This is a genomic window from Floridaenema fluviatile BLCC-F154 (assembly GCF_041929135.1).
Classification (GTDB): Bacteria; Cyanobacteriota; Cyanobacteriia; order Cyanobacteriales; family Aerosakkonemataceae; genus Floridanema; species Floridanema fluviatile.
On sequence record NZ_JBHFNS010000079.1, the window covers coordinates 1 to 57,671 of the forward strand.

Consider the following 57,671-nt stretch of genomic DNA (forward strand, 5'->3'; position numbering starts at 1 on the left):
TCTCAAGAATGCTCTCATTGTGGCGCAATTGTCAAAAAGTCTTTGTCCATGAGAACTCATGTTTGTCAATGTGGATTTGTTTTGGATAGAGATTGGAACGCCGCTATCAATATCCTGAAAATAGCCTTGAGTACGGTAGGGATACGGTCACTTGGATCATTTATCCGAACGCTTCGGGAGATTCGACCTCTACCTTAGTTGGAGAAATCCTGCTAGGGCAAGTTGGGTCTATGAACGAAGAATCCTCGTGCCTTTAGGTCGAGGAGTGTCAATGAATCCTACATCATCCAAAAAAAGAGCCGTGCTTTCCATTGGGAAAAACACGGATTTTACTTTAATTAGTTTGACAACTATTATCTAAGCTTTCTGTTGGTAAATCGTTATGGTTATTAGATTATGCTTTTACTGTCGCTTTCTGTTGCTGTTTGCGCTTGAGCATTGAACCTGCACCCAGAGTACCAAATGCTAGCAAGCCCAAAGCAGAAACAGGTTCAGGAACAGAAGTAGCTGTTTGTGTTTGATAGATGATGTTATCAATGTATAATTCGTTTCCTATAAGAGGTGTATCAATTGTTGCGTAGGCAATTAAATTACTTCCTGCGTTTAAACCAATGAATCCAAATGGAAACCCCGCGTTTGGCAATTTTGTCCAGTCTAGAGTTAGACTGTCAATCAAATTATTTGTCTTGTCAAAAATTCTCAAATTAATGTTAGCGTTATTGGCCAGAAAATCAACACCAAAGGCAGACACGGAATTTAAAAAATCAAAGCGTATTACCGATGAATCTCCTCCATCATAATAGCTTTTTCCTGATATGTAACCAACTGAACCTACATTAAGTGTTGTCCCATTTGTTACGGTCAAATTGCCATCAGTAGCAGTTGTATTATTGATAGCAGTACTTTCAAAGTTAAAATTAATCGCATCAGCATTAAAATCCGAACGATTAATACTAGCAGCTTGAGATGAAGAAGTACCGATTACTCCAAAACCCAAAGCAATAGCAGCAAAAACTACTAATTTATCGAGAACTTTCATACTAGTCGAAATAGCCATTTTTCCAATTTCTCCAAACAAGTAAAGATTGACAGTGCTGAACCTATAAAAGTGCGTTCCGCAATAACTTTTCTCTTAACTGATTGCGGTAACTTCGCGCTCATCGGAATCTCATCACTAAAAACAGATTGCCATACCTCAACTAGCCCTGTCCTCAGTTTCAGCGAATCTTCATCAGAAAAATATTTATTTCCTGGTATATTTACCATGTTCCAAGTAAAGAGCTTCACTCAAAACCCAGTAAATTAAGAGTTTCGAGCTTTTTTTTCGCAAAATACCTTTAAGATATTTTTATAAAATTTTGCTCCAGCTAGTTGACAATAGCTAAATTTTTGATAGTATCCACTCATTTTAAATGAGTATTTTTATATTATGAAAATATTTAGTTTTTAGTAGTAATTAGAGATTTTATTAGGGATTTCACTGAGTTAATCCGGGAAAATATGTAGTTAATTCTCTAAGTTGTTTGATTCGGAGTGGCATCTCAGAAAATTTACGTAACATAGATCCAAATAATTTTTTTGTGCTCTGCGATTTTCAGTACGGCTCGATCGCAATTTAGCTGTTTTGACTAGGAACTTTCTTGACGATCGCTATTATTCCCTTTCCGAAAGTTGGGTTACTCATCCTCCGAAAAAATAGCCGTGCTTTTCACTGGGAAAAACACGGATTCTGCTTTAATTAGTTTGACAGATTTGTGGCAACTGTTAACCTAAGCTTTGAATTGAGAAATAAGTAATGGTAATGAAGTTATGCTTTAACAGTCACTTTCTCTTGCTGTTTGCGCTTCCGTATTGAACCTGCACCCATTGCACCAAGAGCCAGCAAGCCCAGTACTGTACCTGGTTCGGGAACTGCTTCAGGATTAACCGTTCCCAGAGTACCACCTTTGAGGAACACAGCAGAATCGTAAGCACTATCCGCTACATCTTTAATCTTGATACTTAAAGTGTTACTGGCATTCTTGTTCAGCAGTCCTTCAAAGGTCAAAGTTTTCGTATAGCCATCTAATTTAGTGAGCGTGCCTGGGCCTGCTGGATTGTTAATATAATCTGTGTGATAAGGGCCATTCGGGTTAGGAACAAGATTGTTGATCGAGACTGTCTGACCGTCGCTTAACTTAGCCAAGTTCACACCGTTAAGCAGTAGTTCAAAAGAGTCATTGAAATTGCTACCCCCATACTCAACAAATTCTTCTGAGCCGAAGACGTATTGGAAGAACACCTTCTCTGCTGTACTGTCTGCATCAAAGCTAATATCTAGCTGAGCTAAGTCATAGCTGCCCGGTGTATCACCAGGGGTTCCAAAACTTGTACTTAAATCAGGATTGTATACTGATGAAGAATTCACTCCCGGTATATCTGCTACTTTCCCACTACTCAGAGCGATACCAGACTCCAAACCAAATGGGTTGCCGCTGAAAAGGCCAAATGCGGAGGCATTACCTTTGGTAGTTACAGAAAAATTACTTAAACCTTTGGCATCGCCTAACAAAGAATTTAGCAAGTCAGAACCATTATTGTTTTGAGTTACTGTAAAAGCCATTACTGGGACACTAACTATAGAGAGGGCTGCAGTCGTAGCAATAGCGGTGGCGACTTTTTGTAATAATTTCATCTTAGCTGCTCCTAAATTAAATCTTGACATTAATGCTGTCGAATCATGAACCATTTGATGGCAACTAACTACCTATTCATATTTTGAGAATTTGCTTCGGTTCTTTAGTCTTTTAGACATCAGAGTGTTCATCACTAAAAACAGCTTGTCATACCCTCATTAGCAATGTCATTAGTTTGAGTTAGTCTTCATGGAAAAAATACATATCAGGTTAAAACGTAATCCTAAATAAATAAAATAATATTTGCTGTAAATCTTGTCTGTCAAGCTTTTGGGGATTTACTGGTGACAAAAAATACTTTGTTTTTTAAATGAAAACTGTTGAAATATTGACAGGTTTTTTGATAAAATTATTTTTAATTGTCTAACTCATATATTTACTAAAATATCGTTACTTTCGTCTACTAAAATTAGGTTACTATAATTCCGCACCATCTGTTCAATAAGGTAACTTCTGCCTTAATGTTGCTCGGTTCTAGGGTAGTGGTAAGGGTAAGGAAGAAGGGTTAATCTTAGCATTTTCTCTTTACCCATTTCCACCAGACCAAACCGAGTTTTATACTTGAACACAAAGCCAAGTAGAGTTATTAGGTCAGCACCAATTAGATTGTCTTAACATCAAAAATTTAATTGCAGAAATAGGGCTTGCTGAAAAACTAATAGAAAAGGAACAGAATGATTTAACTAACTACCGATATCTGATAGCTCTTTAATTGTCTCTAATTACTGGCGACATTTCTAATTCTTGGGCGGCTTTTTGCACTACCAGTATGTCTGATTCTGACCAAGAACGGGTGTCTCGGCAATGATGGGCAATTAATAATCCCCATAGTTTGCCATTATTTAAAATTGGGACGGCTAAATTTGCACGTACTTTGAGATTGCGGAGAAAGTCTCGGTGGCATTCACTAATTGCTGCGGTTTCAATGTCAGGAATTGCTCTGACTCTTCCGGCTTCATATTTAGCGGCATATTCGCCATTAAAACATTCATCCGGCCCGGTATTACCAAAAATGGAAAATTCGCTGGAACTTAAAGATTCAAAGGTTACTCTTCCTTCCCACTGGCGCACGAAGTAATATAAAACTACTCGATCGACCTGAAGAAACTCTCGTAAATTATTTGTGGTTTTCTGTACTAACAAATCACGAGATAAATTTGCCCCCAGGCGATTAATTACTCTTTGTAAACCTGGATCGATCATACTTTTTTTCTAACTACTCAAGTATTTTAACTCTATTTTTCAATTGACTTAGCTTAAGTTTAGATTAAATTTTTTTAGATTGACGAAAACAGGGGGGAAATAGTTACTTTGCCCTCCTGCTTTGGTTGCTATTTTTTTTAGTATATCTAATGATTTTCTAGCGATCGACCATTAGAGGGAGGATAAATTCCCCAATCTTCAATATCCTGCTTACTCAAGATACCTTGAGCTTGATTTATTTCCGCTTCTGTACCATCAACTATGAGGAAATAATTTCCGGCAAGTAGTCGATCGCTATACACTCTCGCCTGTTCTTCTGGTATGCCTAAATCCACTAAAGATGTCACTAAATTAGCATTGGCAACTGTTCCTATTGCCACGCCTCCCAAGGTAGTTAGTAAGGCTACTCCTAAGCTTCCTGCTGCTAAAATTGGGCCGATTCCAGGTAATGCTAAACCGCTTAGTCCTACTAATAATGTTCCCCAAGTGCTCCCGGTGGCGAGGTCGGAAACAACTGCTGTGGGCGAATTTACGTTTTGTTCGCCGACACTATGGGTAGCTTTTGCACCACCGACTCGATCGCCTGTTTCCAAATCTTTAGCAATAATAGATATTTTCTCCATTGGAAAGCCGGATTTTTTTAATTCAGTTAGTGCTATTTCTGCTGTTTCTCGGTTAGCTAATACTCCGAAACCACGAGTTTGTACACTTATTGCCATATTTTTTTCCCTGCTTTAAATTAAAGAGAAATGTTACATCATTTGGTTATTTTCTCCTCCCATTTTTGTGATAGTAGTTACATTATTCATCAACCCAAAGAGGGGGAAATTTTAGATCCCCGACTTCTTGAAGAAGTCGGGGATCTAGAGTTAGATCGACCTAACATTTACGATCGCAATGTCTGAACCATTTTTACCAGGATTATTATTTCGTTTACCGGAAACTCCGCGAAAAATTGCTATAGTTCGGGCTTCTCGAATTGGTGATTTTGTTTGTGCTACTCCGGCTTTTCGGGCGATTAGAAAAGCTTTGCCTTTAGCAGAAATTAGTTTAATTGCCATGCCTTTTTTGGCGGAATTAGTGAAGAGATCGCCACAGATCGATCGCTTTATCCCTTTCCCCGGTTTTCTCGGCATGGCAGAACAGTTTTTTGACCCGCGAAAAGTAGTGCAATTCTATCAAGAAATGCAAGGGGAACAATTTGATTTAGCCATCCAAATGCACGGTTCTGGAGTTTATTCTAATCCATTTACTTTAATGTTAGGGGCAAAAACAACTGCTGGGTTTATTCGACCTGGAGATCCGGCGGGAAAATTAGCTGCCGCTTTACCGATCTCTGCAACACAAAATGAAGTTAAGAAAGTTCTATCTTTAGTTAGATTTTTAGGTATTGAACCACAGGGCGAAACTACAGAATTCCCTCTTGGGATAGAAGATTTAAAAGCAGCAGAAATGTTAATTACCACAGCTAAAAAACCTTTAATTGGATTACATCCTGGGGCGAGAGAAGTTACTAAAAGATGGGCGGTGGAAAACTTTATTGGGGTGGGTAAGGCATTACAACGGGAATTTGGCGGCACAGTTGTATTATTAGGCGGCGAAGAAGAAATACCAACTGCTGAGTTAATTGCGGAAAATATTGGTCAAGAAACTTTGAATTTGGCGGGGAAAACTTCTCTGCCAGAATTAGGTGGAATTTTGACTAAACTGGCTTTATTAATTACTAATGATTCCGGGCCAGCACATATTGCTTATGCGCTTTCGACCCCATCAATTACTATATTTGGCGGGACAGATCCCCAAGTTTGGGGGCCGTTAAATACGGAGATGCACAAGATTTTATTACACAAAGTATCCTGCCATCCTTGCGATCGCGCCACCTGTTCCGTAGGTTATCTCTGTTTAGAAGGTACAACAGTTACCCAAGTTTTCGACATAGCAAAGGCACTTATCCAGAAAATACCAATTACAGGAAACAAACTGAAGATTAAACACCCTTAGTCTAGTTACATTTTTAGTTACAATTGTCACCTAGAGTTACAAAATTTTAAAATTTCACCCTACATCTACCCTGAGATAGAGAGCATTGATCCCGGATTACGCTGGATAATTGTGCCAGATATAACTTTGGTAAGTTCACTAAACCAAAGCCAGAAGGTCATCCACCCTAAAGCAGAAAAGCAGTAAGTCAGAAACGCAATTTGCGCCCTCAGAAGTATTGATTAAAGAAAAAACTATGGCAACAACACAGGCAAATATAGACAGCGATCAACTAGATCTCAAGCAACTTTTAAGAACACTTGTTGAAGTTAAAAAGGGCAACTTTGGGGCGCGAATGCCGATCGACCAAACAGGCATGGCAGGAAAAATTGCCGACACTCTCAACGATATTATTGAGATGAACGAACGCTGGGCGGCGGAACTCGATCGCGTTAGCAACGTCGTCGGCAAAGATGGGAAAATTTCGGAACGCGCCTCTTTAGGCGGAAGCGTTCGCGGTAGTTGGAGAAATTCGATCGATTCAGTTAATACTTTAATTACCGACTTAGTACAACCTACCGCGGAAACTGCTAGAGTAATTCGGGCAGTTGCTAACGGCGACTTATCTCAAACAATTCCCACAGAAATAGAAGATCGACCTTTGCGCGGAGAATTTCTCCAAACTGCCCAAGTTGTTAACACAATGGTAGACCAGTTGAACTCCTTCGCTTCGGAAGTTACCAGAGTTGCCAGGGAAGTGGGAACGGAAGGAAAACTGGGCGTTCAAGCAGAAGTTAAAGGAGTTGCCGGAACTTGGAAAGATTTAACTGACTCGGTAAACTCAATGGCGGGAAATTTAACCGCGCAAGTTCGCAACATTGCCGAAGTTACCACCGCTGTCGCTAATGGCGATCTTTCTAAGAAAATTACTGTCAATGTCAAAGGCGAAATTTTCGAGTTGAAAAACACTATTAATGTCATGGTGGATCAACTCAATTCCTTTGCTTCCGAAGTTACCAGAGTTGCTAGGGAAGTGGGAACGGAAGGAAAACTGGGAGTTCAAGCAGAAGTTAAAGGAGTTGCCGGAACTTGGAAAGATTTAACTGACTCGGTAAACTCAATGGCGGGAAATTTAACCGCCCAAGTTCGCAACATTGCGGAAGTTACCACCGCTGTCGCTAACGGCGATCTTTCTAAGAAAATTACTGTTGATGTCAAAGGCGAAATTTTCGAGTTGAAGAGCACTATTAATATAATGGTGGATCAACTCAACTCCTTTGCTTCCGAAGTTACCAGAGTTGCTAGGGAAGTTGGCGCAGAAGGGAAACTGGGCGGACAAGCGCAAGTTCCGGGAGTGGCGGGAACTTGGAAAGATTTAACTGATAGTGTGAATTTTATGGCGGGAAGTTTAACCGCGCAAGTTCGCAACATTGCGGAAGTTACCACCGCTGTCGCTAATGGCGATCTTTCTAAGAAAATTACTGTTGATGTCAAAGGCGAAATTTTAGAGTTGAAAAACACCGTTAATACAATGGTGGATCAGTTAAGTTCCTTTGCTTCGGAAGTTACCAGAGTTGCTAGGGAAGTGGGAACGGAAGGAAAACTGGGAGTTCAAGCGGAAGTTAAGGGCGTTGCCGGAACTTGGAAAGATTTAACTGATAATGTTAACTCGATGGCGGATAATTTAACTTCGCAAGTTCGGAACATTGCGGAAGTGGCAACGGCGATCGCCAATGGCGATCTTTCTAAGAAAATTACCGTCGATGTCAAAGGCGAAATTCGGGAATTGAAAAACACCATTAATACAATGGTGGATCAGTTAAGTTCCTTTGCTTCGGAAGTTACCAGAGTTGCTAGGGAAGTGGGAACGGAAGGAAAACTGGGAGTTCAAGCGGAAGTTAAAGGAGTTGCGGGAACTTGGAAAGATTTAACTGATAACGTTAACTCGATGGCGGGAAATTTAACCGCCCAAGTTCGGAACATTGCTGAGGTGGCAACTGCGATCGCAAATGGTAATTTAACTCAAAAAATTACCGTTCCCGTCAAAGGCGAAATTTTAGAGTTGAAAAATACCATTAACACAATGGTCGATCAACTTTCTAACTTTGTTTCCGAAGTCACCAAAGTTGCCAGGGAAGTGGGAAGCGAAGGAAAACTCGGCGTTCAAGCAGATGTGCGCGGAATTGCCGGATCGTGGAAAGATTTAACTGATAGTGTCAATTTTATGGCGGGAAGTTTAACCGCCCAAGTGCGAAATATCGCCGCTGTCACAACTGCGGTAGCGAATGGCGATCTTTCCAAGAAAATTACCGTTGACGTGAAAGGGGAAATTTTAGAGTTGAAAAACACCGTTAATACAATGGTGGATCAACTTAATTCCTTTGCTTCGGAAGTTACCAGAGTTGCTAGGGAAGTGGGAACGGAAGGAAAACTGGGAGTTCAAGCGGAAGTTAACGGAGTCGGCGGAACTTGGAAAGATTTAACTGACTCGGTAAACTTCATGGCAAGTAGTTTAACTGCCCAAGTGCGGAATATTGCCGAAGTGACAACGGCGGTAGCGAATGGCGATCTTTCCAAGAAAATTACCGTCGATGTCAAAGGCGAAATTTTAGAGTTGAAAAACACTATTAATACGATGGTGGATCAACTTTCCGCCTTTGCTTCCGAAGTAACGAGAGTTGCCAGAGAAGTAGGAAGCGAAGGAAAATTGGGAGTGCAAGCTTTTGTTCGCGGCGGGGCAGGAATTTGGAAAGATTTAACTGATAATGTTAACTCGATGGCGGGAAATTTAACTGCCCAAGTTCGCAACATTGCCGAAGTTACCAAGGCGGTGGCGAATGGCGATCTTTCTAAGAAAATTACTGTTGATGTGAAAGGGGAAATTTTAGAGTTGAAAGACACCATTAATACGATGGTGGATCAACTGAATTCCTTTGCTTCGGAAGTTACCAGAGTTGCTAGGGAAGTGGGAACTGAGGGAATTTTGGGCGGACAGGCGGAAGTTAAAGGAGTGGCGGGAACTTGGAAAGATTTAACTGACTCGGTAAATTCAATGGCGGGAAATTTAACCGCCCAAGTTCGGGGTATTGCCAAAGTGGTGACGGCGGTAGCGAATGGCGACTTGAAGCGGAAGTTAATGCTGGAGGCGAAGGGAGAAATTGAAACTCTGGCGGATACGATCAACGAAATGATTGATACTTTGGCGACTTTTGCCGATCAAGTGACAACTGTGGCGCGAGAAGTCGGAATTGAAGGAAAATTGGGCGGACAGGCGAAAGTTCCGGGGGCAGCGGGGACTTGGCGGGCGTTAACGGATAATGTGAATGAACTTGCTGCTAATCTTACTACGCAGGTGAGAGCGATCGCCGAAGTCGCCACCGCTGTAACGAAGGGCGATCTAACTCGTTCTATTGCTGTCGCCGCTGAAGGTGAAGTCGCCGCTTTGAAAGATAATATCAACCAAATGATCGCCAACTTGCGGGAAACTACCCAAAAGAATACCGAACAAGATTGGTTGAAAACTAACCTGGCTAAATTTACCCGAATGTTGCAAGGTCAGCGAGATTTAGAAACAGTTTCTAAACTGATTTTATCAGAACTCGCGCCGTTAGTTTCCGCCCAACATGGGGTATTTTACTTGATGGAAAATGGCGAAAATCACCCGTCGTTCTTAAAATTACTCAGCACTTATGCTTACCGGGAACGCAAACATTTAGCTAACCGTTTCCATTTAGGTGAAGGTTTAGTTGGGCAATGTGCGTTAGAAAAAGAGCGAATTTTAATTACGGAAGTTCCCGGAGATTATATTAAGATTAGTTCTGGTTTGGGAGAAGCGCCTCCTTTAAATGCGGTGGTTTTACCTGTGTTGTTTGAGGGACAAGTTACGGCGGTAATTGAACTCGCTTCTTTCCGGCGCTTTAGCGAAATTCACTTAAATTTCTTCGATCAATTGACTGAGAGTATTGCGATCGTGTTAAATACGATCGCTACCAGTATGCGAACCGAAGAATTACTCAAACAATCCCAAACTTTAACCGAAGAACTGCAAAGTCAACAAAAGGAACTCACTGAAACCAATAAACGTTTAGAAGAACAAGCGAAAACTCTCAAAGCTTCCGAAGAGTTGCTGAAACGCCAACAAGAACAACTGCAACAAACTAATGAAGAATTAGAAGAAAAAGCTGAGTTGCTAGCGGCGCAAAAACGGGAAGTGGAACGGAAAAACCGGGAAATTGAACAAGCGCGAATTTCCTTAGAAGAAAAAGCGGAACAATTAGCTTTAACTTCCCGCTATAAGTCGGAATTCTTGGCAAATATGTCTCACGAATTACGGACACCGTTGAATAGTTTGTTAATCTTAGCCAGACTTTTGACTAACAACAACGATGGTAATCTTTCCGCGAAACAGGTTGAATATGCCCGGACAATTTATTCGGCGGGTAACGATTTGTTGGGATTAATTAACGACATTCTCGACTTAGCCAAAATTGAGTCGGGTACAATGTCGATCGAAGTGGAACAAACTTTATTTACCAACTTGCAAAATCAGTTGGAAAGAAATTTCACCCAAATTGCTCAAGATAAAAGCCTCAATTTTATTCTGGAAGTTGACCCAGATTTACCAAGGGGAATTTACACAGATGCTAAACGACTTCAACAAATATTGAACAACCTGTTAGCTAACGCTTTTAAGTTTACCGAAAGAGGTCAAGTTAACTTAAATATAAAAGTAGCAGATCGAGGTTGGAGTCCCGAACAGCTTAGTCTCAACTCTGCTGAGATGGTAATTGCTTTTGCAGTTAGCGATACCGGAATTGGTATTTCTCCCGAAAAACAACAAATCATTTTTGAAGCTTTCCAACAAGCGGATGGTACTACAAGTCGCAAGTATGGCGGAACGGGTTTAGGTTTATCTATTAGTCGGGAAATTGCCCGTTTATTGGGTGGGGAAATCAAGTTGCAAAGTGAATTTGGCAAGGGCAGCACCTTTACTCTTTATTTACCACAAACTTACCTATCTCAAGAGGGAGTTAAAAATCGCCGAAATGGTGAAGATCGAAAGAATAGGGAATCAACTACTCCCTTAATTTCTCTGACTTCCAGAAATATTGTTTCTGGTGATAAACTGAGTAATTCACAGTCTTCTACTGTGAATATGGAGTTACGAGAAATTGAGGACGATCGCGATTTAGTCCAACCTGGCGATCGCACTCTGCTAATTATCGAAGATGACCTGAAATTTGCCCGAATTTTACAAGATATGGTCAAAGAACAAGGTTTCAAAGTATTAGTAGCGACGCGAGGCGATCGAGGTTTGGCAATGGCGAAGGAATACAAACCTACGGCAATTATCCTCGATATTCGTCTGCCAATTATGGACGGTTGGACAATTCTCGATCGCTTAAAACACGATCCAGATACCCGTCATATTCCGGTTCACATTATGTCAGTGGAAGAAGGAAAACAGCGGAGTTTACAACAAGGTGCGATCGCTTATTTACAAAAACCAATTAGTAGCGAAACTTTAGCGAATGCTTTAGCAGCAATTAAAGAATTTGTCGAACGCCCAGTGAAAAATTTGCTAATTGTTGAAGATGACGAAATTCAGCGTCAAAGCATAGTGGAATTAATCGGTAATAGCGATGTCGCCAGTGTTGCTGTCGGTACAGGTGCAGAAGCTTTAACTGCATTGAAATCCGGGCGATTTGACTGTCTGGTGCTAGATTTGGGATTGCCGGATATGAATGGTTTGGAGTTAATTGAACAAATTAAACAAGAACCAAATTTAGGTTATTTACCGATCGTTGTTTACACCGGAAAAGAACTTTCTAATCACGAAGAAACCGAATTACGACGCATTTCTGACACGATTATTGTTAAGGGAGTGCGATCGCCAGAACGGTTATTAGATGAAACTGCTTTATTCCTGCATCGAGTTCAAGCTAATTTACCAGCACCAAAACGTTTAATGTTGGAACAATTACAACAAAATGAACCGATTTTAGCAGGGAAAAAAGTTTTAATTGTTGATGATGATGTGCGAAATATTTTCGCCCTCACCAGTATGTTGGAAAGTCATCAAATGCAGGTACTTTATGCCGAAAACGGTAGGGATGGAATTTCCGTATTAGAAAATCACCCTGATATTGACTTAATCCTCATGGATATCATGATGCCAGAAATGGATGGTTATGAAACTATGCAAGCAATTCGGAAAATTGAACAATTCCAAAATTTACCGATGATTGCTTTAACAGCAAAAGCAATGAAAGGCGATCGAGAAAAATGTATCGAAGCAGGTGCTTCAGATTACATTACCAAACCTGTCGATAACGAACAATTAATCTCATTATTGCGGGTGTGGTTGTATCGCTAGAAACTAGGGGAAATCAAGGATAAAGTAGGAAAGGTAAATAAAAAATTTCCTACTTTATCTCTTACCTAAATTTTATGCCCCCTAAACATCCCAATGAGTTAGAAGACATTGAAATTAAATTATTACTCGAAGGCATTTATCTTTTTTATGGTTTTGATTTCCGTAATTACGCTATGGCATCCTTAAAACGTCGCATTTGGAACATAATACGCGCCGAAAATCTCCACACCGTATCAGCATTACAAGAAAAGGTGTTACACGATCCTGCTTGTATGGAAAGGTTGCTGTTAGGTTTGTCGGTAAATGTTACCTCAATGTTCCGCGATCCGAGTTTTTATGTTGCCTTTAGAAATCAAGCAATTCCTTTACTACGTACCTATCCATTTATTCGTATTTGGCACGCTGGTTGTTCTACGGGTGAGGAGGTTTATTCGATCGCCATTCTGATGTTTGAAGAAGGATTATATCACCGTTGTCGCATCTACGCTACAGATATCAATGAAGTTGTACTTCGCCAAGCAAAAGCGGGGATTTTTTCTCTAGATTTAATGCAAGAATACACCCAACTCTATCTACAGGCAGGTGGTAAAAGTTCTTTTTCCGAGTATTATACTGCTGCTTATGATGGGGCAATTATTCGTTCTTTTTTAAGAGAAAACATTGTCTTTTCTCCCCATAACTTAGTGACAGATGCCTCTTTTAATGAGTTTAATGTCATTCTCTGTCGCAATGTTTTAATTTACTTCAATCGCACTCTCCAAGAACGAGTACATAAACTACTATACGAAAGCTTGCGAATGTTTGGCATTTTAGGATTAGGAAAACATGAAACTCTGAGAACAACTGCTTATGAAAATTCTTATGAGGAAATAGATAGTCAGGAAAAAATTTATCGGAGGATTGCTTAATGAATTTTGAAATTGTAGTTATCGGTGCATCTTTGGGAGGGTTAAATGCTTTGGAAGTGATTTTATCAGAATTACCAAGAAATTTTCCGGTTGCAGTGGCGATCGCTCAACATCGCCACAAATTTTCCGACGGCGAGTTAGTGGATTATTTACAAGAAAAAACTTTGTTACCTGTAATAGAAGTAGAAGATAAACAACCAATAATTCCCGGCAGAGTTTTTTTAGCTCCAGCGAATTATCATTTACTAGTAGAACCAGGTTATTTTTCCCTTTCTACAGATGCCCCAGTCACTTACGCCCGTCCATCAATTGATGTTTTATTTGAATCTGCTGCTGATGTTTATCGCACACAAGTTATCGGTATAATTTTAACAGGAGCAAACAATGATGGAGCCATTGGATTAGCAAAAATTCAAGTTTATGGAGGCACAATAATTGTTCAAAAACCAGATACAGCCGAATGTCCTATTATGCCAGAAGCAGCCATCAAAGCAGTAAAAATGCCCCAAATACTGCCTTTGTCAGAAATAGTTCCTTTTTTAAATTCCCAAATCGGATTTCAAGTTTTAAATTGAATCGAAAATTAATCGTTCAGCAATCAATTCCCATCTTTTACCCCAAAAATATGCCATCTATACCAAGTTGAAATAACTATATGCAATCTGAACCAAAAGCAAACGTCCTATTAGTAGACGATCACCCGGAAAATCTCATTGCTTTAGAAGCAGTCTTAGATGGACTTGGACAAAATTTAGTCAAAGCAAATTCGGGAGAAGAAGCTTTACGATGTTTGCTAAATCAAGATTTTGCTGTAATTTTGTTAGATGTGCAAATGCCGGGAATGGATGGTTTTGAAACTGCTACATTGATTCGTCAGAGGGAAAAGTCACGCAATACACCGATTATTTTTCTCACGGCTTTTAGTACTAGCGATAAATTAATGTTTAAAGGTTATTCTTTAGGGGCAGTAGATTATTTACTAAAGCCGATCGATCCCGTTATATTAAATTCTAAAGTATCCGTATTTGTTGACCTATTTAAAAAAAACCTGGAAGTGCAACAACAAGCAGCACAACTAGCAGCGATGAATGCCGAAATTAAACAAAGTGAAGAGAGATTCCGTACCCTGAGTTCTTGTTCTCCCGTAGGCATATTTCTCACTGACACTGAGGGAAAATGTACTTACAGTAACCCCAGATTTCAGGCAATTTGTGGGTTTACGACTGCCGAAAGTTGGCAAACAGAATGTGCTAAAGTAGCTTATGCAGAAGACCGCGATATCTTATTACTTGAATGGCCTAATTTTACTCGTCAAGGACAAGCTTATTCTGGGGAATTTCGCATTTATCAACCGGATGAATCCCTACGTTGGGTACATATTCGCACCGCACCAATGCTGTCCGATGAAGGCAAATTATTAGGTCACGTTGGCACAATTGAAGATATCACAGAACGCAAACAAGCTGAAGCAGTAAGGGAACAATTTATCCGCGAACACGCCGCTAGACAACAAGCAGAAGATGCTAACCGAATGAAAGATGAATTTTTAGCAATTCTGTCTCATGAACTCCGCACCCCATTAAACTCAATCTTAGGTTGGTCGCGGTTGTTAGTGACAAAAAAATTTGATGAGACAACTAGAATAAAAGCTTTAGAAACAATTGAACGCAATGCTAGATCGCAAGCACGATTAGTTAATGATATTCTCGATGTTTCCCAAATTATTCAAGGCAACTTACGGTTATCTATGCAACCAGTTAATTTACAAAATTTAGTGGAAGTAACTGTGGAAACAGCACGTTTGCAAGCTGAGGAAAAGTCGATCGACATTCAAACTGATTTACACTCAAATGCCCTGAGAGTTTGTGGAGATCCTGAACGATTAAGACAAGTTTTAGCAAATTTGCTTTCTAATGCGATTAAGTTTACTCCCGAATCAGGAGTAATAGAAGTTAGGTTGAAATTACTAGAAACATCAGTAAGCGATCGATACGCTCAGTTACAAGTAATTGACCAAGGTATTGGTATAAATCCCGAATTTTTACCTCATGTTTTTGATAGTTTCCGTCAAGGAAATAGTAGCATTAGTAGACCTTACGGAGGACTGGGTTTAGGATTAGCGATCGCTCGTCACCTAGTAGAATTACATGATGGAACTATTAAAGCAGAAAGCGAAGGAGAAGGTAAGGGCGCAACTTTTACAATTGTTTTACCCTTAAGTAATTGGACTCCTGAAACTGAATCAGATCAAAAAAAACCGATGATTAGTTCGGGAAATGATTATGAAAAAGAGGAACTAAATTCTCAGCTAAAACGCGATCGTCCTCAACTTTTATTAGTTGAAGAGCGTCCCGATACCTGTGCAGCACAGCAATGTAATATTGAGAACTTAGTGTAGGGTGCGTCATTTCAGAGAATTTTTGCAGAAATGCCATAATTTTTCGGTCTGACGCACCCTACGGAGTACAACCAGAACCAATTAATATTATCCTTTTGTAAAGACAGGGATTATAGTCTGTGAGGATTAACGATGTACATTGTACAAATTGCCTCTGAATGCGCTCCTGTAATTAAAGCGGGAGGCTTGGGCGATGTAGTTTATGGGCTCAGTAGAGAGCTAGAAATTCGGGGGCATGGGGTAGAAATTATTCTGCCAAAGTACGATTGTATGCGGTATGACCATATTTGGGGACTTCATGATGCCTACCGCGATTTAATGGTGCCTTGGTTTGATGGCGCAATTCGCTGTAATGTCGAGTGTGGCTGGGTACATGGGCGGTTATGCTTCTTTATCGAACCCCTCTCGGATGATAATTTCTTTAACCGGGGTTGCTATTACGGCTGTTTAGACGATCATTTGCGGTTTGCCTTTTTCAGTAAGGCGGCTTTAGAATTTCTCTTAGTGACAAATAAACGCCCTGATGTGATTCATTGTCACGATTGGCAAACTGGTTTACTACCAGTCATGCTATTTGAAATTTACAAATATCATGGCATGGCAAATCAACGAGTATCCTACACAATTCACAACTTTAAACATCAAGGAGTAGCAGGTGCTAATGTTCTTTGGGCAACCGGATTAAATAATGAGCCTTACTATTTTACTGAAGATCGTTTAATGGATAATAAGCATTCAACGGCGATCAATTTTATGAAAGGGGGAATTGTTTACTCAAATTTTGTGAATACAGTTTCACCTCATCATGCTTGGGAAGCTAGATTTACTGAAGTTGGTTGCGGTTTAGGTAAAACTTTGTACGATCATCAACATAAGTTTGGTGGGGTGCTGAATGGAATTGATTATGAGGTGTGGAATCCGGTGGTCGATCGCTACATCCCCTACCATTACAGCAGCGATGATTTAAAAAGTAAAACCCTCAATAAAAAAGCTCTCCGGGAAAGACTTTGGTTAAAAGATTGTGACAAACCAATTATTTGTTACATCGGCAGATTAGACGACCAAAAAGGCGTTCATTTAGTCCATCATGCGATTTATTACGCTTTAGATAAAAAGGCGCAATTCGTGTTACTAGGCGCAGCTACAGAACCGGGTATTAATTCTTGGTTTTCTCACGAAAAAGATCACCTTGATAGTAATCCCGATTGTCACATAGAACTTGGTTTTAATGAGGAATTATCCCATTTAATTTATGCAGGTGCGGAGATGATTGTTGTACCGAGCAATTATGAACCCTGCGGACTGACGCAAATGATTGGTTTAAAATATGGGACTGTGCCGATCGTGCGCGGTGTTGGCGGTTTGGTAAACACAGTTTTTGATTGGGATTATGAGCAGAATAAACCCCAAGAAGAACGTAATGGTTTTGTGTTTTATCAAACAGATAATGTGGCGATTGAATCGGCGATCGATCGCGCCATTGACTTATGGTATAAATCTCCAAAATTGTTCCGCCAATTGATGATTCAAGGCATGGAATACGACTATTCTTGGAATCATCCCGGCGCACAATATGTGGGAATTTACGATCATATTCGGCATAAATAGGGGACTGGGGATTGGGGACTGGGTAAGTTTTGAGTTTGTAGGGGCGGGTTTAGCAGATAATTCTGAAATCACAGCAGAATAATTAACCACAAAACCCTTGAAATTGTAGGGGCGGGTTTAGCAGATAATTCTGAAATCACAGCAGAAGAATCAACCACAAAACCCGCCCTTCCAGATTTTGTGGGAATTGGCGATCGCAACTAATTTCGTAATTACAGTAAAATTAATAACAGAACTAATTCTTGCAGAGATAAGGGCGGGTTTTGTCTAGAGATTGTTTGTAAGTGACAAAGGTTATCTGCTAAACCCGCCCCTACATCAATTTGCTCTTGTGTCCTTGTCTCTTTTCTAATTTGCTCAGGTAAAAGAAGAAACTATGTCAAATTTTGAAAAAGTGCGACAGCAAATTCTCAATTCCCTAGATGCAACAGAACTCAATCTCAGGGATAACCAACTGACAAGTTTACCAGCAGAAATTGGACAACTCCATTCTTTGAAAAAGCTCAATCTCAGAGGCAACCAACTAACAAGTTTACCAGCAGAAATTGGTCAAATCCATTCCTTGAGAGAACTAAATCTGCACGACAACAAACTGACAAATATACCAGCAGAAATCGGGCAACTCCATTCTTTGACATCACTCGATGTAAGCAACAACCAACTAACAACTTTTCCAGCAGAAATTACTCAACTGCATTCTTTGGAAGAACTCCATCTATTTGACAACAGACTGACAAGTATACCAGCAGAAATTAGTCAACTGCGTTCCTTAACATTGCTTTCTCTGTACAACAACAAACTGACAAGTATACCAGCAGAAATTGGTCAACTGCGTTCTTTGACATTGCTGCTTTTGTACAATAACAAACTGACCAGCTTACCAGTAGAAATCGGACAACTGCATTCTTTGACATCGCTGCTTTTGAGTACCAACAAACTAACAAGTTTGCCCGCAGAAATTGAACAACTCCATGCCTTGACAGTACTCTCTCTCAATGAAAACCAACTAACAAGTTTGCCAGCAGGAATTGGACAACTCCATTCCTTGACAATGCTCGATTTGGGCAATAACGAACTAACAAGTTTACCCGCAGAAATTGGGCGGCTGCATTCCTTGAGAGAACTAAATCTGGTGAACAACGAACTAACAAGTTTGCCCGCAGAAATTGGGCAACTGCGTTCTTTGGCAAAACTAACTCTAAACCACAACCAACTGACAAGTTTGCCAGCCGAAATTGGTCAACTTCATTCTTTAGCATGGCTCACTCTGATTAACAACGAACTAACAAGTTTGCCAGCAGAAATTGGGCAACTGCGTTCCTTGGCAACTCTCGCTTTGAACCAAAACCAACTAACAAGTTTGCCAGCAGAGATTGGGCAATTACGTTCTTTAACATGGCTGGCGTTGTTCAACAATCAATTAACCAGTTTGCCAGCAGAGTTTGGAAAATTATCTTCTTTTACATCGCTCAGTTTCAGGGACAACAAACTGACAAGTCTGCCAGCAGAGTTTGTAAAACTGGATTCCTTGAAGCAACTCGATCTGAGCAATAATCAGCTGACGAGTGTACCAACAGAGATTTTACAATTGCGTTTTTTGAAATCGCTCGATCTAAGCGGTAATCCGATTCAAGATTTATCTATTTTAGCCAATCATCCCAATCAGAATTTGAATGTTAACTTTTTTGGAATTGTACTTCCGCGCCGCTATTGGACAGATTTGAATCAGTGGAAAGCTGAATGGTTACTGACAGAAGAAAATGCAGAAATTCGACGAGTTTTGATTCAGAGGATTGGTTATGATCGCATTATCCAAGAGTTGGGGGCGAGTGCGATCGATAATTACCGCGAATACACTCTACTTAAGATAGATGCAAATATCGACATCGAACCGATCCATTTGCTAAAAATGACTTGTCCGAGTACAGAAAGAATCCATGTTTTGCGCGTACCACCTAATATTACATCTGCAAGAGAAGCGATTCGCTGGATAAATTGGGATATTGACCCGGAAGCTTTTACTGTGGAGACTTGAAAGGTTGTTTGGTTGTGGTGTTTTGGGGGGGCGATCGATCCTACATTCGATACTGCCAATATAGTATAGTAGCAATACATCAATAGTGGGAATTCAACACAAAATAAATGTAGTTTAGAGATATTTAAGAAAGGAAATTCGTTATGCAACCAATCAGACAAGGCGACGTAATTTTAATTCCTACTCAATCTATTGAAGGAGAACAACTACCTCACTTGACGTTAGCAGAAGGTGAAGTCACCGGACACAAACACCGCATTAGCGAAGGGGAAGCAGAATTATATGAACGGGATAGAACGCTGTATTTAAAAGTATTGTCACCCACAGCATTACTAACTCATGAAGAACATGAAAAAATTGCTATTCCTCAAGGTGATTGGGTGATTCGCATTCAACGCGAATATGAACCGGAAGGGTGGCGCTACGTCGCGGATTGAGGAAGCATAGGGGCAGGGGGGCAGAGGGGCAGGGGGGCAGGGGGGCAGAGGAGAGAGAAATTAAAACTCTCTTCCCAGTACCCAGTCCCCAATCCCCAATCCCCAATCCCCAATCCCCAATCCCCAATCCCCAATCCCTCAATTATGCAAAGGAATTACTGCCAAAGGTAGCAACACAAAAACTAACCAAGTCCAAGACCACCAATTCATTTTATATTTGATTTTATCTGTAGTTAATAATGCTTCGATTCGCTCATTTAAACGATTTAAAGGTGCTATGGCGCTGAATTCTACGGCGAAATTCAGGGACATAACAGGCTGACTAACTACTAGTAATAAAGATTCAGCCAAGGTTAAAGGATCGACTATTTTCGCTGCCCAATTATCCGCCCGGAGTTCGCGCAAGATTAACAATTCTTGCCATAGTTTTTCGGTGTTTGGTAGCCAAAAAGTTATCGATCGCAACCACCCCAACCAAAAAAACCAAAATGTATCTCGATAATAGTAATGTGCCTGTTCATGAGCAATTACTGCATCTAATTGTTCGGATGTCAAGCTATTTAATAAACCTTGACTTACTACTAATTCCGGTTGCCAAAAACCGATTAAGGCACTGTAAGGAATATCATTATCAAAAATCCGGCAATTTTCCCCTTGGAGTTTTTGCACAGGATAGGTACGAATCTGATTTATAGTATGCCATCCTTCCTTAATTAACTGGCAAAATTTGACAGCGGAAAAACCCAAGAAAGCTAAAGCCAAAAAGTAACCAACCCAGCTTGTTTGTAAACCAATCATTTGTCCTGATGCACCCATACAAAGCAGGGCAAAGGCAGTAGTTAACAGAAGTAAGGGAGGGAACAAAAATAATAGTAAACTTTGGGAGGTGCGAGTTTTCCAATTGGCAGCTTTTGGTAAATCAATTGTTCGTAGCAACCAAGCAATAGCTAAAACTAACAAAATCATCATTAGGTGCATTATTGTTCCTCCCTGGCGCGACGTGCGGCTTGAATTCTTTGGGCGATCGCTTTTAATTGCTCTACACTAGCAGTATCTAAACTATCAGCAAATGCTGCTACAATATCGGGATTTCCTACTGCTAAAAAACCTTGTAATTTTTCGTAAGCTTCGATCGCCTGTGCTTGAGATTGGGAAACTAAAGGTCGCCATAAAAATATTCTGCCTCTTTTATCACAACTTAACCAACCTTTTTCGGTTAAACGTTTTAACACAGTTGTTACTGACGCATAAGCTAACTCTCGGTCTGGATCGGCTAAAATGCGATCGTGAACATCCTTAACGCTAGCTTCTTCTAATTCCCAAATAATTTGCAAAATTTCCCTTTCTAAAGGGCCAAGGGATAACTGTTTCGGACGATAATTTGGTAAAGCAGTCATTCGATTTTAAATTTTGGATTGATACCACAGATAGATCTGGAGTTTTCGATCAAGGTGATAAAGTTAATGAAATTTTACAATTGCCCGTTGACAACTGTAAAACTTCAATTCTGTTAATTATAAATCTTCTTTCGGAACTTTGACAGCCTGTCTTTTGACAAAGAAAGTTGTTTTCTTCACAATGATCCAGGTAGATCTGCTAAATACAAGAACCCGGAAGAGGAGAACACTGTGAAAAAGATTTTGGCTATCGTTTTGTTTTTGAGTATAGTATTCAATTTTACCTTTGTTGGTCCCGTTCTCGCTGGTGATGCTGTTAGCGGTGGGAAAATTTTCGGCACAAGTTGTGCTGCTTGTCACATGGGCGGAAAAAATGTAGTTATGCCCAACAAAACTTTGTCTAAGGCTGATTTAGAAAAGTATGGCATGAATTCCCTGGAAGCAATTACCACCCAAGTAAAAAACGGTAAATCGGCTATGCCTTCTTTTCTCGGTAAACTCAGCGAGCAACAAATCGAAGATGTTGCTACTTATGTATTAGAAAGTTCCGAAAAAGGTTGGAAATAAGTTTAATTTTTGGGAAAAGTTTTGACTGCAAAAATTGCTAATAGAGATGCTCAAGGAGATCGAAATTATGAGTTATTTAGTTCAATTATTGGTCAGCTTGTGCATCACTTTGGCTCTGCTAATTTACTCACCTCCTGCTGTGGCGCTCGCTCAGACAAATAATGAGATGCAGATGAGCGCCCAGGAATTTTTTCGCGCCGGGGTCGAGCAAATGCAACGGCAAAATTACCTGGAAGCTGTGCAAGATTTCAGCAAGGCAATTGACTTAAATCAGAATTTTTCCGCGGCTTTCAGTAATCGTTGTTTGGCTTATTTACAATTGGGAGAATATGAAAGTGCGATCGAAGATTGTAGCCAAACAGTAAATTTAAATCCTCAAAATACTGAAGCTTTCTTGAATCTAGGTTTAGCTTACTATAAATTAGGAAATTACCAGGCAGCGATCGCCAACTATCACCAAGTAATTAAATTAAATCCTACAGATTTTCGCGCTTATTACAATCGAGCTTTAGCCGAAACCGATCGACAAAACTATCAAGACGCTCTGGCTGATTATAATCAAACTCTTAACTTAATTCCAGTCAACGAAACTTTCGCAGCCGCAGAAGTTTATAACGATCGAGGCACAACTAAGTTGATATTAGATGATAATCTGGGAGCGATCGCAGATTTCGACCTAGCAATTAATTTAAATCAACAAGACTACCGAACTTACTTTAATCGGGCTTGCGCCAATCAACGCATTTCTAATTATACTGCCGCAATTCAAGACTTAACTATAGCCTTACAACTTAACCCCAATTATGCCGAAGCTTATGCCAACCGAGGCGTTGCTTACTATAAACTAGGAAATGAACAACTGGCATTACTGGACTTACAAAAAGCCGCAAACCACTTTCTTTTACAACAAAATATTACTGCTTATCAACAGACTTTAAATCTCCTCAAACAATTAAAAACCCAAGCAACTGCGATCGGATAATTTCAATTAAACTTTAACTTAGATGTTGCACCAGTCCCAAAATCCGCCTGGGACTCAAGTCCCAGGCTAATAGCAAAAGTCCTCTAAAGAGGACTAAATTATTTAAAAAAATCAAGAGCTTTCAGTCTACTAAGCGTGGAGTTGAGGTATTAGCCTGGGAATTGATTCGCAGGTGGGGTAAAACTACAGGTGCCAGATCTCAGTTCAACAACAAACACTCTCATTAGTAGCTAATTTTACTGATGGAATTGATTCTAATTACTGGAATAATCAAAAAGGGTGCAACGCTAATAATTAACAGAGTTAATTGGGAATTATCATATTACTACTTCCCTCAACAAATAAAATAGATTACCTTGTTTGTTCGAGTACAAAAATTATGAAAACCTTAAGAAAATTAGGCACTATTTCCCTATTGTTGTTGAGTGCCAACAATCCCCTGTCAGCCCAAATTATTCCTGATGCTACATTACCCAATAATAGTGTTGTAATTCCACAAAACAACAACTTTCGGGTTGAAGGCGGCACTCAAGCTGGCAGCAATCTTTTTCACAGTTTTAGAGAATTTTCCGTACCTACAGGTGGCACAGCTTTTTTCAACAACGCCCAAAACATTCAGAATATTTTTAGCCGAGTCACCGGAAAAAATATCTCCAATATTAATGGTTTAATTCGCGCCAATGGCACGGCTAATTTATTTTTAATTAATCCCAACGGAATTATTTTTGGCCCGAATGCTCAATTAAATATCGGCGGTTCCTTTATTGGTTCTACTGCTAGTAGTATTCGATTTTTAGATGGGAGTGAATTTAGCGCAACTAATCCGAATGCACCATCTTTGTTAACAATTAATCTACCCATTGGTTTAGAGTTGGGCGCGAATCCAGGCAGCATCGTCAATCGTTCCCAAGCTACAGCAGAGGTAAATCTGCCAACTTCTGCGATTTCACTTCCCTTTGATAACAAAGTAGGATTAGCAACCCAACCGGGTCAAACCTTAGCTTTAATTGGTGGCGATATTCAACTAAATGGAGGTAATTTAACGGCGAGTAACGGACAAATTCATCTTGGTAGTGTGGCAAGTCCGGGTTTAGTTAGTTTGGCAACAACACCGCAGGGTTTAACTTTTAATTATGAGAATATTCCCAATTTTGGCAATATTCAAATCTCTGAAGGTTCTACAATCAATACCAGCGGAATTGGTGGGGGAAAAGTAGATATTAGAGGTGGAAATGTCAACCTTAACAATGGACGAATTTATGCACTGAATTGGGGAGATATTGATGGTAGGGGAATCAATATTAATGCCCAAAAGTTTCGGGCCGAAGGTGGAGCGCAAATGTCCACGCTGACATTAGGAAATGGTGCGGGGGGTGCTGTTAATATTCAGACTACTGATTCAGTTGAATTAAGTGGAATTGGATTGACTCTATATACATTGTTTGCCGGGAAGTATTTGCTAACTGGATCGATCGATCCTTTTGACCCCCAACTTGTCCTAATCACTGGTACTGCGGGCATGGGAAATGCGGGAAATATAGCGATCGACACGGGAAAACTAGTGATGGACAATGGAAGTGCATTGACTAGCGGCACCTTCAGTACTGGCAAAGCCGGAAATATCACTATCCGTGCTAGGATTTTCGAGCAAATCAGTTCTGCGGTTAACAGCGGCACATTTACCGGGAGTACGGGTGAGGGAGCAGATTTTTCCTTTGAGGGAGAACGTTTAACCGTCAGTGATGCTTCTGCGTTACTTACTATAACTCGCGATCGCGGAGCATCAGGGGATATCAATATCAAAGCTTCGGAATCAGTAGAAGTGCTAAGGACTCCTGATGGCAGCCCTGTAGCAACCTTGATCGGCTCAACTGCTGGCGGTATGAATGGAGAAGCTGGGGATATTAATATTGACACCAAGCGGTTAATCATCTCTGGAGGAGCCGGAATTAGTTTATCTAGCGGCTCAGTTGTGGGCAACCAACCCTTTAATACCACCGGAGGAGCAGGAGGTAATTTTACACTTAGGGCAACTGAGTCAGTAACAATTGAAGGTACTTCTGGAGTTTTGTTTAACGGAAGTAAGGGCCCAAGTTTCATCTCTGCTGATGCTAATGCCGCTAACCGGGGTGGGAATATGAATATTTCTACACCTGTACTGACTCTCCGAGATGGGGGCGTTATAACTACGGCATCTTTAGGCAAAGGAGATGCGGGAACCATTACGATCGATGCTGGGCGGATCGAAATTATTGGTAATGGCGGACAAGGTGAGTTTAACAGTCAAATTCAAACTTCTGTAGGCATTGCATCTCGCGTTGTTAATCCCGATGCTACAGCGAATGGAGGTTCGTTAAACCTGAATGTTGGGCAATTAATTATTCGTAATGGGGGAACGCTGAATCTGCAAGCCTTGGGAACGGGACAGGCTGGTAATATTAACGTGGTAGCAGATGCGATCGCTCTTGACAACCAAGCTAGTATTGATGGCAGAACCGCATCCGGTTTAGGCGCAAATATCAACCTGCAAGCTTCAGAAATCCGCTTGCGTCGTGGTAGTCGAATCAGCACTGACGCAGGGAACGCCAATGGTGGCAACATCAACATTAACACTGATAATTTAGTCGCTCTCTCCAATAGTGACATTACCGCTAACGCCCAACAAGGCACAGGTGGAAGAGTCAGCATTACGGCTCAAGGCATCTTTGGTACTCAGTTCCGCCCACAACTCACGCCCCAAAGTGATATTACCGCTACTTCAGACTTGGGTGCAGAATTTAGCGGCATTGTGGAAATTAACACTCCCGAAGTGGACACTAATGCTGGTTTAGTAGAGTTACCAGAAAACTTTACTGATATTAGCAATCAAATAGTCTCTGGTTGTTCCGCTGCTGAGGGAAACACCTTTGTCGTTACCGGAAGAGGCGGCTTACCCGAAAATCCCCATCAAACTTTAAGAAGTCAGACAGTTTGGCGCGATGTCCGGGCTCTCGGAAATGGGGAGACGGGAAAAAATACTTCTCCCATCTCCCAGTCCCCAGTCCCCAGTCCCCAGTCCCCAATCCCCAGTCCCCAATCGTCGAGGCTACTGCTTGGAAAACTAATCAGTTTGGTCAGATAGAATTGGTAAATAACTCTCGTGGTAGAATTGCGATCGAGAGATGGAATAATCAGGCTGGGTGCGATGGTTCTAATGGCACGTTGCGCGATCGCTAATCATTAAATTGGCAAATACACAATGATAAATTTGCTCAACTTAATGAAAGGCGCTCTTGATACTTAGCGTAATAAGTAACCTGATTAACTCCTGAAATGCTTGATTGATAAAAATAAATCAGGGTTTTCTACCACAAGTACTAGAGAGCCGAAATAGATTGCATTGTGGAGCTTGAGCAAAAAGTATGAATAATTACTTGAAACAACTAGGTACTATTTCCTTGTTGTTACTTAGTGTTCATTATCCAATCTCGGCACAAGTAGTTCCAGATACTACATTACCAAATAATAGTGTGGTAATTCCCAATGGTAATACTATCCGCATTGAAGGTGGTGTTACTAATGGTAAAAATCTTTTCCACAGTTTCCAAGAATTTTCCCTGAATGCTGGTAGCGAAGCATTTTTTAATAACTCTGTGGATGTACAAAATATTTTTAGTCGCGTCACTGGCAAAAATATTTCTCAGATCGATGGGTTAATTCGGGCTAATGGCACAGCTAACTTATTTTTTATTAATCCCAATGGGATTATTTTCGGGCCAAATGCTCAATTAAATATTGGTGGTTCATTTGTTGCCAGTACAGCAAATAGCATTAGATTTGAAGATGGGAGTATTTTTAGTGCCACTAATCCAAATACTACTACCAGTTTACTCACAGTTAACGTACCGATCGGGTTACAATTTGGTTCAAATTCCCCTGGAAAAATTGAAGTACAAGGCTCTAATTTAGCTGTCCAAACTGGGCAAACTTTGGCACTAGTAGGAGGAGATTTAACTATTTCTGGGAGTACGAATCCTCAAGCAACAGGTCTTACTGCTGGCGGAATTCCCTTAGTATTAAATCAAGGAAATTTTGTCCCGACTACACCAGGGGGAAGAATTGAATTAGGCAGCGTAACTCAAGGTGAGGTAAGCTTTTCTAATAGCGATCGAGGTTTAGTTTTTGATTATCTAAATGCCCAAAGTTTTGGCGATATTCAACTATTAAATAATGCAAGAGTTGATACTAGTGGAACGGGGGGAGGTGAAATACAAATCCAAGCCAGAAATCTCCGCCTCAGCGAAGGTTCCCGTCTCTCTTCTTTTACTTTGGGTGATTTACCGGGAGGAGCGATCGCTGTAAATACTTCCGAATCAGTAGAAATTGTTGGCACTGGTGGCTATGAAGAAAATGTCCTCAAATTTGTTACTGGAACTGTGACGCTCAGTGACTTAATTAATGGTTTTTTTACTTTAACTTTTGGAGCAGGAAAAGCTGGAGATATCAAAATTAATACTCCTAATTTTCTGGCTCAAAATGGCTCTTATATAGCTGCTTCTACCTTTGGAGGTGAAGGTGGTAATATTACGATCGATACATCCGATGTATTACAGCTAAGTGCTGCTTTTATTGCTACCGGAACCGGAGTTAATGCGGTGGGAGATGCTGGAGAAATAACGATAAATACTAGGAGATTTTTTGCTGAAAATAATGGTTTGATTACTACTTCTAGTTTTGGGGTGGGAAAAGGGGGAAATTTAACTTTAAATGCTAGTGAATCGATCGAAATAAGTAGCGGTAATCCCATTCCTCTTTCTCCAACTGCTAGAGCTTTTGGCGGCGTTTTTACTAGTGGTTTAGGTATGGGAGATGCGGGAGAATTGCGGATTAATACTAAACAATTAACTCTTCGCAGTGGTGCAGCTTTAGCAGCTAGTTCTTTTGCTCAAGGACAGGGAGGAGATATCATCATTAAAGCTACTGAATTTGTCGAATTGGAGGGGAATTCTGCGGATGGACAATTGTTAAGTGCAATTACTTCGGTGACAGAACCGGGTTCTCTTGGTCGAGGGGGAAATTTGACTATAGAAACCGATCGCTTAATCTTAAGAGATGGTGGCAGAGTGAGTATTCGATCGCGAGGAACTGGAGATGCGGGTAACTTAATTGTCCAAGCTAATTCGGTTTTAATGAATAATGAAGGCGGTTTAGAGGGAACTTCGGCATCGGGAGAAGGTGGGAATATTACAGTGCGATCGCGCACCTTACAAATGCGTAACAATAGTTTTATTTCGGCTACTGCTGGTACAGAAGGCGGCTCAGGAAATGGCGGTAATATTAATATCGATACCAATACTTTAGTGGCTTTGGAAAATAGCGACATTACTGCTAATTCTGTTGCTAGTCAAGGCGGCAAAGTTACGATTAATGCTCAAGGTATTTTTGGTATCCAATATCGTTTAACAGCTACTCCCAATAGCGATATTACTGCTACTGGTGGTACACCAGCTTTAAGTGGTGTTGTCCAAATTAATTCGCCAGATGTTAAGGCTACTACTGCTTTAGTTCTATTAGCAGAAAACTTTACCGATTTGAGCGATCAAATTGTTTCTGGTTGTTCAGTTGCTAGTAACAACACCTTTGTGATTACCGGAAGAGGCGGTTTACCTGAAGATCCCAGTCAAATCCTGAGAAGTTCTACAGTTTGGCGCGATTTACGTGCTGTTGGCGATCAGGAGATGGGGGGAAACAATTCCACTTCTGAAATTCTTCCCAGTCCCCAGCAGTCCCCAGTCCCTAGTCGCCAGTCCCGGATTGTTGAGGCTACTGGTTGGGTAAAAAATGCTGATGGTAAAGTAGAATTGATTACTCAATCTACTATGCAAAATTTTTGGTATAGACCCTTACGATGTCCTGGTTTTTAAAGTAATGTTGCGAATTAGTGTGTGGCTAAAATATATTCATAAAAGTGTTTGGTTGGGGTTATTAACGCTGTTTTTAATCGCAGTGGTTTTTCCAGCTACAGCACAATCAGATTGGCAGTTCCCGATCGCAAATCGGCAAGTTATGGCTGTGAATCAACAAGATAGTTCTGATGCGAGTTTGTTGGAGCAAGGGCGATCGCTTTTTGCCAATGGCAGATTTGCGGAGGCGGTAACAGTTTGGCAACAGGCGGCGCAGAGTTTTCAGGAGAAAGGCGATCGCAGGCAACTTGCCATTACTTTAAATTATCTGGCTAATGCTTATCAAGAATTAGGAAAATGGCAAGAAGCAAAAGATGCCATTACCCAAAGTTTAACCCTCTTAAAATCTCCATCTCAACCAATTATTCTCGCTCAAGCCTTAAATACTCAAGGCAATATCTTATTAGCAACCGGACAAACTGAAGCCGCTTTAAATAGTTGGATACAAGCCGAAAAAGCTTATTCCCAAGCCGGAGATGAAACCGGAGTTTTAGGAACTAAAATTAATCAAGCTCAAGCTTTACAAGCTTTAGGACTTTACCGTCGAGCCAAAGAAAGTCTAGAGGAATTAAATACTAAATTACAAAATTTACCCGATACTGCTTTAAAAGCAATGGGATTGCGTAGTTTAGGTGTAGCTTTGCAAGTAGTGGGAGATTTGGCAAAATCTCAAGAAGTATTAAATCAAAGTTTGGCAGTTTCTCAGAAACTAAATTCTGATGCCGAAACTAGCTCTACTTTATTAAGTTTGGCAAATACCCTCAGAGCTTTACAGAAGCCTGAAGAAGCTTTATTGAATTATCAAAAAGCAGCCGAAAAATCTCCTAATCCTTTGGTAAAACTGGAAGCAAGAATTAACCAATTAAGCCTTTTAGTAGAAACAAAAAAAACTGAATTAGCTGAAACTTTATTGCCGGAAATCAAAAGTGAAATTGACAAGATTCCCCCAAACAGGGAGAGTATTTATGCTCAAGTAAATTTCGCTAATACTTTAATAAAAATGGGGCATAATCCCCAAGCAATTGCTGAAGTATTAGTAACCGCAATTAAAAATTCGCGCCAACTGCAAGATTTACGAGCAGAATCTTATGCGCTAGGACAATTAGGAAATCTCTATCAACAAACCCAACAACTCTCAGAAGCCCAAAGTTTAACTAAGCAAGCCCTAGTGATTTCTCAACAGTTAAATGCTGCCTATATTACAGCCAAGTTACAGTCACAAATGGGCGCAATACTTAACCGAAAAGGTGATGTTGGAGGTGCGATTTCTGCTTATACGGAAGCTGTGAATACGCTCAAATCTCTGCGAAGCGATTTAGTAGCTATTAATCCCGATGTTCAATTCTCTTTTCAAGAAAGTGTGGAACCTGTTTATCGCCAATTGGTTAGTTTACTATTAAAATCTAATCCGGATCAAAACAAGCTTAAACAAGCTCGTGAAGTAATTGAATCTTTACAAAGAGCAGAATTAGATAACTTTTTCCGTGAAGCTTGTTTAGATGCTCAACCGCAACAAATCGATCAATTCGATCCCCAAGCGGCGGTAATTTATCCGATTATTTTACCAGATCGTTTAGAGATAATTTTTTCCCAATCGGGAAAACCTCTGCGTCAATATACAACGAATTTGCCTCAAACTGAAGTAGAGAAAACGTTTTTGCAGTTCTTAGAATCTCTCAATCCCTTCTTTTCAAGCGAACAGAGATTAGAAGTTTCGCAAAGAATTTATGATTGGTTAATTCGACCTATAGAAACTGAATTAGTGGCTAATGAAGTAAAAACTTTAGTTTTTGTTCAGGATGGTTTATTACGCAATTTGCCAATGTCAGCCCTTTATGATGGCAAAAGTTATTTGTTAGAGAAATACAATGTTGCTGTGGCTCCTGGTTTATCTTTGGTTGCACCTAAAGCATTGGCTCAACAGCAAATCAAGGTTTTAACTGGTGGAATTACAGAATCACGCCAAGGTTTTTCTGCACTTCCGGGAGTAGAGATTGAGATTAATAAGATTGCTAAAGGCGTGCCTAGTAAAGTTTTCTTAAATGAAGAGTTTACCCAAAGTAATCTCCAAAACCAAATTCAAGAAACAGCTTTTCCGATCGTTCATTTAGCTACTCACGGTCAGTTTAGTTCTAATCCTGAAGAAACCTTTATTTTGACTTGGGATAATAAGGTGAAAGTTAAAGAGTTCGAGAATTTACTGCGGTTTCGAGAACAGGGAAATAGAAGTGCGATCGAATTACTGGTCTTAAGTGCTTGTCAAACTGCCACTGGGGATAAACGCGCCGCTTTAGGTTTAGCAGGTGTAGCTGTACGTTCTAGTGCTCGTAGTACCTTGGCAACTCTTTGGTCAGTAAAAGATGAATCCACTGCTGAATTAATGACAGAATTTTATCAGCTATTGTCTCAGGGAATGAGCAAATCAGAAGCTCTCCGTAAGGCTCAGTTAAAGCTTCTCAAGCAACCCAAGTATGAACATCCTTTTTACTGGGCATCTTTTATTCTTGTGGGTAACTGGTTGTAAATTTAGGGAAATTATAAATCATTGATAAAGTTATGGGAAAATACTTTACAATGAATGTATAAATGAGCTTTGATAGAATTAGGCAAAGTCAAGATGGTGAGAATATGAGCCGGAAAATTTTTTCTCTATTTGCAGTAACTCTGTTTCTAGAACTAATAATTGTTCCTAGTCTTTCAACTAGTGTAAATGCGGAATCAAATACCAGCAGTAAATCCGAAAATATACAGAATACTTTAGTTGCTGATGTAACTTTTGAACCTCCAGGAAGCGACAAACCAGATGATACGGCGGGTGGAGCATCTCGTGGTGGTGAGTGTCCCCAAGAGCTCATGTCCATAGGTGGCTGCGTAATTCCACTGATACCAAGTAATACGGAAGGTTTAACCATAACAGGTCGCCCAACATTCTTTATTTATTTACCGGAAAATTCGGCGAAAGAAGTATTTTTTAGCTTGGTAGATGAGAATAATAAAAATCATTATCAAGCGAAAATTCCCCTAACAGGCAAATCAGGAATAATTCAGTTTACACTTCCAGAAAATGCGCCACCTTTAGAAGTTGGGAAGAATTATCGGTGGGCTTTTATTGCGATCGGGGAACAAGGACTCAGACCGGATAGCCCAGGCGTTCAAGGGAGAATTCGCCGCATTGAACCCAACGTTACATTACAGACTCAGCTACAAAATGTTACCCCTATAGAACGAGCAGCTTTATATGGCAAAAATGGGATCTGGTACGAAACTTTAGCTAGTTTAGCTGAAGCCAGAAAGTTGCAACCAAACGATCCTAATTTGGTCAATAAGTGGGAACAATTGTTAAAATCAGTGGGGCTAGAAGCGATCGCCTCCCAGCCATTGTTAAACTAGCCTCTATTATTTCGGGGTGCAGAAAAATCAATGTGGCTAAAACTCAAAAAACAACTTAGACAATGGAGCGGTTTATTGATAACCGCTCCTAGTGTAACTGGATTAGTAATAGCTGCAAATTATTTAGGGATATTTCAACTATTAGAATGGGCTACTTTCGATCAATTTTTGCGCCTCCGTCCTGCTGCACCAGTCGATCGGAGAATTGTTATTATTACAATTGATGAATCAGATATTGCTAAAGCTAAACAATGGCCGATTTCTGATGCAGTTTTAGCCCAATTAATTAAAACAATCAACTCTCAAAAACCCAAAGCTATTGGTTTAGATATTTATCGAGATTTGCCAGTACCGCCAGGTAATTCTGAGTTGGTTAAGGTTTTTGAATCTACACCTAACTTAATCGGAGTAGAAAAAAGAGTCGGAAATACTGTTGCACCACCGCCAGCTTTAAGCAAATTAGGACAAGTAGGAATCGCCGATTTAGTATTAGATACAGATGGCAAAGTGCGGCGAGGTTTGTTATCTGTCAAAATTGCCGATGGGGAAATAAGTCTGAGTTTGGGAGCTAAATTGGCTTTGATGTATTTAGAAAAAAAAGGGATTTATCTACAAGAAATTGATGAAAAAGAAAAGCATTTACAATTAGGTAAAGCTGTAGTTATTCCTTTTACCGGAAGTCAAGGGCCTTATACGCGAGCTAATGCGGGGGGTTATCAGATTATTCTCAACTATCGAGGCACAATAAATAACTTTGATACTCTGTCCATGACAGAAGTTTTAACTAACCAAATTCCGCCAGATAAATTTCGCGATCGCATCGTCCTAATTGGTCATATTGGTACTAGCTTTAATGACCTGTTCTTCACTCCTTACAGTAGTAGTTTATTTAGCAGTCCCCAACGAATGCCCGGAGTAGTAATTCATGCTAATATCACTAGCCAAATTATTAGTGCGGCTCAGGGCGAGTATCCTTTTTTTCAGGTTTTATCCCCACAAATGGAAGTTTTGTGGGTTTTATTTTGGTCTTTATTTGGTGGGGGAACTAGTTGGAGTTTACGACAGATAAATTATCAGAGAAATCAGCTGATATTACCAGATCTGTTACTAAGTTTCATCGGCATTTTTAATGGTGGAATAATTCTGTTATTTGGGAGTTATTTAGCTTTTTTAAATGGCTGGTTGTTGCCTGTTGTTCTTCCCTTGACAGCATTAATATTTTCGGCAATAGCTAGTATGATTTATCGCCATTTGGAATTGCAGCACTTGGTAAATTTCGATGGTTTAACTCAGGTGGCTAATCGTCGCTACTTCGATGAATTTTTGCAGCATCAATGGGCAGTAATGGGGAGGAAAATAAGTTTTATTTCTCTAATTATTTGTGATGTGGATTATTTTAAATTTTATAATGACACTTATGGACATCAAGCTGGGGATGAATGTTTGCGACAAGTAGCTAGCGCGATCGCCACAGAAATTGGCTCTACTGATTTGGTAGCACGTTATGGAGGCGAAGAATTTGCTGTGATTATGCCAAATGCTAATCCTGAAGTTGCCTTGAAAGTAGCGAAGAGAATTACAGCAAATGTCAAAAGTTTACAAATGGTGCATAAAAACTCTCTCGTGAGCGATCGGATCACTCTCAGCTGTGGTGTAGCCAGTATTGTTCCTAATTCGACTGTTTCTGTCAGTGAGTTAATTAATCATGCCGATAAAGCACTCTATGAAGCAAAACAGCAAGGACGCGATCGGATTATTGTCGCTATAATTCAAGAGAACAAAAAGTATTAATTCAGGGTGATTCAATTGTATATTTTAGATTCACCTCCTAGATAAAATATGGTGGCTATAATTGAGTTATAAATTTTTTTACTTAAAATTTAACATGGAGGGTTAGTCAGTTCATTGCGCGGTGCTGAATCTATTAATATTTACGGTTACATTCACTTTTTCATGCCAAAAGTCCATGAGATCAAGACTTTACAAAATAATTCGCCAATGGCGTAGTGTATTAATTATCGCTCCCAGCGTTGCTGGATTAGTGATTTTTGCGAATTATTTAGGCTTATTCCAACTTTTAGAATGGGCGACTTTAGATGAATTTTTTCGCTTACGTCCCCGGGAATCTGTGGATTCGCGAATTGTAATTGTGACAGTGGATGAATCCGATCTGACTTATACTAATCAATGGCCTATTTCCGATGCAATTTTAGCTAAATTAATAGAAAAAATTAAAGCTCAACAACCAAAAGTAATTGGTTTGGATATTTATCGAAATTTGCCCGTACCACCGGGAAATACCGAGTTAGTTAAATTATTTGAATCTACACCTAACTTAATAGGGGTAGAAAAAGTAGTGGGAAATACGGTAGCACCTCCACCAGTTTTAAGTAAATTAGGACAAGTAGGAATCGCGGATTTAGTATTAGATTCTGATGGCAAAGTCCGGCGTGGTTTGCTATCGATAAGAACTGATAAAGGAAAAACAAGATTAAGTTTAGGAACTAAATTGGCTTTAAATTACCTGGAAAGCCAAGGCATGAAACTTCAAATGGTTGATGCCAAAAAGAAGATTTTAGGATTAGGGAAAGGTCGATTTTTGCCTTTTACGGGGAATGATGGTGCATACGTTGGTGCTAACTCTGGTGGGTATCAAATTTTGTTAAACTATCGAGGCAGTTTGCAGAATTTTCAAACTATTTCCTTGCAGGATGTTTTGTCCGATCGCATTCCCCCAAATCTGATGCGCGATCGCATTGTTTTCATCGGTGTAACTGGTTCTAGTTTCAACGATTTATTCTTTACTCCTTACAGTAGTAATCCCTTCCGTAGTCCTAAACTCACGCCCGGAGTAGTAATTCATGCTAACTTAACCAGCCAAATTATCAGTGCAGCATTAGACGGCAGACCTTTGATTAAATTTTGGTCGGAAACAACAGAGATTTTCTGGATTTTAATTTGGTCTTTTGTTGGTGCTGTAGGTAGTAGAAAATTATTTTTAGCCAAACAATTGGTTAATAGTTTTGCTGGGAAATGGATCAGTTTTAGTTTAATAATTGTGTTGAGCGGAGGTAGTTTAGTTGGGGTGAGCTTTCTAGCTTTTTTAGCTAGTTGGTGGCTACCAGTAATTTCTCCATTAACAGCATTAGTTACTTCGGCAATTGCGATCGCTGGATATTACACTGTAGAATTACAACGGCAAAAAACCGACTTAGAAATTCTCTTAGAAACGGCTACAGCACACTACGATACAGTTACCGCTGAATTAGAATACAAAGCCGAAGAAACAGCCAGAGAAAGCGAAAGAAAATTAGCTCAGTTTTTAGAAGCCGTACCAATCGGAGTGGCAGTTATTGATAGTAATGGCGAAATTTATTACTTGAATTATGTTGCTCAACGACTACTTGGTAAAGGAATTATCCCGCATACTACGATCGAGCAATTCACCGAAGTTTACCAACTTTACCTAGCAGGTACTAATCAGTTATATCCCTATCAAAATTTACCTATTGTTCGCGCTTTGCAAGGAGAATCTTCCACAGTTGACGATCTAGAAATTCATGGACTAAATAAGGTTATTCCCCTAGAAAGTTGGGCAACTCCGATTTATGATAACTCTGGTAATATTACATATACACTACTAGTATTTCGGGATATAACTGAACGCAAAAAAGCCGAAGCAGAACGGATAAAATTAACCGATCAGTTACTTGCCCTTAACCTATCTTACTCGCGTTTCGTTCCCCATCAATTTCTCCAGTTATTAAACAAAGAAAGTATTCTTGATGTGGAATTAGGCGATCAAGTACAAAAAGAAATGTCTGTATTATTTTCTGATATTCGGGATTTTACCAGTTTATCAGAAAGTATGACTCCGGCTGATAATTTCAAATTTATTAACGATTATCTCAGTCGGATGGAACCTGCAATTATTCACAATCAAGGATTTATTGATAAGTACATTGGTGATGCAATTATGGCATTATTTAGCGGCGAAGCAGATAATGCTGTAAAAGCCGGAATTACCATGCTAAATGCTTTAGATGAATTTAATCAAGAACGCCAAAGAAGTGGTAGTTTGCCGATTCAAATTGGGATTGGCATTAATACGGGTACAATGATGCTGGGTACGGTGGGCGGGCGATCGCGCATGGAAAGCACAGTAGTTAGTGATGCGGTTAACTTAGCATCTCGACTGGAAGGTTTGACCAAAAATTATGGCGTATCTTTATTGATTTCTCACTATACTTTTTTATCTTTAAATAATGCTAATGCTTATGAAATTCGTCTTATTGATAAAGTAAAAGTTAAAGGTAAATCAGAAATGGTGACAGTTTACGAAGTTTTTGATGCCGATCCACCTGAAGTTAAACAAGCTAAAACATTAACTAAAACTGGATTTGAACAAGCAGTATTACTGTATAATTTAGGCAAATTTGAACGCGCCGCTGAAATTTTTGCCAAATGTGTTTCGGTTAATCCTCAAGATAAAGTTGCACAAATTTATTGGCTACGCTGCCAAGAAAAAGGGCAGGGAAGCAGAGAAGTAGAGGAGACAAGTTAATAGTGCGATCGCGTTAATTAACTAACATACTGAAGCCCACGAACATACAAGAACAAAGGAATAAAAATAGCGAGAGGTATATAAGTAGCTAAATTGGCGTAAATTAGGGATTTGTGTAAGCGAGAACGGTCAATCTGTTTTTGCCAAACTTCCTCCAACAGCCATTTCATAAAGAGTTTTTCAATAAATACTGAGACAAAATAGGCAATAATAATAAATAAAAAAGATGAAAGAGGAATTAGATAAAGTAGCTGTTCATTGGGAAGCGGGCCTAGCCAGACGGGAAATAAAATAAAAAAAATGATTCCGGGTAAACTAATAAATGAATTAATAAAGAAAAAGATCATTCCGACTGTAACTATAGCTAGCCATAAGAGTGGGAATCCTGCTAGCGTCGAAATGAGATTGGTACAGAGGGAACAAAGGAAAGCTTCTTTTTTACTCAAATTGAGTAACTTCCAGTAAACTGCTGCCTCAATCAGAATAATTGGCACGAGCGCAATTTTTAAAGGAGGATAGACTAAAAATATCATGGGAACACCAGCATTAGCCTGTGCCACTGAAGGAATTAATGCTAATCCAAGTGTTAAAAGAAAACCTAATGACCAAATGAAAAAATTTTTTCGGTTTTTCATTGCCTTCTACCTTTCCTACTCTCCATTTCCCAATCCCTTATATAATGCCCAAAGTAATTCTTTAGTAGTAAATGGTTTAGATAAAAATCCTTGAAAACCTAACTTTTGAACTTGATTAACTACTTCTGTAGAATTTAGTCCACTCATGGCGACTACGTACACATTTGGATTGAGTCGGCGTAGTAAAGGAATAATCGTTGTGCCGTCCATTGTGGGCATCATAATATCCATTAATACCCCAGCGATTTCGTCTTTATATTCAGCATAAAGGGCGATCGCTTCAATCCCATCACTAGCTGTTAAAACTCGATAATTATAAGTTTCTAAGGTAATTTTAGTAATTTCATTAATAGCGGCTTCATCATCAACGACTAAAATCAATTCTTCTTGCCCAGTCAATAATTCTAAATCATCATTAGTTTCGTTAACTGATGATTCGATCGCAGGTAAAAACACCTTAAACAAACTGCCTTTATTTACCTCACTTTGCACATCAATAAATCCGCCATGACTCTTGGCAATTCCCAGCACTGCCGAAAGTCCTAATCCTGTACCTTTACCAACATCTTTCGTCGTAAAAAACGGATCGAAAACCCGATTAAGAATGTCTGGAGGAATACCCATTCCCGTGTCAGCAACAGTCACCACCACATAAGCCCCAACTTTCGCATCTAGGTGCATTCTGGCATACTGTTCATCTACCATAAAATTTTGAGCAACTATCTGCAAGATACCACCTTCAGGCATCGCATCACGGGCATTAACGCAGAGATTCATAAACACTTGATGTAATTGCGTTGTATCACCAGAAATTGTCCAGAGATTTGTGGGAATATTGCTGTTAATCTCGATCGACTTCGGCAAAGTTTGTTGAATAATTTGCTCAATTTCAAACAATAAATGATGAATTTGTAAATTAACTCGTTTCCCTTCTACTCCACGGGCAAAAGATAGAATTTGTTTAATTAAATCTGCCCCTCTTTGGGCGCTAGATTCTAAAGTTTTCAATAATTGTTGAGTATTATCATTTAAGTTAGGCAGTTTCAACGGTAATAACTGCACTACTGCCAAAATCGGAGTCAAAATATTATTTAAATCGTGAGCAATTCCGCTAGCAAGTGTTCCCAAACTTTCCAAACGTTGAGCACGTAAAAATTGTGCTTCTAGCTGTTTCTTTTCGGTAATATCAATATGAACACCAATCATCCGCACAGGTTTTCCGCTTTGGTTACAAAATAAGCTACACTTAACCGCAATCCAGCGAATTTCTCCGGGATTACAACAGTTAGAAGTCAGGGAAGAAGAAGCTTCATCTAAATCTAAATCTAATAGTAAAGATTCTTCTTCCCTTCTGCCTTCTGCCTTCTGCTTTCTGGCTTCTTGAGGACAAATAATGCGAAATTCCGTATCTAATCCTTGTCCTTTTTTGACTGCTTGCCAGAGTTCCTGTTCAAGTTTTGGGCGATCGTCGGGATGAATACTTTGCATCCAACCTTCATATTGTCCGTCAAAACTGCCCGGTGCTAAACCATAAAGTGCTTCTAATTCAGCTGTCCAAATAATGTCATTTGTTTGGATTAACCATTCAAAAGAAGCAATTTTTCCGGCTTGTTGAGCTAGTTCTAATCGGGATTGAATTCTTTGTCGCCATTCAATTTCTTGACGCAACAATTCGTTAGCCATTTCTAAAGCAGCGGTACGTTCTTGGACTCGCTTTTCCAGAATTTCATTAGCTTCTCGTAAAGCTTCAGCGGCTTGTTTGCGTTCGATCGCATATCGTAAAGAACGCACTAAAATTTCTTGATTAATCTGTCGTTTCACCAAATAATCTTGCGCCCCATGACGCACCGATTCCACTGCCAATTCATCGTCATTAGTATTAGTTAAAACGACAATTGGTAAACTAGGGGCGTGTTCAATTAGTGAATCTAACGAGGCTAGCCCCTGACTATCTGGTAAAGTCAAATCGAGGAGTACTACATCAAAACTTTCGGTTTCTAAGGATGTAATTGCCTCCCCCAAACGTTTCACATGAGCTAAGTTAAATCGATTGAGAATTGCCCCTTTGAGGAATTCTTGTAACAGCCTTGCTTCTGCCAAGTTATCCTCAACTAACAAGATATTCACGCAAGATTTGTCTACTTTCCTTCCGAAGGTAGCGTTGCAGTTTCCAACCAAAATTCCTCAATCCCCCGGACAATTTTAAACAATTCACTGAGATTTCGCGATTTGGAGATATAGCAATTAACGTGCAAATCGTAACTTTTAGAAATATCCTCCTCATTGCGCGAAGTAGACAAGACGATTACGGGAATATGCTTAAGTGCAGGATCGGATTTAATTTCTGCTAACACTTCCCGTCCGTCTTTTTTCGGTAAATTTAGATCCAACAGGATGAGATCGGGAAGAGTTGCTTCCGCAAATTCCCCATCCTGTCGGAGGTAAGCCATTGCTTCCATGCCATCCCTAGCCACAATCACCTCACACTGAGCAGCAGTGCTTTTTAATGCTTCTTGGATCAGCCGGATATCACCGCGATTATCTTCGATCAAAAAGATTCTTTTGTAACCTGTTTCCGTTGGCATGGTTGCGTTCACGAAGGATTGCTTTAGCAGAGTCACGTCCTCCTACTGGAATTGTAAAGCAGAAGGTTGCGCCTTTGCCTAGTTCGGATTCGACCCAGATCCGTCCCCGATGGCATTCTACTATTTTTTTACAAATTGCTAATCCCATGCCGGAGCCGGGATATTCATCGCGAGTGTGCAAACGTTGGAAAATGACGAAGATGCGATCGCTAAATTGCGGATCGATGCCAATTCCATTATCTTTAACTCTAAACAACCATTCGTCTTCTTGGCGTTGCACCCCAATATGAATTTGTGGCGGTTCATCAATTTTTTGGAACTTAATCGCATTCCCAATTAAGTTTTGGAATAATTGCATTAATTGAGTTCCATCTGCCACAATTGTCGGCATCGGATCGAAAGTAATTGTCGCATTAGTTTCGCCAATTCTACCACGCAAATTACTTAATGCTCGATCCAAAGCAAATTCTAAATCAGTTAATTCCCATTCAATTCCTTTTAGATCGACTTTCGAGTAAGCTAACACATCATCAATCAGAGTTTGCATTAAGCTCACACCTTCCACAGCAAAGTCAATAAATTCTTTGCCATCTTGATCTAACTCTTCGTTATACCGCATTTCTAACAACTGCACGTAATTTGCCACTTGATTTAGTGGTTCTTGCAAGTCGTGAGAAGCGACATAAGCAAATTTCTTTAATTCCGCGTTGGAACGTTCCAAATCTTGTGCGAGTAAAGCTAATTCTTCCGCTTGTCTGAGTACAATATTGACGATCGCTTTTCGCAATTCCAGCGCCGCTTTCACTTCCACTTGTTTCCAAGGTAAAGATTTCAACCGCACCGTTTCTTTCCACAATTCAAAGGATTTCCGCGGACATAACCGCAAATTATTTTCGGTTTCTTTAACTTCGTAAGCGTTATTCGGATCTCCCCCCCAATTCACGGTTTGCAAAACTTCAGGACGGAACCATAAAACGTAACTTCGCTTAGAAATTGGAATCGCTAATAACCCGCTAGCAATATCTTTGAATCGTTCGGCATCCGAATAAATTAAAGGTAAAGAATCAGTATGAAAAACCTCTTCTTCTACGGTTTTTCCTAACCATTGCACCAAGTAATTTAACTCGATTTCCGGTGGCGTGCGTCCGATGGTTGTCCAATGTCCGTTAAAACAAATTGCCGCACCTTTAGCATCAGCTAAATCTAGCAAATTTGTGGGATGATTGACTAACCCAGAAATGAAGTTATCTGACTGGGACATATATTCAATCAACATTGATTGAACTTGCGCCAATTTCATCCGATAATTGTAATCTGCTTCTTCTTCACGGGTGGAAATTTCGGCAAAAATTACTCTACCCAAAAATTCGCAAGCTTTCCGCAATTCATAAGGAATATATTTCGGTGTGCGGTGGTGACAAGCAATCAATCCCCAGAGTTTCTGATCTTTCATTAAAGAGATGGTTAATGATGCGCCAACTCCCATATTATGCAGATATTCCAAATGACAAGAATAAGGACTGCGAAGAATGGAAAGCGTCAGATCGATCGGTTGATTGGTAATTGGGTTATTACTGGGATAAAGTTCTACTGGTTCAGCTTGGGAATTGGGAATTACCCGAATCCAGTTAGAGAGAAACATTTTTCTCGCTGGCTGGGGAATATCCGATTCTGGATAATGCAAGCCTAGATATGGCTCCATTTCCGCCAATTTTTCCTCAGCTACTACTTCCCCATGTCCGTCTTCGTCAAATTTGTAGAGCATCACGCGATCGAATCCCGTGACCTTCCGCACTTCCCGCACAATAATATGACAGAAATCTTGCAGATTTGAGGTGGCTTCCAACTGTCCAATAGAAGCCTTAGCCAGATGATAAAAACTCAAAAACGGAATATTTTCCTGAGTTAAAGCTGGCTCTAACTCTAACACCAAAAATCCATCAGCACTTCGATGAAATATCGCGTCAAAAACTAAGTAATCATCCCCTCTTCTTCTCACCCAAACCTTTGTCGGATTGACAACATCAAGGTTTTCTTGAGCTAATCCACCTTGAAACTGTTCCAGTTGGAAAGTATCTAAAATCTCTTCCAATTTCTTACCTAAAACCTGTTCCGCTGACATTCCAAATGCCGTCGAACAGTTAGTGCTAACTTGCAAAATTGTTAACTCAGGTTCTTGCAATACCAACAAGACTCCATGCGGTTGAATTTGAGTCAAAGTATGGATTTGCGGCTGCTTTAAACTGGTTAAATTAATCTCTTGTGTTTCTAAATTCATCGCTGACATAATTATCCTCCACAAACCAGAGTAGAAAATCTATTTCTGTACTAGCTTCAGCCGATCTTACAAATAATTACTCCTGTTGTGTAAAACTTATTCGATTGACAATAAAAATTGTGCGAATTCCCTAGTCCCTCTACCTAAATTCTACCTCTAGTCGCAGCATACCGCAGAAAATTCCCCTACGGCTAAATGCAATTCTTAAATAAAGTAGAAGTTTTCCCAATATATAGTTATTTAATTTTTAGCTGCTCAATTAATTCAAAATTTTATTTCTCCTCAGCAATTAGCAATCTTTTTTCAAGAAACAACTTAATTTTGTGAGTGCCTACTCTAATGGTAGCGTAACAATCCTTAACCAAAATTCTTCAATCCGCTTAACTGTGTGAGATAACTGCTGTAAATCATCAGATTTAATCACATAACAATTGCCTTGAAGTGCATAAGTACCCAAAATATCCTCTTCATTCTGAGAAATTGTTAACACAACAATAGGAATACGGTGTAGCTGGCGATCGGCTTTAATTTCTGCTAAGATTTCCTTGCCATCTTTTCCAGGTAAATGTAAATCTAGTATAATCAGGTCTGGTCGATGAGCATCGGAATATTCGCCGCGACGATGAAGAAAATTCATTGCTTGTGTACCATCTGCGATCGTCACAATTTGATACTGCGTTGAAGTTTCTGTCAGTGCATTGGCGATCAGGCTAGCATGATCGGGATTATCCTCCACAATCATAATTAACCGTTCTACTGGGGGTTTTTCCATATTAAAAAGCCGCAATTAACTATCCATAGTTTAAAAGTAATTTTATTGTATTTTTCGAGATATAATTTTGCTTGTTTAATTCCATAAACTCTTGCCCTACTAAAACCTGAGAAAAATGACGGATGACCGACAATTTGCCCCAGCAACTCAGCGCAACCGCGAACCGATTTTAGAAGTATTGCAGCGGATTTTACCCAGTAGTGGTACAATTTTAGAAATAGCAAGTGGTACTGGTGAGCACGCCGTCTTTTTTACGCCACGCCTTCCGGGACGGAAATGGTTGCCCACAGATATTCATTATCTATCACTAGCGAGTATTTCCGCTTGGTTAAAATACTCGCCATCAGATAATATTTATCCACCGATCTTATTAGATGTGTGCGAAAATATTTGGGCGATCGAACTAGAAAACCAATATCTTAACGAAATTACTGCCATAGTTAGTATTAACATGATTCATATTGCACCTTGGGCAGCTTGTTTAGGACTAATGGCAGGTGCAGGACGCATTCTTCCCGAAAATGGCATTCTTTATTTATACGGCCCTTTTAAACAAAATGGGCAACATACCGCACCAAGTAATGCTGCATTTGATGAAATGTTAAAAAGTCAAAATCCCGAATGGGGAGTAAGAGATTTAGAAGAAGTAATTGCCGTTGCCAAAATGCAAAATTTGCACTGGCGCGAAACCGTTTCTATGCCAGCAAATAATCTTTCTGTTGTCTTTGAAAAACTGGGATAAATTGTGAGTGATTTATCACCAGAAGAGATTTATGAGGAAGTTAGCGAAATTGTATCGCAGTTTCAAAATTTAGAGTGCGATATTTGTGCTAAAGCTGTAATGCAGTGGTTAAAAGAAAAGAGGTTAAAAGGAAAAATTATTAAGTTAAGAACGACAAAACGCAGAGACTTTTTCATTGTCAGCGATCGATTTAGTCCGAATGAGTCAATTACAAATAATGGAACTCATTGTGAATATATGTAATTAACAGGGAAAAGCTATGAGTGGAGTTTTTGAACTTTTAGAAAAGATTAGAACTAAACCGGGTATGTATATCGGTCGTTCTTCGGTAAGTGATTTGTTTATGTTCTTGGTGGGTTATGAATATGGGCGTGGTGAGTCGGGAGTTGACCCAACGGAAGAAGAAGATGATTTTTATGGCGAGTTTCAGCCTTGGTTGCAAAAAAAGTTTGGCATTAAAACTGTGAGTTCTTGGGCAAAAATTATTATGCTTTTCTGTCATGATGAAAAGGCAGGTTTTGAAAAGTTTTTTCAGCTATTGGATGAGTTTAAACAGCGAGATAACACTTTAGATGAAAATGGGGAAAAGGTGATGGAAACGGATTCGATAATTAATGAGAAAATAGCAGGGGGAATGGGGATAAACTAAAACGATGATATTAGGATTGGTTCCTAAAAACGTAATTAAGACTTACGCAAAGCGGATTCTCTTAAATTCCCCCCTTGGTAAGGGGGGGTAGGGGGGATCGGGTTTTTAGAAACAACCACCAAACTGTTACCGATACCCAGTGGATAAAAGTAATTGTCCACAGAGAACCAATCAAGTAATAGTTAATTGTACAAGCTAAACCCAAGAGAGTTAACAACAACAAAAATACGGGATTTGCAAAAGTCGATCGCCCAAACCATTTCGCCAAAATCAAATGAAATCCCACATAAATCCCTAACCCTAAAAATCCCCAACTCCACCAAATTAAAGGCGAAAACCAAGCTTTCGGATAAGGCAATAATAAAACACGAAAGATGTATTCTTGGACTAAAGCCGGAACAAATAACAGTTTGATTGTTGTGCCTAATTGTTGATACCAGGGAGTTGCTAAAGGTTGCCAGGAAAAGAAGTTTTTGGTGAAGCCGATGGGAATTGCGATCGCACCAAAACCCAACAAAATACCTAAAGTCTTCAGCCAATCTACCCAACTAGGAATTGTCACCCCGCCAAAAGTGCGAATTACCAAAAAGGAAAATAAGGGAATATTGGTAAAAGGAAGTTTCCAACCACCCAATAATAAAGTTGGTTCTAATGGTGCAACTTTTGGATCTTCACCTCCTATTTGATTAGGACGTAAAAACCATAATTGAGCATCATTATTCAGAAATAACATCGAAAATTCATCGTGCGCCTGACGGGGAAGGGCGGTTCTCCAACTAATTAATCCAGTGAGCAAATTTCTGGGTTTAAAATTATCAATACTAATAAAGTTTTTATCAGAATATACCCCAGTAAGTACGTTAGCATTCCATTGCCAATCCCAACGTACTACACCCATAGGCGTAAGTTGTTCTCCTAAATCTTTGGCTAAATTTACCAACTTCTCAAAACGTTTGGTGCTGGGATCGTTAGGATTATCCTTCATCCATTGCATAATTTCGGGGTTACTTCTGATTTTTTCTTGAAAGCGAGACAAGGTAAGAAATATTGCTTGCGCCGAATCTTGGACACAAGAAGTCGCCGAAGTAATGGTAGAATTTCCTGTACCATCACCGATGCGGTAACGTGCTCCAACTAAACTTAATTCTTCCAGTAGTTCATTCAGAAAAGAACGTTTTCTCCCGCCAAAATCGTATTCTTTGGTTAAGGTATCCAGCTTAACTAACACATCAGAAACCGGGCGAGTTCCCATGATTCCGCGGCGCATATTGCCCATATAATGTGCCCAAGTTTGACCGCCTGATAATGTACCATCTCCGGCGTTACCATAAACTTGTAAGTAATCAACTTTAAAAATTGGTTCATTGGTAAAAATGTCGCGCACGACTTCAGCTATACCAAAAGAAAAGTGTCCGGGGTAGGTTCCTAAAACGAATCTTTCGGCATTGGGATGTGTGCCACCTCTGCCGCCAAAAAGGTGTATTACTAAAGCTTGATCGCCAATTTTCCAATCATTATCTGTCTTGTTTGTTCTCCCTGTTAAAAGTGCAGTTTGAACTGTACCTTTTTGGTTTTCTACGTCTTGCCAATTTTGGAAATTAATATATTTTAAACCTTGATTAAAGCCGTTAATTTTTGCTTGGGGTTTGACTTGAATTAGCGATCGCGGTTGCATAGCTTGCACTGTAAAAACTCCCGCCCGATCTTTCGCGCCATAAATATACCATCCTGCTTTACCCGCTGGCGACTTATCAAGATCGCGAGTAGTCATGTTAAATATTCCTTTCCAATCTGGTGGTTGTTGAGGAATGCGAACAATTTCGATCGCACCATCAAATTTTCCGGTTTTAATATTGTAGTGTTGTACTTGCATTAAATCGCTAGCACAAGGAGGTTTTCCCGGACAAAGTTGCGGTAAATCTTGGGGTTTTCTTGCTACTAATCCCAAGAATTTAACTAATCCATAAAATCTACCAGTTTCTTGAAATGGTTCTCGATTAATCCGCAAAGTTGCAATTGAATTACTTTCATTTGTAGCTGGTTCGATAACAACTTTACCGGGCAAAATTACAGTAACATCATCTATAGGATGTGCCCCTGCTAATGATTGTAAGGGACCGACGCGATCGCGACCATTAAGCCGCATTGGGTGAATTATTCCGTTTTCATAAGACTGTTGCACAAAATCAGGAAACCGCGCATCACGAGAAGCTTTTTCTACGTAAGCTTTTACCTGTGGTTCTTTACTCCATGCCAACCGCACAGTCTTACCAATTAAATTTTTCTCGTTAGCGGGGGCTACTTCCACCTCAAACCATGCCCAATCAGTTTCTTGGTCTGTTTTGGCAAATTCTTGATATTGCTCTTTAGAGGGCAGAATTAGCCGTCCTACCCAATCACTTACAGGTCGAAAATTAGCGGGGACTTCTGCGGTAATTGGATAATAACTCGGTTGATTAAATGGGGCTTTAATTGTTGAAGAATATTGGGAGGGAGGCAAGTTTGCTGTTACTGCTGTCAGCAATGGTGAGTGTAGTAAAATTGTCAAAATTGCAGTGAATATTACTAGGATAATTCGCCTTTTCCCCATTCTCAACCAATCCTGCATTGCCATCTCCTCCACTTTTTTACTTTCTCAATTTTAAACTGATTCTATTAATTCAGAAACCGATTTTGCTGGTGTGAAAACTTTTTTCAGTAAAAAGATTACCACCATGATATTAAGTAAGAGAATCACTAAATGTTTCCCAGAAAAATGATGCCAACAATTAATAATTTCCGTAGGTAGTGGTAAGGAAACCATAATCAACATTAATATATTTGCCCATTTCTTGCCGTACCAAAACCCGATCGTCCCCACACCCATAACTATGGCATAAATCCCCGCAACTCGCGCAATCTTCCGCAAGCCATCAGCAGGAATATTCATTACAGTTTTGAGAAACCAATCACTTAAAGTAAACTCTCCATCAACTAGATAATCTTGAGCAATTATTGCTAGTCGATCGTAATTTTTCCAACTAAAAAATGACAGAATGCTAATCGTTGCCAGAATTAATACTATCAGACCTTTATAAGCAACAATTAACTTTGTACTTAAAGAGCGTTGAGTTTGAACTGCCATGAGATTTGTGATTTTTAATTTGTGATTATAGCTTAAAGTTCTATCCATAGATAGATCTAAGAGCAAAATTTTTCTGCTCTGCATGGCTTAACTTTGAATCTGGTGTTCTTGTCTAGCTTTGCTCAAACTGTGTTAGCGAAGATTTGTCATTATGTGAGAAAAAACAACTCTTTTTGAAATACTGTATATTCCTGCGAATTTCGGCAGATTGATGTCTAATTTTTTTCGCCTGATTCCTAATTGCTTGTGCGTGAATTCTCCTTTGATTCATTAATTCAGGCTCAGTCCAATAATTTCTTAGCACTTGCCTAGTTTCTCTATCCTGGTCAAAATCTTGCAGATTCATGCAATTTGGTTTTAAATCTTGACTATCTAATATTCCTTTTTTGGCAAAATTTGTTACTCTTTTTTCGCAGGTAACTAAGTCTCTATTTAAGCTCAATATTTCATTATTGCAAAATCTTATTTCTTCTTGCAATTCATTTAGATAATTTTCTCTTTCCTTAATTTCGTTATTTAAAGTTTGTTTGATTTCTTCAATTAATTCTAATTCCTCTTCTACCTGGATAATTAGCGATCGGGAAAATTCACCGATCTCATCAAACAAATTTTCTACACAGTCGAAAATTTTCAGTGCATAGTCAAGTAACATTTGGTGAATGCTCATAGCAGTCTTTTCTTTCAAAAAAAAAAAAAGAATTAACTTTATTATAAACGTAATTTCTTAACGTAGCAAAGTTACACTGTTCACAGTCATAGAGCGAGCTTTTTTCACTCGTAGGGGCGAAGCATGAAGAAAAGCTATGTTAGAAACAAGAAAACAACATTCCAATCCCGCAAAATGGGCTTCATTTATGTTATTTGGTACTCCTAGATAAGTTTTGCACAAAGTATTAGATAATGATAGCGTCGGACAAGTATCAAATTAAGCAAACGAGGCAAATATGGCACAAAAAATCATTTACGGAACCGTTAACGATGATGGCACAAAACAAGGCGGTGAAGGGTTTACCGTGGAATTAGTAGAAGCTGGATTGTATGCGATTACTTTTTCCGAAGCTTTTGCTACTTCTCCTTGTGTAGTTGCTACCCTGAAAGATTGGGGTGCTGATAATCAAATTGTGGTTAAAGATATTAACCCAGATAAATTTCAAGTTACGATTTGGGATTTAGAAGTTAAACAACCAGCTGGCGCAACTGGGGCAAAATTAGAGGTTAGCAAAGAAAAGTCAGCTTTTAATTTCATTGCGATCGGGGAAGGTTAATTGAAAGAGTAAGTATGGAATTGGCGATCGCACACCCTTATTTCACCCAATAAACATCTCCAAAAATTAAAATTGCATTACCAAAAAACCTTGTAGAGACGTTATATATAAAGTCTCTACAATATATACAACGTCTCTAGATCTTTTTTGGAGATGTCTAATGGGAAAATTCGGTGTGCGATCGAACCTCTTTTAGAATTAAATGTTAGAGATCTTCACATCACTTTGAGCAACATACCAAGCATTGCGATTTTGCGGACTAACTTCTGCACAAAGCACAACATAAAAATCGTTGCCCTTTTCTTCCGAAGACACTAGATAATACATTTGCTTGTTTTCTACTTTAAACCAAGCTGTACCATTGCCTTCGGAATCTTCTGCTTGCAAAACAGTTATTTCCCTCTCATCTATCTTAAATACTGCCCCCTCAGCATTAGAAACCACAATTTTTGTTTTGGCTTCCCAACGTTTTTTAAACTCGTCTTGCAACTCTTGAGGAACTTTTTCTTGGATAAAAGCTAGTGCATCTTCTTGATGATTATTTAGGGTTTTACTACCTTTATAGGAACCAGGTAAATTTTCCAAATATAGCGGTGAACTATCAGCATTGGATGACAGAACTCCCCCACGCCACATTTGATTAAATTGGGGAATAATGGTTTTATCTGCCAGATCCGTTTCAATATGTAATTGTAACCACTTTAAAGCTTGCCTTTGCACATCCTGTTTTTGCAAGTTACTGTATGTTGCAAAAGAATTGAACGCCTCTTTTAAGAAGCTGTTGGTAGATGTGGATTGATTAGCCATGATGAATTTTCCTTATTATTGGACTCGACTTCGACAATTCAACTCAGGCTAAGTACCTTTGCACCAGTGCTTCTTAAAATAAATAAATAGCACTGAAACTAATAGCAATTTAGCGGGAGTATCCCTACATTACAAATAGTTTATTGGCGAACTAACTCGGTTATCCGTAGTTCTATGACTTGATAATTTCTCAAAAATGAGCAAATGAAAACTTCTATAGCAAGCCTAAATCAATTATGAGGACTTCTTTGGTTTCTTTCCTTTGCGTTTGAGAACGCGATCGCCTCTTCTTGATTCCTCAAAAAAGATATCTTTGCAAATTAAATAGGTCTGCTAAAAGAGTGAATCTAGGATTTAATTTCAAGCCTCTTTAAAGCATTGCTCATTGTTGTATCTGACCAAATCAACGCTGAAGTCAGGTTTAAGTAAAGAATTTAATTGAATTATTTTTTCCCTGACTTTAGGGGATGTATTAATTAGCCCTACCACTTCACTATACTGTTGATTTCTCCAAGAGAGCGAAACTTTGCTTAATGTTAATATATGTTTACAATGTTTTGAAACATTGATATTGTCGGCTAAATTTCAATCTAAATCGAAGAAAAATGTTATTTTAATTCATCAAATCTCACAAATTTTCTGTACATAAAACCACAAAAAATCTAAAATAAATATTAACAAAAATTATCGGCAACCGGAAATTAAGGAAGCTCTAGAAAATCATGAATAATAACAAAAATAATTTATTAATTACATTAAATATTTATAAAACCGATCGCACATTTTTCTTTAAGTGAATGGGAAAATTGGATGTGCGATCGCTAATATATTATTCAGCAAACATTAACGGTTGACTACCATTCCCATTCAACTTGATCCCAATTTGTAGTGCTGACATCATCTAGCAAAATATCATCTTGTCGTTGAGCCATTGCTGCAAAAGCTTCATCCCATCCTACCCGTATTTTTGGCGCAGCACGCACAATTAAGCGATCGCCTTCCACCTCAATTTCTACTTCTCGATCGCTATCAATACAGCTTTGTTCTAACAAAACTTTGGGAATTCTAATACCTTGAGAATTACCAATTTTAATAATTCGAGTTCTAATTGCTGTACCCATAGTTAGGTTTCTTTTATAGTTTGGGTAATTACATTGTATTTACTAAAAAAGCGATCGTCAAGTAATTTAGTGATAATTAACTTGAAGCTTTTAATTTGTTGGCGATCGCTTTTTAAACCGTCTCACCTTTTGTTTGTGGCATTGTCTCAATTAACACTCGAAGCATTCTATTAACTGACTCCGGTGTAGTGAAAACTTCCGCTACATCTTCATCTAAAACCACAACAGTTAACTTCTTTTTTCCACTACGAGAAGCAAAGCGATTAGGTTTTGCTTTCTGATAGTCAAAGTCGTATTCAGGTAAAAGTTCGTTATCAGAATTTGGTGATTCCTCAGAAGGCATTTTATTCATAAATTTCACGTTTTCTTAATAGGTAAAGTTAGGCGACGAACAGAACCTTGAACTTCTAAACCAGCTTCAGGATAACGTCTGAGGAAATTTACTGCGTGTTCTACCTCTTCTAAATATTCCAGTCCTAATCCCTGTCTTTGTTCTTGGTAGTAGGTAGCTGCATCAACTAACTCTTGATTTGCTAATGGATGAAATACAACTGGTTTCATTACAAAGACTCGCGAAGTTTCTGAAACACTTGTTCCGCAGGAATACCAGTAATGCGATCTTCGTCCATTGCTCGATCGCGTAATTGAGCTTCTTGAATCCAAACATTTGCCACTTCTCGATCGATATCATCGTTTTGACCTAAATATGCAAGAAGTCTAGCTAGCAGTAATGCTTGAGAGTCTTTTGGTAGCGCCATAACTTCTGCTTCAAGCTGTTCGAGTCTCATGGTGATTTTAAACTCCTTAGTAACTATTATTAATTTACCTACTCTTTTATTTTCTATCTACTGTTTAAGCAGAGGGTATCCATTCTAGTGATAGTTTACGTTGCGATCGCACACAATCCTGTAGATAAAGATTAATCAAAGTTTGATAAGGAATACCAGTTTCTTCAGCAAGATTCCTAAAGTAATCAACTACATCTTCTTCCAGACGAATTGATACTTGCTTTTTGAGCTTTTTAGTATATGGGTTTTTTACAGATTGGGAGAAATCGTACTCTTCTTTCATGGGGAAAAATCAAGATATTGTTTACTTTCTTGCTTAGTTGCTTTACGCGCTGAAATGATGCGGATTATTTCATCATGTTCTTGATAGAGATGAGACACCACAAGGAGGCGGAATGAACTACTTAAACCAAGTAAAATATAACGATCCTCCTGCTGCGAATGTTCAGAGTCATTTTAGTCATAAAACAGTTTTAATCGACGGCTATGAGGCTTGCATAACTATTCCTACCAGCAATATGATGAGTACTCTGATGCCAAACTCCTATAATGAACAATAGCAGCGCTAACACCATAGAGAAAGTTATAAGCTTCTTTAAGCATCTCAGATAAGTGCCTGATATTTATATATTGTAAGCCAGCCAGGGGATTATTTCCCTCTTTGTCTTCAGGATATCGGAATGAGAATGATTGTCCATCAAGGGTGCTAAAATCATTAACTATATGCTCAATAAGACCTTCTTCTTGTGTTTTTTCTTCGTCCGGCCAAAGCTTTTCAATAACCTTCTTTACTAGCCCCCATAATATTTGCAAATCATGTGTTATGGGAAAGTCTTGTCCTTCATTTAATAACAACCATCCTTCACGAATAATTTCTTTAAAACGAAGTTCCAAATGCTGCCGATACAGAAAGACAATTGGATAAACAAGAGTATCTTGCCCTGTACCGTTTTCAATAACGTGCTTTACAAGAATATCTGCGCCATTGTAATACCCCTCAGCCATAACATCAAAGCCATGAAAGCAGTTGATACGGGCATTATTTATCCAATCAATATCTGAAATAAAAAGCCCTTTATAAGATTGGTTATTTTCAACCATTTCAATACTCCTTATCTATAAACCCACCCGAACTCTTTAGTTCAGGTGGGGCAATCTCTACACTATTGTAGCAGCTAAAAATTAACTCGATTTAACTGTCAACAATTCTTGCGGTAAACGCTTAAACGCCAAACGTTCATTTTCCACATCGACAAAGATGGTATCGCCATCAGTAAATTCACCGCGCAAAATTGCTTTGGCAATTTGAGTTTCTAACTCTCTTTGAATTGCTCTCTTTAACGGACGTGCGCCATAAACAGGATCGTATCCTACATCTGCTAAGAAATCTAATGCAGAATCGGAGAGTTTGAGAGACATTTTACGATCGCTCAACCGTCGCCCCAACCTTAACACTTGCAGCTGTACAATCTTCCGCAATTCTTGTTTATTCAAACCGTGGAAGATGATCATTTCATCAATACGGTTGAGGAATTCTGGACGGAAACTATTTCGCATTGCTTCCATGACTCTTCCCCGCATTTCATCATAACGGGAATCATCACCAGCAACATCTAAAATGTACTGCGAACCGATATTACTCGTCATGATAATTACAGTATTCTTGAAGTCTACTGTATGACCTTGAGCATCAGTAACTCGTCCATCATCCAAAATTTGCAACATTACATTGAACACATCTGGATGAGCTTTTTCGATTTCATCAAACAAGATTACTGCATAAGGACGGCGACGAATTGCTTCCGTTAATTGTCCACCTTCGTCATATCCAACATACCCTGGAGGTGCACCAATTAAACGGGAAACGGCGTGTTTTTCCATGTATTCAGACATATCAATTCGCACCAAAGCTTCTTCAGTATCGAATAAATATGCTGCTAAAGCTTTCGCTAATTCGGTTTTTCCAACGCCAGTGGGACCGAGGAAAATAAAGCTTGCAGTAGGACGATTTGGATCTGCTAAACCTGCGCGAGAACGGAGAATTGCATCAGCAACAGCTGTTACTGCTTCATCTTGTCCAACTACTCGTTTGTGCAATTCATCTTCCAAATGCAGCAGTTTTTCCATTTCAGATTCCACTAGTTTACTGATAGGAATTCCTGTCCATTTGGAAATAATTTCGGCGATATCTGATTCGGTTACTTCTTCTCGCAAAAGTGATTTACCACTCTTTTGAGTTTGTGCAAGTCTGGTTTCTGCTGCTTCCAATTTGTGTTGCAGTTCGATTAGTTTACCGTATTTCAATTCAGCGGCGCGGTTTAAATCGTAATTCCGTTCTGCTTGTTGAACTTCTAAGTTAACTTTATCGATCGCTTCCTTAATCCCCTGAATCTCAACAATAACATCTTTCTCAGATTGCCATTGAGCATTTAACGTGCTTTGTTCTTCTTTGAGATCAGCAAGTTCTTTTTCTAATCTTTCCAACCTTTCTTTAGAAGCTGCATTGCTTTCTTTTTGCAATGACAATCTTTCCATTTCTAGTTGTAAGATTTTGCGATCGACTTCATCAAGTTCTTCCGGTTTGGAAGTAATTTCCATCTTCAACCTTGCAGCAGCTTCATCTACTAAGTCGATCGCCTTATCGGGTAAAAAGCGATCGCTAATATACCGAGTAGAAAGTGTCGCCGCAGCAACTAAAGCACTATCAGAAATTTTTACCCCGTGATGAACTTCGTAACGTTCCTTCAAACCTCGGAGAATAGAAACAGTATCTTCAACACTCGGTTGATCGACATAAACTTGTTGAAAACGTCTTTCTAACGCCGCATCTTTTTCGATATATTTACGATATTCATCCAAAGTTGTTGCACCGATACAACGCAACTCACCTCTTGCTAACATTGGTTTCAGCAAGTTACCTGCATCCATTGCACCTTGAGTCGCACCCGCACCAACAACGGTGTGAATTTCGTCAATAAACAGAATAATATTACCTTGAGAATCGGTAACTTCTTTTAATACTGCTTTCAGACGTTCTTCAAATTCACCCCGATATTTAGCACCAGCAATTAATGCTCCCATATCTAGGGCAATTAATTTCCGATCTTTCAAAGATTGGGGAACATCTCCGCTGACAATTCTTTGCGCTAAACCTTCCACAATTGCGGTTTTTCCTACTCCCGGTTCGCCAATTAAAACTGGGTTATTTTTAGTACGACGGGAAAGGATTTGAATTGTCCGGCGAATTTCATCATCGCGCCCAATTACTGGGTCTAGTTTACCAATTTTTGCCAGGTCTGTGAGGTCACGACCGTATTTTTCTAATGATTGATATTTTCCTTCTGGGTTTTGATCCGTCACTTTTTGACTGCCTCGGACTTGTGCGATCGTATTTCTTAGTTTAGCTTCATCTAGTTTAAATTCTTGGAATAACGCTTTGCCAAAACGATCGTCCTGTGCAAAAGCTAAGAACAAATGTTCGATCGAAATGAATTCATCTTGAAAATCTTTCCGATAATTATCCGCTCTATCTAACAGAGTATCAACACTGCGACTCCAATAAACCGAACTACCACCAGAAACTTTCGGTTGGCGACGAATGAAATCATCAGTGTAATCGCGAACTCGCTGTACATTTATTCCAGCTTTATTCAAAATACTAGAAACTAAACCTTCTTGTTCCAGCAGCGATTTCATCAAATGTTCGCTTTCAATATACTGCTGCCCAGTTGTTTTTACAATATCTGGGGTACGCGCTAACGCTTCCCAAGCTTTTTCTGTAAATTGATTAGGATTATTTGGTTGCATTTTTCCCTATTCCCCTATTTAGCTATACTTACTTTTTCTTCTACAGTTTATTGTAGAAAAGTTGTAGGGTGCGTCAGACCAGAAATCTGATAGACTGCATCAGGGTTTGAGCATCTGACGCACCCTACTAATTACTACTAATTACTTTTTCGTCTACAGTTATTGTAGAAAAGTTGATACATCTAGTAGGATCGGTGTTCACACCTTTTTTTATCGGTATTGCCGTAGAAAAATTATACCTCTGGATCGATGCCTAACTCTCTTAATTTTGCAGCTAAACGTTCTGCTCTTAGCCGTTCTCTTTCTGCACGTTCCGCACCTGTTAACAACAATTTTCCATCTAAATCCCACCAGCGCAACCAAGGCAACTCCATATTTTGATATTGTCCTTGCCAAATACCCAACTCAACTCCTAAAGGTGCAATTGGATAATGTCCCCGTTCATTGACACTGAGTAATTCAAAGCGATTTTCGATGAAATGATAAACTTCAACACTCGCTTTTCTTACTTCGTAAATTCCATAAAATGCCGGACGAATTGTTTGTTCGTAAACCCAAAATTTGCCATTTATCGGTGTTCTATCTCTTTCTTCTGCGCCATCGCCAGAAACAAATTCTAAAACAATCAAAGGCGGGAGAAATTCTTGCCACATCACATAAGAACGGCGCGTTTCACCATTAAGCATTGGTGGTACATTTGGCACATAAAACCAATCAGGTGCTTCTGCACCTCTTTCTGGTGGCTCAGTCATCCGCCAATATATGCCACAATCTTGACCAATGCAGTATTGTCGATCAGGATGAATTGCTTGCAAAATTGGTTCAATTGAATCAGTTAATAGTATACTTTGAGGATGTTCTTGAAAACTTTTCACGAAAGTACCATTTGATTCTGGTAATTGGGTACGATCGGGCCAATTACTAACTACTTTTGAAGTAAAAGCTGAAGCCATTTGATTTTAGAATTGGGATTTTATTAATTAGAAATTATATCAACTTCTTCCGAGAATTTCCCTTGATTTTTGTGACAGCTTCTGTTCCGCGTTCCCTGTTCTCCGTTCCCTGTTCCCTAAAATCAGAAATTTTATGAAAAAAACATCCAAATATTGTTCGCAACTATCCTAGTAGGCATTACCATTATTTCAAGCCGCTAAATTCTTATTAGGTATGAGCTACTGCCTCAACCCCTTCTGTAAAAAGCCCCAAAACCGCGATGAAGCAAAAACTTGTCCCTCTTGTGGGGCCGAATTGTTTCTCAGAAAACGCTATCGAGCCGTTCGCCCCATTGGTGAAGGTGCTTTTAGTCGGAGTTTTTTGGCTGAAGATACAGACAGATTAAACTCTCCCTGCGTCATCAAGCAATTTTTGCCGTTACCGCAAATTCAAAACAATAAGTCGGCGATCGCAAAAACTACCCAAATGTTTGAACAGGAGGCACGACAGTTACTCCAACTGGGAGAACAACATCCCCAAATTCCTACCCTCTATGCTTATTTTGAAGAGGATAAATGCCTGTATTTGGTGAATCAATATGTCGAAGGTCAAGATTTAGCCCAACAATTGCAAGAACAGGGTGCTTATAATGAACAACAAATTCGGGAATTGTTGCATGATGTTTTACCAGTGTTGCAATTTGTACATAATCGTCAGGCAATCCATCGAGATATTAAACTAACAAATATTGTCAGGAGAAAGAGCGATCGCAAACACATTTTAACTGACTTTGGCATTTCTAAACAATTAACTGATAACAAATTAACACCAATTCGGATTAATCTCGCTACCGAAGGATATGCACCTTTAGAACTGTTGCGCGGTGGCAGAGTTTATCCCGCAAGCGATCTTTATAGTTTAGGTATTATCTGCATTCAACTATTAACCCAAGCGGCTCTTGATGAACTTTATAATCCTCTAGAAGGCGGCTGGGTATGGCGGGAGTATTTGCGCCGTTTGGGTGCAGATATTAGCGATCAGCTTTATCAAGTTATAGATAAACTGCTCAAAGATTCGCTGAAAAAACGCTATCACTCGGCAACAGAAGTCCTAAAAGAACTTTATACTGAAGGTTGGCGCAAAGTTGTTCCCCCGCCCCATTCTGCACCACTAATCCCCATCCGTAATTGGCGATGTGTGAACAATTTAGTAGAACATTCAGATAGCGTTAATTGTCTCGCTTTTAGCCCAAATGGGCTGATGTTAATTAGTGGTAGTGCTGATAAAACTATTAAACTTTGGAAATCAGGTAATGGCAGATTAATTTCCACAGTTAATGCTCACTCAGATACAGTTGCTTGTTTAGCAATTAGTCCTGATGGCAGGATTTTAGCTTCGGGAAGTGCTGACTGCACTATTAAATTGTGGCAATTGGGTAATGGTAATTTAATTCGCACTCTTTCTGGGCATTCTGTAACTATTTTTTCCCTGGCTTTTAGTCCTGATGGAGAAGTTTTGATTAGCGGTAGTGGGGATGGAAATATTAAATTGTGGCAGGTGAGTACAGGGAAATTACTCAATACTTTAACCGGACATTCAGACTTTGTAGAGTCGATCGTAGTTACCCCAGATGGAAAAACTCTCGTTAGCGGAAGTTGGGATAACACAATTAAAATTTGGGATCTCCACAGCGGCAGATTATT

45 protein-coding genes and 2 pseudogenes (1 of these 47 running past the window's edge) are annotated in these 57,671 nt (G+C 39.4%); 23 read left to right on the forward strand and 24 right to left on the reverse strand.

The annotated features are described in order from the left end of the window. Positions 1–257, forward strand: a pseudogene (locus ACE1B6_RS21595) (zinc ribbon domain-containing protein); the annotation flags it as partial. 137 nt (positions 258–394) lie between these two features. On the opposite strand, the gene ACE1B6_RS21600 reads toward ACE1B6_RS21595, so the two are convergent. The 4 genes from ACE1B6_RS21600 to ACE1B6_RS21615 all read right to left on the reverse strand — a co-directional run bounded on the left by ACE1B6_RS21600 (position 395) and on the right by ACE1B6_RS21615 (position 4,597). Further along, positions 395–1,057 (reverse strand): hypothetical protein, encoded by a 663-nt coding sequence (locus tag ACE1B6_RS21600; protein ID WP_413259336.1) that lies wholly within the window; start codon positions 1,055–1,057, stop codon positions 395–397. Between the two features lie 750 nt (positions 1,058–1,807). Beyond that, positions 1,808–2,674: a choice-of-anchor L domain-containing protein gene (locus ACE1B6_RS21605; RefSeq protein WP_413259337.1), complete on the reverse strand. Its 867-nt coding sequence runs from the start codon at positions 2,672–2,674 to the stop codon at positions 1,808–1,810. Between the two features lie 709 nt (positions 2,675–3,383). Continuing rightward, entirely contained in the window at positions 3,384–3,878 is a 495-nt protein-coding gene (locus ACE1B6_RS21610; RefSeq protein ID WP_413259338.1) for a GAF domain-containing protein, read from the reverse strand. A gap of 146 nt (positions 3,879–4,024) precedes the next feature. Continuing rightward, positions 4,025–4,597 carry a hypothetical protein gene (locus ACE1B6_RS21615; protein ID WP_413259339.1) on the reverse strand — a complete coding sequence of 191 codons (573 nt, stop codon included), beginning with the start codon at positions 4,595–4,597 and terminating at the stop codon, positions 4,025–4,027. Between the two features lie 30 nt (positions 4,598–4,627). Here ACE1B6_RS21615 and ACE1B6_RS21620 point away from each other — a divergent pair, with 30 nt between their 5' ends. From ACE1B6_RS21620 to ACE1B6_RS21660, 9 genes are all read left to right on the forward strand, one after another. Next, on the forward strand, positions 4,628–4,783 hold the full coding sequence (locus ACE1B6_RS21620; protein ID WP_413259340.1) for a hypothetical protein: 156 nt from the start codon (positions 4,628–4,630) through the stop codon (positions 4,781–4,783). After that, positions 4,776–5,879 (forward strand): glycosyltransferase family 9 protein, encoded by a 1,104-nt coding sequence (locus ACE1B6_RS21625; protein WP_413259341.1) that lies wholly within the window; start codon positions 4,776–4,778, stop codon positions 5,877–5,879. The genes ACE1B6_RS21620 and ACE1B6_RS21625 overlap by 8 nt, the downstream gene beginning before the upstream one ends. Positions 5,880–6,114: 235 nt before the next feature. Next, positions 6,115–12,234, forward strand: a complete 6,120-nt coding sequence (locus ACE1B6_RS21630; protein ID WP_413259342.1) for a HAMP domain-containing protein — start codon at positions 6,115–6,117, stop codon at positions 12,232–12,234. A gap of 74 nt (positions 12,235–12,308) precedes the next feature. Next, the gene (locus tag ACE1B6_RS21635) at positions 12,309–13,142 is read left to right on the forward strand and encodes a CheR family methyltransferase (protein WP_413259343.1); all 834 of its coding nucleotides are present in this window, start codon (positions 12,309–12,311) and stop codon (positions 13,140–13,142) included. Then, a complete protein-coding gene (locus ACE1B6_RS21640) occupies positions 13,142–13,717 on the forward strand; it encodes a chemotaxis protein CheB (RefSeq protein ID WP_413259344.1) in 576 nt (191 codons plus the stop codon). The genes ACE1B6_RS21635 and ACE1B6_RS21640 overlap by 1 nt, the downstream gene beginning before the upstream one ends. 80 nt (positions 13,718–13,797) lie before the next feature. Further along, the gene (locus ACE1B6_RS21645) at positions 13,798–15,540 is read left to right on the forward strand and encodes a hybrid sensor histidine kinase/response regulator (protein ID WP_413259345.1); all 1,743 of its coding nucleotides are present in this window, start codon (positions 13,798–13,800) and stop codon (positions 15,538–15,540) included. A gap of 132 nt (positions 15,541–15,672) precedes the next feature. Continuing rightward, positions 15,673–17,148 (forward strand): glycogen synthase GlgA, encoded by a 1,476-nt coding sequence (glgA, locus tag ACE1B6_RS21650; RefSeq protein ID WP_413259346.1) that lies wholly within the window; start codon positions 15,673–15,675, stop codon positions 17,146–17,148. Between the two features lie 376 nt (positions 17,149–17,524). Then, positions 17,525–19,183 (forward strand): leucine-rich repeat domain-containing protein, encoded by a 1,659-nt coding sequence (locus ACE1B6_RS21655; protein WP_413259347.1) that lies wholly within the window; start codon positions 17,525–17,527, stop codon positions 19,181–19,183. Positions 19,184–19,326: 143 nt separating this feature from the next. Further along, positions 19,327–19,620 carry a hypothetical protein gene (locus ACE1B6_RS21660; RefSeq protein WP_413259348.1) on the forward strand — a complete coding sequence of 98 codons (294 nt, stop codon included), beginning with the start codon at positions 19,327–19,329 and terminating at the stop codon, positions 19,618–19,620. A 138-nt stretch (positions 19,621–19,758) separates the two neighbouring features. On the opposite strand, the gene ACE1B6_RS21665 is transcribed toward ACE1B6_RS21660, so the two are convergent. Further along, positions 19,759–20,598: a M56 family metallopeptidase gene (locus ACE1B6_RS21665; protein ID WP_413259349.1), complete on the reverse strand. Its 840-nt coding sequence runs from the start codon at positions 20,596–20,598 to the stop codon at positions 19,759–19,761. Beyond that, positions 20,598–21,017 (reverse strand): BlaI/MecI/CopY family transcriptional regulator, encoded by a 420-nt coding sequence (locus tag ACE1B6_RS21670; protein WP_413259350.1) that lies wholly within the window; start codon positions 21,015–21,017, stop codon positions 20,598–20,600. Before ACE1B6_RS21670 ends, ACE1B6_RS21665 begins: the two co-directional genes overlap by 1 nt. Positions 21,018–21,248: 231 nt before the next feature. On the opposite strand from ACE1B6_RS21670, the gene petJ reads away from it, so the two are divergent. From petJ to ACE1B6_RS21710, 8 genes are all read left to right on the forward strand, one after another. After that, positions 21,249–21,584 (forward strand): cytochrome c6 PetJ, encoded by a 336-nt coding sequence (gene petJ, locus ACE1B6_RS21675; RefSeq protein ID WP_413259351.1) that lies wholly within the window; start codon positions 21,249–21,251, stop codon positions 21,582–21,584. 67 nt (positions 21,585–21,651) lie between these two features. Then, a complete protein-coding gene (locus tag ACE1B6_RS21680; protein WP_413259352.1) occupies positions 21,652–22,566 on the forward strand; it encodes a tetratricopeptide repeat protein in 915 nt (304 codons plus the stop codon). A gap of 379 nt (positions 22,567–22,945) precedes the next feature. Beyond that, on the forward strand, positions 22,946–25,687 hold the full coding sequence (locus tag ACE1B6_RS21685; protein WP_413259353.1) for a two-partner secretion domain-containing protein: 2,742 nt from the start codon (positions 22,946–22,948) through the stop codon (positions 25,685–25,687). A gap of 280 nt (positions 25,688–25,967) precedes the next feature. Then, positions 25,968–28,469: a two-partner secretion domain-containing protein gene (locus ACE1B6_RS21690; RefSeq protein ID WP_413259354.1), complete on the forward strand. Its 2,502-nt coding sequence runs from the start codon at positions 25,968–25,970 to the stop codon at positions 28,467–28,469. 4 nt (positions 28,470–28,473) lie between these two features. Beyond that, on the forward strand, positions 28,474–31,032 hold the full coding sequence (locus ACE1B6_RS21695; RefSeq protein WP_413259355.1) for a CHAT domain-containing protein: 2,559 nt from the start codon (positions 28,474–28,476) through the stop codon (positions 31,030–31,032). 62 nt (positions 31,033–31,094) lie between these two features. Beyond that, positions 31,095–31,898, forward strand: a complete 804-nt coding sequence (locus ACE1B6_RS21700) for a DUF928 domain-containing protein (RefSeq protein WP_413259356.1) — start codon at positions 31,095–31,097, stop codon at positions 31,896–31,898. A gap of 30 nt (positions 31,899–31,928) precedes the next feature. Further along, the gene (locus tag ACE1B6_RS21705) at positions 31,929–33,689 is read left to right on the forward strand and encodes a CHASE2 domain-containing protein (RefSeq protein WP_413259357.1); all 1,761 of its coding nucleotides are present in this window, start codon (positions 31,929–31,931) and stop codon (positions 33,687–33,689) included. 175 nt (positions 33,690–33,864) lie between these two features. Next, entirely contained in the window at positions 33,865–36,462 is a 2,598-nt protein-coding gene (locus tag ACE1B6_RS21710; protein ID WP_413259358.1) for a CHASE2 domain-containing protein, read from the forward strand. A 17-nt stretch (positions 36,463–36,479) separates the two neighbouring features. Here ACE1B6_RS21710 and ACE1B6_RS21715 read toward each other — a convergent pair whose 3' ends face one another. The 5 genes from ACE1B6_RS21715 to ACE1B6_RS21735 all read right to left on the reverse strand — a co-directional run bounded on the left by ACE1B6_RS21715 (position 36,480) and on the right by ACE1B6_RS21735 (position 42,732). Continuing rightward, positions 36,480–37,097 carry a hypothetical protein gene (locus ACE1B6_RS21715; RefSeq protein ID WP_413259359.1) on the reverse strand — a complete coding sequence of 206 codons (618 nt, stop codon included), beginning with the start codon at positions 37,095–37,097 and terminating at the stop codon, positions 36,480–36,482. A gap of 15 nt (positions 37,098–37,112) precedes the next feature. Next, positions 37,113–39,224, reverse strand: coding sequence for a response regulator (locus ACE1B6_RS21720; RefSeq protein ID WP_413259360.1), 2,112 nt, complete (start codon positions 39,222–39,224; stop codon positions 37,113–37,115). Positions 39,225–39,235: 11 nt separating this feature from the next. Continuing rightward, on the reverse strand, positions 39,236–39,682 hold the full coding sequence (locus ACE1B6_RS21725) for a response regulator (RefSeq protein ID WP_413259361.1): 447 nt from the start codon (positions 39,680–39,682) through the stop codon (positions 39,236–39,238). After that, entirely contained in the window at positions 39,636–41,969 is a 2,334-nt protein-coding gene (locus ACE1B6_RS21730; RefSeq protein ID WP_413259362.1) for an ATP-binding protein, read from the reverse strand. Before ACE1B6_RS21730 ends, ACE1B6_RS21725 begins: the two co-directional genes overlap by 47 nt. Before the next feature lie 322 nt (positions 41,970–42,291). Continuing rightward, the gene (locus ACE1B6_RS21735; protein WP_413259363.1) at positions 42,292–42,732 is read right to left on the reverse strand and encodes a response regulator; all 441 of its coding nucleotides are present in this window, start codon (positions 42,730–42,732) and stop codon (positions 42,292–42,294) included. A 106-nt stretch (positions 42,733–42,838) separates the two neighbouring features. Between ACE1B6_RS21735 and ACE1B6_RS21740 the strand changes: the two genes are divergently transcribed. Genes ACE1B6_RS21740 through ACE1B6_RS21750 form a run of 3 tightly spaced genes read left to right on the forward strand, consistent with a single transcriptional unit; the run spans position 42,839 to position 44,123 of the window. After that, positions 42,839–43,474, forward strand: coding sequence for a DUF938 domain-containing protein (locus tag ACE1B6_RS21740; protein ID WP_459563082.1), 636 nt, complete (start codon positions 42,839–42,841; stop codon positions 43,472–43,474). A gap of 3 nt (positions 43,475–43,477) precedes the next feature. After that, entirely contained in the window at positions 43,478–43,717 is a 240-nt protein-coding gene (locus ACE1B6_RS21745; protein WP_413259365.1) for a papain fold toxin domain-containing protein, read from the forward strand. 16 nt (positions 43,718–43,733) lie between these two features. Further along, complete coding sequence (locus tag ACE1B6_RS21750; RefSeq protein WP_413259366.1) at positions 43,734–44,123, forward strand: hypothetical protein; 390 nt, start codon at positions 43,734–43,736, stop codon at positions 44,121–44,123. Positions 44,124–44,184: 61 nt separating this feature from the next. On the opposite strand, the gene ACE1B6_RS21755 is transcribed toward ACE1B6_RS21750, so the two are convergent. The 3 genes from ACE1B6_RS21755 to ACE1B6_RS21765 form a co-directional block, all read right to left on the reverse strand. Continuing rightward, on the reverse strand, positions 44,185–46,731 hold the full coding sequence (locus tag ACE1B6_RS21755) for an abortive infection protein (protein ID WP_413259367.1): 2,547 nt from the start codon (positions 46,729–46,731) through the stop codon (positions 44,185–44,187). 33 nt (positions 46,732–46,764) lie between these two features. Next, the gene (locus ACE1B6_RS21760; RefSeq protein ID WP_413259368.1) at positions 46,765–47,247 is read right to left on the reverse strand and encodes a DUF2127 domain-containing protein; all 483 of its coding nucleotides are present in this window, start codon (positions 47,245–47,247) and stop codon (positions 46,765–46,767) included. 112 nt (positions 47,248–47,359) lie between these two features. Continuing rightward, a complete protein-coding gene (locus ACE1B6_RS21765) occupies positions 47,360–47,914 on the reverse strand; it encodes a hypothetical protein (RefSeq protein ID WP_413259369.1) in 555 nt (184 codons plus the stop codon). Positions 47,915–48,191: 277 nt separating this feature from the next. Here ACE1B6_RS21765 and ACE1B6_RS21770 point away from each other — a divergent pair, with 277 nt between their 5' ends. Then, positions 48,192–48,512 (forward strand): H-type lectin domain-containing protein, encoded by a 321-nt coding sequence (locus tag ACE1B6_RS21770; protein ID WP_413259370.1) that lies wholly within the window; start codon positions 48,192–48,194, stop codon positions 48,510–48,512. A gap of 198 nt (positions 48,513–48,710) precedes the next feature. On the opposite strand, the gene ACE1B6_RS21775 is transcribed toward ACE1B6_RS21770, so the two are convergent. The 10 genes and pseudogenes from ACE1B6_RS21775 to ACE1B6_RS21820 form a co-directional block, all read right to left on the reverse strand. Beyond that, entirely contained in the window at positions 48,711–49,319 is a 609-nt protein-coding gene (locus ACE1B6_RS21775) for a hypothetical protein (protein WP_413259371.1), read from the reverse strand. An 854-nt stretch (positions 49,320–50,173) separates the two neighbouring features. Further along, entirely contained in the window at positions 50,174–50,440 is a 267-nt protein-coding gene (locus tag ACE1B6_RS21780; protein ID WP_413259372.1) for an AbrB/MazE/SpoVT family DNA-binding domain-containing protein, read from the reverse strand. A 112-nt stretch (positions 50,441–50,552) separates the two neighbouring features. Then, positions 50,553–50,792: a hypothetical protein gene (locus ACE1B6_RS21785; RefSeq protein WP_413259373.1), complete on the reverse strand. Its 240-nt coding sequence runs from the start codon at positions 50,790–50,792 to the stop codon at positions 50,553–50,555. 5 nt (positions 50,793–50,797) lie between these two features. Next, entirely contained in the window at positions 50,798–51,001 is a 204-nt protein-coding gene (locus ACE1B6_RS21790; RefSeq protein ID WP_413259374.1) for a type II toxin-antitoxin system RelE/ParE family toxin, read from the reverse strand. Beyond that, positions 51,001–51,228, reverse strand: coding sequence for an addiction module protein (locus ACE1B6_RS21795; RefSeq protein ID WP_413259375.1), 228 nt, complete (start codon positions 51,226–51,228; stop codon positions 51,001–51,003). The genes ACE1B6_RS21790 and ACE1B6_RS21795 overlap by 1 nt, the downstream gene beginning before the upstream one ends. Before the next feature lie 64 nt (positions 51,229–51,292). After that, entirely contained in the window at positions 51,293–51,511 is a 219-nt protein-coding gene (locus tag ACE1B6_RS21800; RefSeq protein WP_413259376.1) for a BrnA antitoxin family protein, read from the reverse strand. Continuing rightward, positions 51,508–51,666, reverse strand: a pseudogene (locus ACE1B6_RS21805) (BrnT family toxin); the annotation flags it as partial. The gene ACE1B6_RS21800 and the pseudogene ACE1B6_RS21805, both read right to left, overlap by 4 nt. A gap of 69 nt (positions 51,667–51,735) precedes the next feature. Then, entirely contained in the window at positions 51,736–52,329 is a 594-nt protein-coding gene (locus ACE1B6_RS21810) for a hypothetical protein (protein WP_413259377.1), read from the reverse strand. Between the two features lie 81 nt (positions 52,330–52,410). Further along, a complete protein-coding gene (gene clpB / locus ACE1B6_RS21815; protein WP_413259378.1) occupies positions 52,411–55,035 on the reverse strand; it encodes an ATP-dependent chaperone ClpB in 2,625 nt (874 codons plus the stop codon). Positions 55,036–55,268: 233 nt separating this feature from the next. Beyond that, on the reverse strand, positions 55,269–55,988 hold the full coding sequence (locus ACE1B6_RS21820) for a Uma2 family endonuclease (RefSeq protein ID WP_413259379.1): 720 nt from the start codon (positions 55,986–55,988) through the stop codon (positions 55,269–55,271). A gap of 214 nt (positions 55,989–56,202) precedes the next feature. Between ACE1B6_RS21820 and ACE1B6_RS21825 the strand changes: the two genes are divergently transcribed. Beyond that, positions 56,203–57,671, forward strand: partial view of a WD40 domain-containing protein gene (locus tag ACE1B6_RS21825; protein ID WP_413259380.1) — the 5' portion only. It continues 367 nt past the right edge of the window; 1,469 of the gene's 1,836 nt are visible here — the first part of the coding sequence; the start codon lies at positions 56,203–56,205; the stop codon falls past the right edge of the window.

Coding starts and splice junctions, on each gene's coding strand:
- ACE1B6_RS21790 (WP_413259374.1), bottom strand. CDS start 51,001: ATGAAACCAGTTGTATTTCATCCATTAGCAAATCAAGAGTTAGTTGAT.
- ACE1B6_RS21820 (WP_413259379.1), bottom strand. CDS start 55,988: ATGGCTTCAGCTTTTACTTCAAAAGTAGTTAGTAATTGGCCCGATCGT.
- ACE1B6_RS21705 (WP_413259357.1), top strand. CDS start 31,929: ATGTGGCTAAAACTCAAAAAACAACTTAGACAATGGAGCGGTTTATTG.
- ACE1B6_RS21685 (WP_413259353.1), top strand. CDS start 22,946: ATGAAAACCTTAAGAAAATTAGGCACTATTTCCCTATTGTTGTTGAGT.
- ACE1B6_RS21660 (WP_413259348.1), top strand. CDS start 19,327: ATGCAACCAATCAGACAAGGCGACGTAATTTTAATTCCTACTCAATCT.
- ACE1B6_RS21600 (WP_413259336.1), bottom strand. CDS start 1,057: ATGGCTATTTCGACTAGTATGAAAGTTCTCGATAAATTAGTAGTTTTT.
- ACE1B6_RS21610 (WP_413259338.1), bottom strand. CDS start 3,878: ATGATCGATCCAGGTTTACAAAGAGTAATTAATCGCCTGGGGGCAAAT.
- ACE1B6_RS21680 (WP_413259352.1), top strand. CDS start 21,652: ATGAGTTATTTAGTTCAATTATTGGTCAGCTTGTGCATCACTTTGGCT.
- ACE1B6_RS21770 (WP_413259370.1), top strand. CDS start 48,192: ATGGCACAAAAAATCATTTACGGAACCGTTAACGATGATGGCACAAAA.
- ACE1B6_RS21775 (WP_413259371.1), bottom strand. CDS start 49,319: ATGGCTAATCAATCCACATCTACCAACAGCTTCTTAAAAGAGGCGTTC.
- ACE1B6_RS21765 (WP_413259369.1), bottom strand. CDS start 47,914: ATGAGCATTCACCAAATGTTACTTGACTATGCACTGAAAATTTTCGAC.
- glgA (WP_413259346.1), top strand. CDS start 15,673: ATGTACATTGTACAAATTGCCTCTGAATGCGCTCCTGTAATTAAAGCG.
- ACE1B6_RS21700 (WP_413259356.1), top strand. CDS start 31,095: ATGAGCTTTGATAGAATTAGGCAAAGTCAAGATGGTGAGAATATGAGC.
- ACE1B6_RS21630 (WP_413259342.1), top strand. CDS start 6,115: ATGGCAACAACACAGGCAAATATAGACAGCGATCAACTAGATCTCAAG.
- ACE1B6_RS21800 (WP_413259376.1), bottom strand. CDS start 51,511: ATGAAAGAAGAGTACGATTTCTCCCAATCTGTAAAAAACCCATATACT.
- ACE1B6_RS21695 (WP_413259355.1), top strand. CDS start 28,474: ATGTTGCGAATTAGTGTGTGGCTAAAATATATTCATAAAAGTGTTTGG.
- ACE1B6_RS21625 (WP_413259341.1), top strand. CDS start 4,776: ATGTCTGAACCATTTTTACCAGGATTATTATTTCGTTTACCGGAAACT.
- ACE1B6_RS21605 (WP_413259337.1), bottom strand. CDS start 2,674: ATGAAATTATTACAAAAAGTCGCCACCGCTATTGCTACGACTGCAGCC.
- ACE1B6_RS21750 (WP_413259366.1), top strand. CDS start 43,734: ATGAGTGGAGTTTTTGAACTTTTAGAAAAGATTAGAACTAAACCGGGT.
- clpB (WP_413259378.1), bottom strand. CDS start 55,035: ATGCAACCAAATAATCCTAATCAATTTACAGAAAAAGCTTGGGAAGCG.
- ACE1B6_RS21645 (WP_413259345.1), top strand. CDS start 13,798: ATGCAATCTGAACCAAAAGCAAACGTCCTATTAGTAGACGATCACCCG.
- ACE1B6_RS21795 (WP_413259375.1), bottom strand. CDS start 51,228: ATGAGACTCGAACAGCTTGAAGCAGAAGTTATGGCGCTACCAAAAGAC.
- ACE1B6_RS21730 (WP_413259362.1), bottom strand. CDS start 41,969: ATGTCAGCGATGAATTTAGAAACACAAGAGATTAATTTAACCAGTTTA.
- ACE1B6_RS21735 (WP_413259363.1), bottom strand. CDS start 42,732: ATGGAAAAACCCCCAGTAGAACGGTTAATTATGATTGTGGAGGATAAT.
- ACE1B6_RS21635 (WP_413259343.1), top strand. CDS start 12,309: ATGCCCCCTAAACATCCCAATGAGTTAGAAGACATTGAAATTAAATTA.
- ACE1B6_RS21655 (WP_413259347.1), top strand. CDS start 17,525: ATGTCAAATTTTGAAAAAGTGCGACAGCAAATTCTCAATTCCCTAGAT.
- ACE1B6_RS21810 (WP_413259377.1), bottom strand. CDS start 52,329: ATGGTTGAAAATAACCAATCTTATAAAGGGCTTTTTATTTCAGATATT.
- ACE1B6_RS21715 (WP_413259359.1), bottom strand. CDS start 37,097: ATGAAAAACCGAAAAAATTTTTTCATTTGGTCATTAGGTTTTCTTTTA.
- ACE1B6_RS21670 (WP_413259350.1), bottom strand. CDS start 21,017: ATGACTGCTTTACCAAATTATCGTCCGAAACAGTTATCCCTTGGCCCT.
- ACE1B6_RS21755 (WP_413259367.1), bottom strand. CDS start 46,731: ATGCAGGATTGGTTGAGAATGGGGAAAAGGCGAATTATCCTAGTAATA.
- ACE1B6_RS21780 (WP_413259372.1), bottom strand. CDS start 50,440: ATGGGTACAGCAATTAGAACTCGAATTATTAAAATTGGTAATTCTCAA.
- ACE1B6_RS21760 (WP_413259368.1), bottom strand. CDS start 47,247: ATGGCAGTTCAAACTCAACGCTCTTTAAGTACAAAGTTAATTGTTGCT.
- ACE1B6_RS21665 (WP_413259349.1), bottom strand. CDS start 20,598: ATGCACCTAATGATGATTTTGTTAGTTTTAGCTATTGCTTGGTTGCTA.
- ACE1B6_RS21785 (WP_413259373.1), bottom strand. CDS start 50,792: ATGAATAAAATGCCTTCTGAGGAATCACCAAATTCTGATAACGAACTT.
- ACE1B6_RS21620 (WP_413259340.1), top strand. CDS start 4,628: ATGTTACATCATTTGGTTATTTTCTCCTCCCATTTTTGTGATAGTAGT.
- ACE1B6_RS21710 (WP_413259358.1), top strand. CDS start 33,865: ATGAGATCAAGACTTTACAAAATAATTCGCCAATGGCGTAGTGTATTA.
- ACE1B6_RS21690 (WP_413259354.1), top strand. CDS start 25,968: ATGAATAATTACTTGAAACAACTAGGTACTATTTCCTTGTTGTTACTT.
- ACE1B6_RS21640 (WP_413259344.1), top strand. CDS start 13,142: ATGAATTTTGAAATTGTAGTTATCGGTGCATCTTTGGGAGGGTTAAAT.
- ACE1B6_RS21725 (WP_413259361.1), bottom strand. CDS start 39,682: ATGCCAACGGAAACAGGTTACAAAAGAATCTTTTTGATCGAAGATAAT.
- ACE1B6_RS21615 (WP_413259339.1), bottom strand. CDS start 4,597: ATGGCAATAAGTGTACAAACTCGTGGTTTCGGAGTATTAGCTAACCGA.